Raw genomic sequence first — 50,603 nt, 5'->3', positions numbered from 1 at the left:
TGATTGCTGGGAGTCCACATCAAAGCCCTACCCTCAACGAGCGAACCCCGTATGGGGTGAGCGAAGTAGGGTAGGGTAGTTTACCCGCAGTCGAAGTATGAGCCTTATAAATAGCGGCGTTCGGTGGCCCTCAGTCCGCCGCGACCGCCCCGGCGTCGTCGCTCGCGCCGAGCGTCTCCTCGACCTGCGTCACGACGCCGACGAGCGCGACGACCGCCAGCGCCGCGCCGACGACGAACGGGACGAGGAAGCCGAAGCCGACGAGCCAGCCGGACGCGAGGGGGCCGAGCGCGACGCCGAAGCCGAACCCCATCGTGAGGACGGAGAGGGTCGTCCCGGACTCGCCCTCCCGCGCGAGGTCGCCGGCGAGCGCGAGCGACGGCGCGAAGACGAACGCGACGGCGACGCCCTGCGCCAGCCGGACGAGCGTCATGGCGACCGAGCCGGTGACGATCCCCTGTAGCAGCGTGGTCGGGACGAGGAGGACGAACCCGGCGAGCAGGAACGGGCGGCGCCCGATCCGGTCGCTGGCCTGGCCGACGGGCACCTGCAGGAGCACGTTCGCGATCGTGACCGCGGCGAACTGGAGCCCGAACCACACCGGGGGCTGGTCGAGCCGGACGTTCACCTGGTTCTGGAGCGTCGCGAACAGCGCGATACAGAGGCCCATCGCGACCGTCGCCAGCCCGAGCGCGAAGATGGGGTCGAGCAGGTGGTCGCCCTGGCCCCGGACCCGGATCGAGAGGTCCTCGCTCGCCTCGCTGGACTCGGCGGCGTCGCGGACGAGGAGGAAGACGAGGGCGAAGCTGAGGTACGCCCCGGCGCAGGCGGCGACGAACGCGGCGTCGAACCCGTCGACGACGGGGAGCCCGACCGGCGAGAGGTCGTAGGGGCCCGCCTCGACGACGGCGCCGGCCAGCACCGGCCCGAAGCCGAAGCCGATCAGCCGGAACGTGTTGTACACGCCGAAGTTGCCCCCGCGGTCGGCGTCGGCCGACGCGTACTCGTTGACCAGCGCGACCGTCGCGGGGATGATCAGCGACGCGCCGACCCCCTGTATCGCCCGCAGGACGACGAGCTGCCAGTAGACGCTCGCGACCGTGTAGAGCGCGCTGGCGGTGCCCAAAAGGAGGATCCCGGTCAGCACGAAGGGGCGCCGGACGCCCATCCGGTCCGAGAGCCGCCCGGTCACCGGCTGCGAGAGGCTGTTGAGGAAGCCGAAAAGCGAGAGCACGAGCCCGATGAGCAGCGGCTCGGTCACCGTGACCGACGCGGCGCCCACCCCGACCTCGGTCCCGAGGAGCGAGCTGAGGTCGATCGCGTCGCTCGCGACGTACAGCGGCAGCACGACGATGAGGAAGGAGTTGCCGGCCGCCCCGACCATCCGGGCGAGCGCGAGCACGATGACCCGCCGGTCGGTGTCGGCGATGCCGGAGAGCGCCCCCATTTCCCCACGCTTCGGCCGGGATTACAAAGGCGTTTGCGGACGGCGGGAGTCGATCCGGTTCCGGGCGCGGAGCGCGGACCCGACGCGGAGCGCCGGCGCCCTTACGGCTTGGTCATCGACGGGTCCGGGCGCTCGACCCCGCGGATCTCGAAGCGGGCGCCGCCCTCGTCCGACGCGGTCGCCGAGACCGTCCAGCCGTGCGCGTTGGCGATCTCCTGAACGATCGCCAGTCCGAAGCCGGTGTTGCCCTCGGTGCCGGTCTGTCCGGGCTCGAAGAGCTCGTCCGCGACCTCCTCCGGGATCCCCGGGCCGTCGTCGGCGACGTAGAAGCCGTCGGGGAGGTCGCCGACGCGGATCGTCACGTCCGAGCCGCCGTGTTCGACCGCGTTGCGGACGAGGTTCTCGAAGAGGTTCCGGAGCCGGTCGGGGTCGGCCGACACGTCCCGGTCCGTCTCGACCGCGAGCTCGCCGGCCCCGGTGTCGACCGTCGCCCAGCTGTCCGCGGCGACGGCCGCGATGGACACCGGTTCGGGGTCGCCGACGGTCTCCCCCTCGCGGGCGAGCGTGAGCGTGTGCTCGACGATGGACTCGATGCGGTCGAGCGCGTCGGCGGCGGCGTCGAGGTGCTCGTCGTCGTCCGCCGCCTGCCGCGCCAGATCGACGCGGCCCTGCGCGACGTTGAGCGGGTTCCGGAGGTCGTGCGAGACGATGCTCGCGAAGGCGTCGAGGCGCTCGTTCTGGCGTTCGAGCGCCGCCTCGCGCTCCTTGAACGCCGTGATGTCCTCCTGGAAGCCGACCCACTCGGAGACCCGCCCGTCCGCGTCGCGGATCGGCGCGACGCTGACGCGGTTCCAGAACTCGGTCCCGTCCTTCCGGTAGTTCAGCAGCTCGACGCTCGTCGCCTCCTCCGCGTCGATGGCCTCTCGCATCCGCGAAACGGGCTCCTCGTCGGTGTCGGGGCCCTGCAGGAACCGGCAGTTGACGCCGATCGACTCCTCGCGGTCGTAGCCGGTCATCTCGACGAACCGGTCGTTGACGAACACCATCGGGTTGTCCGGTCGGTCGGGATCGGTGATGGTGATGCCGACGGGCGCCTCGTCGAGCGCGCGCGTCTTCGTCTCCAGCTCCTCGCGCCGCTCCACCTCGTCCGAGACGTCGCGCAGGATGCCGACGCTCCCCTCGAAGCGCTCCCCCTCGTACGGGAGCACCGCCATGTGGTCACGGCAGGGGATCGGATCGCCCTCCTTGGGGACGATGTCGACGCGGAACCGCTGGACGTCCGGCCCGGAGCCGGAGAGGACCGTTCCGAGCCGGTCCTCCGCCTCCGCGACCGCCGCGTCGTCCTTGATGAGGCCCGGCTCGCTCCCGACGATCTCCTCGCGGTCGTAGCCGGTCAGCTCCGCGAACGGCTCGTTGACGAACTCGAACGTTCCGGTCTCGTCGACGACGTAGACGGGGTAGCCGAGCGCGTCGATGACCGTCGAGTAGCGGTTCGCGATCTCCCGGGTCCGGTGCTCCTCGACCGCCTGACGGACGCGGTTCGCGAGCCGCCGGAGCTGCTCGGGACCGCCCTTCTGGAAGTAGCCGGTGACGCCCGCGTTGAGCGCCCGGCTCGCGATCTCCTCGCTCCCCTTCCCGGTGTACAGCACGAAGGGGATCGAGCGGTCGGTCTCCCGGAGCCGCTCGAAGAACGCCAGCCCGTCCATCTCGGGCATGTCGTAGTCGCTGACGATGCAGTCGAACCGCCCGCCGTCGACCTCGTCGAGCGCGTCCGACGCCGCCGTGACGCTCGTCACCGCGACGTCCGCCAGTTCGCGTTCGAGGTACGCCTCCGTCAGGTCCAGCACGGAGGGGTCGTCGTCGACGTGCAACACGTCGATCCGTTCGGGCATGGGGCGCGCTACGCGCCCGCCTCATAAACGAATACCGCCTCTGGTATCAGGTGTGAGAAACGTATCGTTGGCACGCGGGCACCGGCGCGATCGCGCTCCCCGATCGGCTTCACTCTCCGCGGTCGGCTCCGCTCTCCGCGGTCGGCTTCACTACCGCCACGCGTGGCGGATTCTTAAGGCGACGCGGCGCGGAGCCCCGGGCGATGGCCGGCGGCACGCTCCCCGGGACGGCGACCGACGAGGCGGACGGGAGCGACCGCGTCGTCTTCCACGTCGACATGGACTGCTTTTACGCCTCCTGCGAGCGGCTCCGCCGCCCCGAGCTCGCGGGCGAGCCCGTGGTCGTCGGCATGGGGTACGAGGAGGGAAAGGCGATCGGCGCCGTCGCGACCGCGAGCTACGAGGCCCGCGCGTTCGGCGTCGAGAGCGCGATGCCCATCTCCGAGGCGCTCGACCTGCTCCCCCGCCGGGCCGACGCCGACCCCGACGACCCGGACGCACCGGACCCCGAGGAGAGCGGCCGGTACCTCCCCGTCGACCTCGACTTTTATAAGGAAGTCGCGGGCGACGTGAAGACCGTCCTCCGGGACTGCGCCGACACGCTCCGCGAGGTGAGCGTCGACGAGGCGTACCTCGACGTCACCGACCGGACCGCGTGGGACGCCGCCGGGGCGGGCGCGTCGGGAGCGGGGGACGCCGACGGCGGCGACGACCCGCCGCCGAGCGCCGCGGCCGGCCCCTCCGAGGCGCGGACCCTCGCGGAGGGGTACGCGCGGCACGTCAAGGAGCGCATCGAGCGCGAGGCCGGGGTGCCTGCGAGCGTCGGCGTGGCGCCGAACATGTCGACCGCGAAGGTCGCCAGCGACGCCGACAAGCCGGACGGGCTCGTGGTCGTCCCGCCCGGCTCGGTCGAGTCGTTCCTCGCCCCGCTGCCGACCGCCGAGATCCACGGCGTCGGTCCCGTGACGGAGCGGGCGCTCGCCGAGATGGGGATCGAGACCGCCGCCGACCTCGCCGCGGCCGACCCCGACCGGCTCGCCGACGAGCTGGGCGAGCGCGGCCCCGAGCTCCACCGGCGCGCCCGCGGCGACGACGACCGGGAGGTCACCCCGACCGGGCTCCCGAAGAGCCTCTCGCGGGAGTCGTCGCTGTCGCCGACGGCCGACGAGGAGACGAAGCGCGAGACGGTGGCGGCGCTGGCGGCCGACGTGGCGCGGCGGGCCCGCGAGCGGGGGTGCCTCTACCGGACCATCGGGATCAAGGCGGTCGAGCCCCCCTACGACGTCAACACCCGAGCGCGGAGCCTCCCCGGACCGGTCGACGACCCCGACCTCGTGGAGTCGGTCGCGTTCGACCTCCTCGCGGAGTTCGCCGGGGACCGGGTCCGCAAGCTCGGCGTGCGCGTCTCCAACCTCGACTTCGCCGAGAGCGACCAGGCGACCCTCGGGGGGTTCGAGCCGGGGGACGGAGGGGGGACCGGTGGCGGGAGGAGCGACGGCGTAAGCCAGCGCGACCGCGCGTCCGACGCCCGGTCGGCCGCCACCGACGGCGACGGCGGGAAGCTCACCGACTGGGTGGGCGGGGAGCCGGCCGCGGCGGAGTCGGCCGAGGCCGACGCGGAGGAGGGCGAGGCCCGGCGAGCGACGGAACGCGACGACGGGCAGGCGTCGCTCGGCGACTGGGAGTGAGCGTCAGGGCGGCGCGTGGATTTATCACGCGATCGCGGCGATCCGGACACATGTCCCTCGCTCGCCGCGTCCTCCTCGGCTCGAACCCGAACGGCTCGCCCCGACGACACCGGCTCCTCGTCCCGCCGCTGCTCTTTCTGGGCGTCTTCGCCGCCTACGCGCTGGGGATCTTCAAGATCGCCGGCGGCGTCGTGTTCCTCGCGGGCGAGGCCGCGATCGTCGGCGTCCTCGCGGCCGCGGTCCTCGCCTACCGACGGGCCGGACTGGCCCTCGCGTGGGCGACCGTCTACGGCGCGCTGCTCGGGTACAACGCCGACCACTACCTGCTGGGCCTGTCCGGTCGGCCCCTCGGCGAGCGCGTCGTCGCGTTCCTCGGACCCGACGGACTCGCTTTCGTCGGCGTCGAGGCCCTCTCGCTGGGGACGCTCGCCTGGGTCGCCGGCGCGATCGCGGTCCGAGCGGTCGAGGTGATTCGGGCCCGGCGTCGGGACCCTCCCGCCGAGTGACGCCCCCGTGGAGTGGGGGGATTTAGGTGCCCGAGCGCCGACGCCGAGGCATGGACGATCTGTCGTGGGAGACGCTCGACACCGACATCGACTACCGCTGCCCCGGCTTCGACGTGCGCCGGGACGAGGTGCGCTTCCCGGACGGCGACACCGACGGGTTCCACTACGTCGACGAGCCGCCGGCGGTCGTGGTGCTCCCGCTGACGCCCGACGGCGACGTCGTCGTCATCGACGAGTGGCGGCAGGCGGTCGGGCGGGTCAACCGCGGGCTCCCCGCCGGAACGGTCGAGCCGGGGGACGCCGACGACCTCGAGCGGGCCGCCGCCCGCGAGCTCGCCGAGGAGACGGGGTACGAGGCCGACTCCTTCGAGCGCCTGACGACGGTGGAGCCGACGAACGGGGTGGCGGACTCGGTCCACCACCACTTCCTCGCGACGGGCTGTGCGCCCACGGCCGAGCGCGACCTCGACCACAACGAGTCGATCGCGGTCGAGACGGTCCCGTACGACGACCTGCTCGAAGCGGTCGTCGACGAGGGGCTCCGCGACGGCCGGGCCGTGACCGCCGTGCTGTGGTACGAGCTGCTGCACCGCTGAGGGCGCGAGCGGCGAGACTGGGCCCCCGGACGCCCGGACGCCGGAACCGAGAGACACGAACAGCCCTATTATGCGTCGGTCCGTACACCGCATAATGGCTGACCCCTCCAGCGACGACGGGAATCGACGGGAGCCGGGCGCCCCGGACGGCGGCCCGCCCGCAGACGGCGCGACCGCGACCGGCGGCGGGCCGGAGATCGGAGACGGACCGGCGACCGCCGACGGACCGGAGACCGGCGACGACACCGCCTCCTCGGCGGCCGACCGCGCCGGGGGTCGGAGGGTCGCCGTCGCCGTCGCCACGGCCCTGATCCTCGGGGTGCTCGGTCCGGCGATCGCCCTGCTCAGCGGAGGGGTGGTGCTCGGCCTCAACGCCGTGACGGGCGGGCTCCCGCTCGCCGCGAACCTCGTGATCACGCTGATTCTGGGCCAGTACGTCGCGTTCGGCGGGCTGGCGATCGTCTACCTCACGTGGCGCGGGCTCGACCGCGCCGGAATCATCGCGTACCTCGGCGTGCGGCGCCCGAGCCTGAAGGAAGTCGGCCTGATCGTCGGGAGCTGGGCGCTCATCCTGGTCACGATCATGGCCGTCTCCCTCGTCATCCAGCAGCTCGGGACCGAGACCGCCTCGAACCAGAGCGCCGAGCTGGCGATGCAGAACCCCGCGATCATCCCCCTGCTCATCGCGGCGTCGTTCCTCGTGATCGGTCCCTCCGAGGAGATCCTCTACCGCGGCGTCGTGCAGGGGCGGCTCCGGGAGACGCTGTCGCCGGCGCCCGCGATCCTGATCGCCTCGGCCATCTTCGCGGCCGTCCACGTGATGGCACTGACGGGCGGCATCTCCGGGCGACTCACCACCATCGCCATCCTCTTCCTCCCGAGCATCGTCTTCGGCGCGGTGTACGAGTACACCGAGAACCTCGTCGTTCCGGCGCTGCTCCACGGCCTCCACAACGCCGTCATCTTCACCATCCTGTATATCACGATCGCCTACAGCGACCAGATCCAAGAGGCGGCCGGCGGCAGCGCGGCGCTGCTCCCCTTTTAAATAGTAGAGCGTCGCGAATCGGTCGTACTGCCGGCGGCCACGCGGTTATTTATAAACAAACGATGCGGTGGCGCGTGCCGGTGAGCGGCCCTTCGGGCCGCGAATCGCACGCGCGAGGGAGCCCGCGACGGCGCTTATATGCGCCGTCGCGGCGAGGCTGGGGAGGCGTGAGGCTGCGGTCCCGCGAACGAAGTGAGCGGGAGTATGGAAGTCGCAGCCCGCGCAGCGAAACGAGCAGGAACGTCTTCCAGCGGTTGCTGTTGCGGGGTTGGACTCAAAGGGGCAGCCGCGAGGGCGGCGTAGGCGACGAAAGCACCGCAAAGAGGGAGCGAACGAAGTGAGCGACCGAGTGAGGAGCGCAGCGAGCGTACGCCGCCCTCGCGGCTGGGGCTTTGGAGGTGTTCACCGTTGATCCGGCGTCGAGTACGTATAAACGAGCGGCTGGGGCTTTGGAGGTGGTCGTCGCGTTACCAGTAGGAGCGACTGCGATAACCGAGCGACTGGAGCTTTGGAGGCCGTCACCGCGCTGCGGCTGCCGATACAACTTATAAAAGCGCAAACGCAGACACCCACGACTACCGAGTAGAAGCGGACTGAGGGGAGTAAGCCCCCTTCGGTTCGTCCCGACATTCGGCTGAGCGTCCGCGCCGTGGCCGGACTACCTTGTGGCGCGGACTTGCACCGGCGAGGATTCGCCGTTCCATCCGTTCCCGCCCGTCGAACCTCGTCGGGTTAACTCCCTTCCCTCGCGGGTCGGTTCGCTCGACTCACGGGTCGGGGCGGGGGGTGTCGTTGCTGTTCCAGAGCCAGCCGTCTCCGACTCCGGGCGTGTGCCCGGTCGCCTGTCCGGCCGGTGGGGGGACTTTCCTCATGCCAGAGGCACGGGAGTCGGGCTCCCTCTGTCCGGGCCGACGTTCGCCGCGACCGCGAATAAGCGATTCGGTCGGGATCGTCACGGATCCGGTCGGGGTTCTCAGGAGTCCGCCCGGGACGATCGGAGACGGGAGCGAGACCTCTCGAGGGGGCGGCGTGCGACCGACTCGTAAGGGAAGCGTTCAAGTCGTCAGCAACGTAAGGGTCTATCATGTCCGAGGCTCAGACCGTTCAGCTGTCGTACGACGACGGTGCACGAGCGGTCGAACTCGCGCGGGAGGCGGTCGAGTCGTTCGTCCGACACGGACAACGTGAACAACCCGGCAGCATGCGCGAGGCGTTCTACGCCCGCACCGGGGCGTTCGTTCGACTGGAATCCACCAGGGGCCGCGGCCGGCTGCGTGGCTGCGCCGGCGCGTGGGAGACCTCCGACCAGCTCGGCCACGCGATCGTCGAGGCCGCGATCAAGGCCGCCTCCGGCGACTCCTGCGGCTCGGAGGTCGAGCCGAAGGAGCTCGACAACATCACGGTCTCCGTGTTCGTCGTCTCGAACACGGTGCTCACCAACGACCCCCTCGCCGACCTGGAGGTCGGCACCCACGGCGTCGCCGTCGACGGCGGCAACTCCCACGGCTGGCTCTACCCGACGGTCCCCGTCGAGAACGGCTGGTCCGGCGCCGAGTTCCTCTCGCGCGCCTGCCGGAAGGCGAAGCTCGCCCCGAACGCCTGGGAGGACGACGAGACGATGGTGACGCTCATCGAGGGCCAGGTGTTCCGAGAGCGCGCCGACGGCGGCGCCGTCGAGGAACTGTAACGGCCGACCGCGACCCGCTTTTGACGTCTCCTCCTCCTCTGCCGCGTAGCCGACCGCGACTCGGTCCCGCAGCCGACCGCTATTCGACCCGGCAACTGACCGCTACTCGGTCCCGTAGCCGACCGCCTCCGCGTCCGCGAGCGCCCGCTCGGTCGCGGTCGCGAGGTCGACCGCGTCGTCGGCGACGACCTCGCCGTCGCGGATCACCGGCTCCATGAGCGACTCGGCGTCCTCGGGGCCCGAGCGGTCCGCGAGCCCGACCGCGTGCGCGCCGTCGGCGGTGCGGTAGACGGCCTTCGCCCCCGAAAGCTTGCCGCGCTTCGCGGCCGGCTCGCCCTCGACGGTGACGATGTCGAGCGCGAAGTCCACGGGGTCGGCGTTGGAGACGTACCCGCCCACGCCGAAGCCGTCGACGACGTCGCGCAGCTCGCGGAGGTCGGCGGGACCGAGCCCGCCGGAGACGTACACGTCGACGTCCCCGTGGCCCCGGGCGTCGAGCTCCCACCCGACCTCGCGGGCGATGTGCCGGAAGTCGCCGCGCCGCGATCCGGTGGTGTCGAGCCGGACGCCGTCGATCCGGTCGCCGAGCGCCGCGACCGCCCGGAGCGTCTCGTCCACCTCGTCGGAGTAGGTGTCACAGAGGGCGATCCGCGGCACCGACTCGTCGGCGGCCTCGTCGAAGGCGCGCCACGCGGCCTCCTGCTCGCCGCGGCCGAAGCAGATGGAGAGGGCGTGCGGCATCGTCCCCGACGCCTCCCGGCCGAGCAGGTCGCCGGCGGCGACGTGCGAGAAGCCGTCGAAGCCGCCCACCAGCGCGGAGCGCTCGACCGCCGCCGTCATGGCGGGGTGGACGTGGCGCGCGCCGAAGGAGAGCACCGACGACTCCGGGGCGGCGACGCGGCAGTCGAGCGCGGCGGTCGCCATCCCGGAGGCGTGCGAGAGGAAGCCCAAAAGCGACGTCTCCAGCCGCGCGAAGGCCAGGTACGGCCCCTCGATCCGCATCACCGGCCCGCCGTCGAACAGGCGCCCCTCGGGGATCGCGTCGACGTCGACGTCGCGGCCCTCCAAGAGCGCGACCGCGTCCTTGACTCCGGCGAGCAGCTCGAAGTCGCCGTCCGGGAACTGGTCGGCGGTCACCTCGGCGACGACCCGCGGGTTCCGGTCGGCGCCCTCCAGCGCGGCCACGGTCTGATCGAAGTACGCGTCCGTCGCCCGCCCGTCGCGGATCGCGGCCGCGTCGACGATGTCGAACGCTGTCATACGCGGAACACGCTCGCGCGGGAGCAAAAGCGGTCCGGGTCTCCGAGCGGGATCGGTTACGCCGGCCGACGCGCGGAGTCAGCCTCGGCCGACCGACACCAGGAGTCCCCCTCGTCCCATCGACGCGCCCGGCCTCAGTCCCGTCCGCGCCGCGCGAGCAGCGACACCGCCGCCAACAGCCCGAGGAGAGCGGCCGCCACGCCGAACCCGGGCGCTCGGTCGTCCGTCGAGGCGTTCGGACCGGACGAGCCGTCGCCGGCGTCGTCCGCCGAGCCGGTGTCGGTCGCGTCGCCGTCGTCGCCGTCTGGTCCGGTGTCGCTCCCGTCGTCGCCGTCAGCGTCGTCGGTCGCGGGGAGTTCGAGGTCGGCGTTCGGGCGGAGTTCGAGCACGCCGGCGGGCTCCGGGGCGTGGACGATCGTCACGGTGGTGTCGTCACGCACGACGCCGTAGGCGCCGGGGAAGTCGCCGCCGTCGATTTCGTACACCCGCCCCGTCTCGTACTCGTCGTCGCCGTGGGCGGTCAGCATCGTGAGGTACGTTTCGCGGAAGTCCGCGGCGTCGCCGACGGTCTGCCACTCCGTCACCCAGACGTAGCCCTCGCGGGCGTCGTCGCCGTCGCCGGCGCGGTACGGGTAGAGCTCGTCGCCGGCCCAGCCGTCGGTCGACTCGTGGGCGTAGTTGTAGTTCGCGCGGGTCCGGAGCTCCTCGTCCGGCCGCGTGTGGATCCGGACGTTCGCCCCCGCGCTCGTCTCGGGCTCGAGCACCGGGTAGCGGTACTCGAAGCTCTGGTACCAGAACATCACGAACATCGACGCCTCGCCCGTCGTCTCGGCGCCGTCGACGCCCTGATCCGGGTACGTCTCCCAGCCGCCGGTCGCCGCGTCCTCGAACGCCACCTCGCGGGTCTCGTAGTCGGGGTTCCGGTGGATCACCTCGGCGGTGCTTCCGGGCGGGTTTTCCATCGTCTCGTTGACGGCCTCCCACCCGCCCTCCTCGATCAGCTCCTCGACGTAGAGCGCCCCGTCGGAGTACGGCTGGAGCACGGTCTGGAGGATGCCGAAGTTGTAGTCGGCCGCCGGTCCGCCGCCCCCGCCGGCGGAGTCGGGCGCGTCGAGGCAGGTCCAGTTGGCCGCACAGCGGGCGGCGTAGCGCTCCTCGATGTGGACCGCCTCCCCCTCGATGATGCCGTCGACCGCGAGGTCGCCGTCCTGCGTGGCGCTGGCGTAGCGCGGCCGCGTGAGGCCGTGGTACTGGTCTTGCATCCCGTGGACGAGCTCGTGCGCCAGCGTCGAGGGGTCGACCTGCGGCTCCTCGCCCTCGGCGGTGACGAGGACGATCCGGTTCTGGCTCGGCGAGTAGAAGCCGGAAACGGCGCCGCCGAACACCGTGTCGATCTCCTCGTTCGCGTCCGCGTCCTCGCCGACGACGAACAGCGCCTCCCACACCTGGTCGTTCCACCGGCGGAACGCCTCGCTGCTGTTGTTCCCGCCGGTCGAGCCGTTCGCGAACTCCTCCCGGGAGACCGTCTCGACCGGCACGTCCTCTCGGAACGGCCGCTCGCGGATGTGCTCGACGCGCGCCATCGTCAGGTGCGTCAGAGCCTCCAGCTCGGACTCGTTGAGCCCGTCGCTCTGGTTGAAGGAGAGCTCGTCCTCGTAGTGCGTCCCGTTCCAGCAGCCGACGAGGTCGGTGCCGTCGCCCGCGTCGCACTCGGCGGTGGTCGTGCTTCCCGGGGAATCGCCGGCGGCGACGTTCTCGGCCACCGGACCGGCGGCGACCCCGCCGACGCCGAGCGAGAGGAGGGCTATCGCGGCGAGGACGACCGGGAGGGTGGGAACCCGTCGCATAGGGGCGATTACGACCGACCGGATAAGTAGTTTGTCGGTGCAGAAGGCCCGATCGGGTACCGGCGTACCCCGCGACGGAGCGGACAGATCCTCCCTCTGGAGCTACACGGCGTCGACGGTGAACAGCGAGTCGCCGCTGAGGACGACCTGCACGCGGCGGTGCCAGGCGTCGGCGAAGGCCGCCCGCTGCTCGTCGCTCGCCGACCCGTCGAGTATCTCCTGAAGGTTCCCGATCGCGGGTCCGCCGTCGGGGACCTCGGCGACGTGGTACGTCACGTCGACGGTCTCGTCAGTGTCGGTTCGCCGGAAGCGGAACGTCGGGTCCGGGGTGTCCGGATCGAACGCACCGAAGCGCAGGAGATCGCGGCGGCCGCCGTAGCCGCCGGCGAGCCCGCCGAAGCCGTCGTCCTCGGTCGCGCCGGTCACGTACGAGATGATGCGGCTCATCACGCCGTACGCGGCGTCGTCCCGCGGGCCGGCCGCTCGAACCTCGATCTCGCTCCGGACCGGATAGCCGTCGGGATACAGGGCGTCGAGCCCGAGCTGGGCGATCCGGTAGGCGCCCGAGGCGGTCGGACAGGAGTGTCCCGCCGCTTTCACCGCGTCTCGATAGGTGATGACGAACGGGTCGCCCGGTCCGAGGACGCCGAGGGCCTCCGCGACGGGGTCGCGGATTTCGATCGGGTCGGCGTCGTAGTCGACCTGCCAGTCGGTTCCGCTCTGGATCGCGTCGGTCGCAGTCGAATTCGTTGTCATGGTGGTAGTGGTGGTCGTCGTGTCCGCTGGTCAGTGCCGGAGCAGCCGCATCCCGTTGAGGATGACGAGGAGGACGCTGGCCTCGTGGACCAGCATCCCGGCGGCGAGCGTGACGTAGCTCGTGAGCACGCCCGCGAGGAGGACGGTCACGGTCAGCACCGCGAGCCCGACGTTCTCGAGGACGTTCCGACGCGTCGCCTTGCTCAGTGTGACCGCGTACGGGATGCGTTCGAGGTCGTCGGCCATCAACGCCATGTCCGCCGTCTCGATGGCGGTGTCCGTCCCGGCGGCGCCCATCGCGATGCCGACATCGGCGGTCGCCAGCGACGGTGCGTCGTTGATGCCGTCGCCGACCATCGCGACGACGTGGCCCTCGCCCTGAAGCGTCTCGATGACGGACTGCTTGTCCTCGGGGAGCAGTTCGGCGCGGTAGTCGTCGATGCCGACTTCCTCGGCGACCGCGGCGGCCGTCCGCTCGTTGTCGCCGGTGAGCATCACCGTCTCGATGCCGGCGTCCCGGAGCGTCGCGACGACGCCGGGGGCGGACTCCCGGAGCTTGTCGCGCATGGCGATCGCGCCGACGACGTCCCCGTCCCGCACGACGTGGACGACCGTCTCGCCGCGCCCCTCGCGCTCGCGGACGTACTCGGCGACCTGATCGGGGACGTCGACGTCGCGGTCGTCCAGGAGCGCGCGGTTGCCGACGACAACTTCCCGGCCCCCGGCACGGGCGACGACCCCCTTGCCGGCGACCACGTCGAAGTCGTCCGGATCGGGGACCGACCGGAGGCTGGCGTCCGTATCGTCCGCCTGGACGACCGTCGCTCCGCCGTCCGTCGCAGCCGTCGGTCGCTCGCGGGCCGCGTCGACGATGGCGTCGGCGAGGTGGTGCTCGCTCTTCTTCTCGGCGGTCGCCGCGAGCGCGAGCACCTCGTCGTCGGCGACGCCGAACCCCTCGACATCGGTGACAGCGAGGGCGGCTTTGCCGCCCTCGTCATGCCGTGGCGGCGAAGTCGCCACGCGGGTCTCGCCCTCCGTGAGGGTGCCGGTCTTGTCGAAGGCGACGAGGTCGATCTTGCCGGCGCGTTCGAGGTGTTCGCCGCCCTTCATCAGCACGCCCGACCGGGCGGCGTTCCCGATGGCCGAGACGATGCTGACCGGCGGCCCGATGACGAGCGCGCCCGGACAGCCGATGACCAGCAGCGTCAGCGACAGGATCGCGTTCTGCGTGACCGCGTACGCGCCGATTGCTAACACGATGACAGCCGGGGTGTAGTACTTCGCGAACCGGTCGATGAGGCTCTCCGTCGGCGACTGGGCCTCCTGCGCCTCCTCGACGCGGCGGATGATGCGTTCGAGCGTCGTGTCCGAGCCCGCGCCCGTCGTCCGGATTTCTAGCGCACCCTCTTGGTTGACCGTCCCGGCGTACACCTCGTCGCCGTCGGCCTTGTGGACGGGCGCGCTCTCCCCGGTGACCGGCGCCTGATTGACGGCGCTCTCGCCGTCGACGACGGTTCCGTCGACCGGGACCTTCCCGCCCGGCTTCACGACGACGACCTCGCCCTCCTCGACCTCGCGGGCGGGGACCTCTCGGAGCTCTCCATCCCGGCGTACGGTCGCCGTGTCGGGCGTCATCTCCAGCAGCTCCTGGAGTGCCGTCCGGGTCTTCCGCATCGTCCGGCCCTCGAGGTAGCTGCCGAGGCTGAACAGGAAGACCACGGCCGCGGCCTCCCAGTACTCCCCGATAACGACGGCGCCGACGGCGGCCAGCGTCACCAGCGTCTTGATGCCGAGCGTCCGGTTGGTGACCTCGTGGTAGGCGGTCTTGGCGATGTCGTAGCCACCCACGACCGTCGCGAGGACGAGGACGGCGGCGCTCGCGGCGTCGAAGCTCGTGAGGTAGCCCAGACTCCAGCCGCCGCCGTAGAGCAGGCCGCTCGTCGCCGTCACGGTGGCCTTCCGGTGGTTCCGGTAGTACCGCGTGATCGTTTGTCCGTTCATGCGTTCAGGCGGGCTGGGGCGTGTAACCCTGGTTTTCGATGGTCTGTGCGAAGGCGTCGGGGTCAGCAACGCCGTCGTCGTACTCGACCTCGACGCGACCGGTCGAGTAATGCACCTCGACGTCTTCGACGCCGTCGACGTTCGAGAGGGCGCGTTCGACGGTGCTCGCACAGCTCGGACAGTCGAAGTCCAGGACGCGGAACTGCGTTGTGTCGCTCATCACGGTTTGAGGTAGTGCCCATACTCCAATAAGTATTTTTTAGATGATGTGTTTGAATTCATATATAGGCCGTTGGAACGGTCAAACGGGTCGTCTAGGGCTTTCGCCCTCGCGGGTCATTCGGGTCCCGATTCGTCGAGAGGCGTCGGCGTCGCTCGCATCCCGCCGTTTTTTCCCGCGTGCTCGCGCTCGGTTCCAGTATGAGCAACTCCGGTACCGATCACCGCCTCGACGACATCGCGGTGCGGGACACGCGGGTCTCGGACGCGATCGACGAACCGATGCGGGCGATGGTCCTCGACATTCTGTCCGAGGAGGCCCTGACCGCGAGCGAGGTGCACGGGAGCCTCGCCGATCGCGGCATCGACCGGACCGAGAACACGGTCCGACACCACATCAACGAGTTACGGGACGCCGGCCTCGTCGACGTCGTCCGCTTCGAGGAGGGCCGCGGGGGGACGACGAAGTACTACCACGCGAACACGATCGTCCTCTCGTACTCGCTCCCGGAGTCGGCCGACGACGCGGTCGAGGAGATGGTGGACGCCGTTCAGCCCCAGATCACGGACGGGCTCGCAACGCTCACCGACGGGTACGACGACGCCATCGACGAGATCGTCGCCGACATGCAGCCCTGTGAGCACTGTCAGACGCAGAAGTACGAGACGTACGTGCTCCTGACCGTGCTGCGACGTGCGTTCGTTCGTGCGCACCGGAAGTGAGTCGGGGGTCTCAGTCGGTCGACGCGGTCGCGTCCGGCGGTCGAGGGTGACGCTGCGGTCGCGTCCGGCGGTCGAGGCGGCGCCGTCCCGCTCGTTCCGGCTTCGCCTTTTTGGATCCGCGTCACCAACCTCCGCCCATGCCGTACGATCCGACCGAGACCGCGGTGATCGTCGTCGACATGCAGAACGGGTTCTGTCACCCGGACGGGAGCCTCTACGCCGAGCCGAGCGAGGCGGCGATCGGGCCGGTGACGTCGCTGGTCGAGCGGGCCCGCGAGGCCGGCGCGAGCGTCGTCTACACCCGCGATGTCCACCCGCCGGAGCAGTTCGACGGGACGCACTACTACGACGAGTTCGACCGGTGGGGCGAGCACGTCGTCGAGGGGTCGTGGGACGCCGAGCTCGTCGGGGGGCTCGACGTGCGCGAGGCGGACCACATCGTCGAGAAGCACACATACGACGCGTTCTATCAGACGGAGCTGGAGGGGCACCTCGACGCCCACGGAATCTCCGACCTGCTGATCTGCGGGACGCTCGCGAACGTCTGTGTCCTCCACACGGCCGGCAGCGCGGGGCTCCGCGACTACCGGCCCGTCGTCGTCGAGGACGCGCTGGGCTACATCACCGAGGACCACCGCGAGTACGCCGTCGACCACGCGGACTGGCTGTTCGGCGAGACAACGACCCGCGAGGACGTCGAGTTCGCGGAGCCGTGAGCCGGCGGACAGAACGCCAATCACCGTTATCAGCGGTGTGAATCGGCGTGTAACCCTTTTGAACCCCGACGGGAACGGTCGCGTATGGAACTCTCTCGACGCGGGATGCTCACCGGTGTGGGAGCCGCGTGCGCGGTCGGCGCCGTCGGATTCGCCGGTGCGACCGCGGTGACGGACGAAGACGCGGCGAACGGCGACGGACCAAACGGAGACGGCGGTTCGACCGACGGAGGAGCGAGCGGCGACGAGAGCGACGGCCCGGCCGGCGCGGTCGACGCCGACCCGGACGCCCCGTTCGAGGCGCGGCTCCGCCGCGACGGCGACGACGACCGGCGGCTGTTCGGCGCGAGCGACCTCGACGAGGTGGAGGGCGTCTTCGACGACGACGGCGAGTACCTCGTGTACGTCGCGCTCGGCGACGACGGGGTCGACGCCTTCCAGGAGCGGCTGGCCGCGGCGGGCGCGGTCGACGAGCCGGAGCGGTTCGTCGTGTCGATGACGCTCGACGGGACCGAGGTCAGGCGGGTCGAACTGGACGAGCCGACGGTGGACGCGCTCACCGACGAGGAGTGGGGCGGCGTGTTGACCCTCCCGTTCGGCGAGGAGCGCGTCGCGCAGTCGGTGTACGAGTCGCTGGCGTCGGCCTGACTGGTAAGGGACGGCGGTGATACGGCGAGCCGTCTCCGCGGCGCGGAGGGAATCGGTTATGTACGCTGCGACCGTGTCCGAACGCATGAGCGAGGGCGACGGGGATCGGGAACCGGCGGGCGAGACGGCCGCCGATTCGGGCGGTCGGCCGTGTCCCCTCTGCGAGACGCCGATGTACCACAGACACTGCAAGTACGTCTGTCCGGCCCACGGCGTCGTCTACGACTGCAGCGACACGTTCTACTAGTTCGAGGCGCCGCAGTCACCGGATTTTCGACCGGCGACGCCCGCTTCACGCGCGTCGAGTCGCGACGGAATCAACGGGGATAGAAACGAATATAACAATGGATGTGCGAACTGTTATGTTCTTGGAGGCCGACTTTTCTCCCATGACCGGCGACCCGCTCTCGACCCTCCTCGCCGACCGTCAGGGGTCAGCATGGTAGAGCACACCCAGGTTGCCCGGAGCAAGCGGATTCAGCGCCGAACGGGCAAGACCTTCCACGTCGCCACCCGGCTACTGCCGAAGCGGATCCGCCACGCCACGTACGTGCTGTACGGTTTCTTCCGGATCGCCGACGAGGTCGTCGACGCCGAGGACACGGCCCCGCCGGCCGAACAGCGCGCGGAGCTCGACCGACTCCGGCGGGCCGCCCTCGGTGAGGAGTCGACCGACGACCCCGTGTTGGAGGCGTTCGCCGAGATCAAGGAGGACCACGAGATCGCCGACGAGGACGTCCACTCGTTCGTCGACGCGATGGAGAGCGACATCGACACCGACCGCTACGAGACCTACGAGGAGCTGGAGACGTACATGGACGGCTCCGCGGCCGCGGTCGGCCGGATGATGACGGCGATCATGGAGCTCGACGAGGAGACCGAGGCGACGGCGCTCCCGCACGCGACCAAGCTCGGCGAGGCGTTCCAGATGACGAACTTCATCCGCGACGTCCGGGAGGACGTCGTCGAGCGCGACCGCATCTACCTCCCCTTGGAGACCCTCCGGCGGCACGGCGTGAGCGAGGAGCAGATCCTCGATCTGGAGTTCGACGCCGACGTCGCGGCCGCGATCCGCGAGGAGCTCGCCCGGACGGAGCGGCTCTACGAGGAGGGCGTGGCGGGGATCAAGTACCTCCCCGAGGACTGCCAGCTGGCGGTGTTGCTCGCGGCGGTGCTGTACGCGGACCACCACCGACTCATCCGGAACCTGGGGTACGACACGGTGTCGACGACGCCGGAGCTCTCCTTCGCCCGCAAGATCTCGCTGCTCGTCCGGACGCGCTGGAAGTGGCAGTGGAACAAGGACCCCGAGGCGGTGTTTTACGAGATGTGTCGCGGCTTCGACGGCACCCGCGACCACCGCGAACACGGCCCGCACGGCTCGGGCGTCGCGCAGTCCGACTGAACGTGCGGGGTCCGGGGCGACGGGGTCAGAGGCGTCAGAGACGGTGGTGCCGGGGTCAGAGGCGTCAGGACCTGGGGCGTCGGAGCCCGGAATGAACCGCTCTCGCTTCGTCGGCCTCGCGCTGCTCGCGTTCGGGCTCGTCTTCCTCTCGTTCGTCGTCAGGGGAACGACCCGCCTCCTCGCGCCCTACGAGCTGGCCGTGGCGCTGTCGGCGCCGATCCTCTTCGTCGCCGCGGGGCTGCTGGCGGTCCTCGTCGTCCTCGCGACGCTCGACGTGACGGGGATCCGAGAGCTGGATTGATTGACGCTGGTGGGAAGTGGGGAGTTAGGCGATGGTGAGCTGATCACAGTTACCGGGAACAGCAGCGAGTGGTTACCCGAGTACACGGCTCGGTATGTAGGGGCGATTGTTTATAAGTGATCGACGGTTCTGCGGTGTACACTCCCGAAGCCCCAGCCGCTCGGTTATAAATAGTTGATCTTGGATCGGCGGTGAAGACCTCCAAAGCCCCAGTCGCTTGCTTATAAATGATTGATCTTGGATCGGCGGTGAAAACCTCCAAAGCCCCAGCCGCGACGACTCGCGTGGCTCGGTGCGCTCCTCGCTCGGTCGCTTCGCTCCCTCGCTGCGGTGCTACCGTCGCCGTGCGTCGTCCTCGCGACTGCCCCTTTGAGTCCCACCCCGCACAGCACCACCGGAAGACGTTCCTGCTCGCTTCGCTGCGCGGGCTGCGACTTCCGTGCTCCCGCTCGCTCCGCTCGCGGGACCGCAACCGCAGCCTCACACCTCCCCAGCCTCGTCGGACCGGCGCGACCGCGCCGGTCCGACTCCCTCGCGCACTCTGCTCGCGCCCGACGGGCGCTCGCAGGTGCGCGCCATCGCACCGATTTATAAATGGTTGTCGTCGTCGCTCGCGGTTATTTAAATACCGCACAGCCGGAGTCCGGTCGGCGGAGCGCGGAGCCGCCGTCGAGGTGGGCGAAGTCGGAACGCCCTTTTGACCGCGGCGCGGAGGGGTCGTATGAACGTACGAACCGTCGCCGACCTCTCGCCGGCCGAGCGGCGCGCCTTCTTCGAGCGCGACGCCGGCGTCGACGCGGTCCGCGACGACGTGAGCGAGATCGTGGGGAGGGTGCGCGAGGAGGGCGACGTCGCGCTGCGGGAGTTCGCCGAGGAGTTCGACGGCGTGAGCGTCGGCAACATCGACGTCACCGACGACGCCGAGCGCGCGCACGCCGAGCTCGACGACGCGGACGACCCGGTCCTCGACGCGGTCCGCGAGGCCGCGGCGAACATCCGCGAGTTCCACGAGCGACAGCGCCCCGAGGACTGGCGGGACGAGTTCGGCGGCCGAGAGCTGGGCCGCCGGTTCCGGCCGATCGACCGCGCGGGGGTGTACGTGCCCGGGGGCGCGGCCGCCTACCCCTCCAGCGCGCTGATGGGAGTGATCCCGGCGACCGTCGCGGGCGTCGACCACGTCTCGGTCGCGACGCCGCCGGCCGACGACCTGAATCCGGTGACGCTCGCGGCGATCCACGAGGCGGGCGCCGACGCGGTGTACCAGGTCGGCGGCGCGCAGGCGATCGCCGCGCTCGCGTACGGGACGGAGACGGTGACGAACGCGCAGAAGGTGGTCGGCCCCGGCAACAAGTGGGTGACCGCCGCGAAGGCGGTCGTCCAGGGCGACGTGGAGATCGACTTCCTCGCGGGACCGAGCGAGGTGCTCGTGCTCGCGGACGAGACGGCCGACCCGGCGCTCGTCGCGGCCGATCTCGTCGCGCAGGCCGAACACGACCCGAACGCCTCCGTGGTCGCGGTCACCGCCGACGCCGACCTCGCCGACGCGGTCGCCGACGCGGTCGACGAGCAGGCGGCGGGGCGCGAGCGCGAGGAGACGATCCGCGCCGCCCTCGACAACGACGCCTCGGGCGTCCTCCGCGCCCGGTCGATGCCCGAGGCGGTGCTGTTCGCCGAGGAGTACGCGGCCGAGCACCTCTCGATCGTCGCCGCCGACGACGAGGCCCTCTTAGACCGGATCACGAACGCCGGCTCCGTCTTCCTCGGGCCGTACTCGCCGGTCGCCGCCGGCGACTACGCGGCCGGGACGAACCACGTGCTGCCGACGAACGGGGGCGCGAAGCGCTACGGCGGGCTCTCCGTCGACACCTTCCTCCGGTCGTCGACGGTCCAGCGGCTCGACCGCGACGCGCTCTCCGACCTCTCGGAGACGATCACGACGCTCGCGGAGGCCGAGGGGCTGGAGGCGCACGCCGAAAGCGTCCGGAAGCGGTTCGAGTAGGAGACCGACCCCGCAGAAACGGTTATCTCGCGCACTCGCCTCCGGACGGTATGATTCCGTCGTCGCTGACGTTTTTCGAGGGGCTCACGGCGGTCGAGGCGACGGTCGCGGTCCTCGTGGTCTCGGTCGTCGCCGCCGTGGGAATGGAGTTCGCCGTCCTGCGGGTCGCCCGCCGGTACGTCGCGGCCACCGACTCCGGGTACGACGACATCGTCATCTCCTCGCTGCGCGCGCCGCTCGTCGTCACCGCCGCGCTCGCCGGGGTGTACCTCCTCACGCAGGTGCCGTCGGTCCGGACCTCGGTGCTCGTGAGCCCCCGGCTGCTCGATAGCGTCTTCGGTCGGCCGTCGCTGTCGGTGATCGTCCTCGTGTGGGCGCACGCGGCGAACGCCGTCGTGAACCGGCTCGTCGCCGCGGTCAACGAGGAGGGCGGTCGGTTCGACTTCGCGCCCGTGTTCTCGAACGTCTGGACGCTCGCGGTGCTCGTCGGGAGCGCCGGTACGCTGCTGTGGCTGTGGGGCATCGAGATCACGCCCCTGCTCGGCGCCGCGGGGGTCGCCGGCATCGCGGTCGGCTTCGCCGCGAAGGACACGGTCGCGAACTTCTTCGGTGGGATCGCGCTCTACTTCGACGACACCTACAAGATCGGCGACTACATCGTCCTCGACGACGGCACCGCCGGAACCGTGATCAAAGTCGGCGTGCGCTCGACGACGCTGCTCACCCGCGACGAGGTTCTCGTGACGGTGCCGAACGCGGCGCTCAACGCCGCGAAGGTGACGAACGAGTCCGCGCCGCAGCGCCGGCGCCGCGTCCGGGTCCCGATCGGCGTCGCCTACGGGACCGACGTCGACGCGTTCGAGTCGCTCGCGCTCGAGGTCGTGGGGGCGGAGCCGCTGGTCCTCGACTCGCCGAAGCCGCGGGCGCGGCTGCGCTCGTTCGGCGACTCGGCGCTGCAGTACGAGATCCTCTGTTGGGTCAACGGGCCGACGCGGCGCCGACGCGCACAGCACGAGCTCAACCGCGCGCTGTACAAGGCGCTGGGCGACGCCGACATCGAGATCCCGTACCCCAAGCGCGACGTGACGGTCACGCCGACCAACGGTCCGGGCCCCGAGAGCGCGGGCGCCGAGCGGTCGGGTCCCCCGTCCGCCGCCGCGACGGAATCCGCCGAGCACCGAGCGGGCGACGGCGACTGAAGCCGGCGGCGGTTGAGGGCGACGGCGACTACGTGCAGCGAGGGAACCCGACGGCGGGACGGGCGGCCGTCAGGTCGACGCCCCGGCGTCGCCGTCCGGGGAGGCCTCGAGATACCACGCCGGCGGGACCGCGGCGGTGTCGCCGAGGCGGTCGTACCGGAACGCGACCCGGACGCGCTCGCCGGTCGGCTCGTGGACGTACGCGGCCCGCAGCTCGAGGACGAGCCCGTCGGCCGTGACGAACGCGACCGTCCGGAACGCCCGGACGTCGTCGCCGAGCGCGCCCGGTTCGCCGCTCACCTCGATCCGGTACAGCGGGAGCTCCGTGGCGGCCGGGCCGACCGTCGACTCGCTCCCGTTCAGGAACCGCCGGATCGGCTCCGCGGCGACCGCACCCACGAGCGCCGTCGCGTTCGGCGCCGCGGCGGGCCGGATCCGACGGGTCTCGACGCCGGCCGGTCCTGCGGTCCGCTCATAGACGGGCCCGCCGTCGGCGAACACCTCGGCGGTCCCGTCGTGGGTCGCGTTCACGATCGACGCGTTCGCGGAGCCGGCGAGCCGGTACCGACGCTCCGACGCGACCGCCAGTTCGACGCCCCCGTCGCCGGCGATCCCCACGCGCCCGCCGGTCGAGGCGTCGAGGTCGGTCGCGTTCGACGGTCCCGACGCGACCAGGAGCACGGACGCGGACGAGAGGTTCGTCGCGGTGGCGACGTGGGCGTCGGCGAGCGCGTCCGCGTCGTACACCCCGGTCAGGAAGACGCCGGGCGGCGTCCGCGCCGTGGACCCCACGGTCCCCGTGAGGGCGTCCTCGTAGAGCCCCAGGTACGCCGCGTCGTCGAGCGTGGCCGCGCCGCGCTCCGCCGACTCCGCGGTGCCGATGGCGTCCGCGGCGGCCGCGTACTCCCCGTCGGCCGGCGGCGACGGGGGAACCGGGTCAGCGGCCTCGGCGTCGGAGCCGAGTCCGGCGACATCGGCGAGCGCCGAGGGACCGCCTGCGGCGAAGACCGCCGCGGCCGCCACCAGCAGGGCCGCGACGGCGACGACGCCGAGCGCGGACCGCCCGTCGGCGACCGCCGACCGTCGGACTCGGCGGAACCGACGCCGGAGGGGCCGCGCGTCCGCGGCGTCGGCCGCCCCGGCGGCCGCGAGGTCGACGCCGAAGTGGTCGTGGTACAGCCGGTCCGCCGCGTCTCGGTCGAGCCCGTACAGCAGTCGCTCGCGGAGGTCGGCCGGCGAGACGTGCGGGGCCCCGACCGCCTCGGCCCGCGAGCGGGGGGACGCCGAGAGGATGCGAGGCGTCCCGTCGCCGACCACCGCGTCGGCGTCGTCCGGGACGGGCGTCCCGACCGCGACGCGCCGCGTTCGCCCGTCGCGGCGGGCGACCACGACGTTCGGCGCGTCCGCCTCGCGGGCGGTCTCCCAGCCGCGAGCGGCCCACAGCGCGGCGACGAACCCGCGGCGCTCGGCTGGCGAGAGCGCCCGGTACCGCCGGGCGAACGCCGCCTCGGACGGGAGGCTCATGGGGGGCACGGGAGTCGCAGCGTCTAAAGCGTACCGCGGACCGGAGCGAGATTCACACGGCCGCGTCGGCGACGGGTGAGGGACCGCACCGACGACGGAGTGAACGGCCGCGCCGGCGACGGGGCGGACGGCGCCCCCGGACGACCGGTTACGCTTCGTCCGCACCGACCTCGGCCTGACAGTTCCCGCAGCGCGTCGCGCCGGCGATGACCGTGGTCCCGCACGCCGGACAGCGCCGCCCGTCGACCCCCGCCGTCGCGGACGCGAGCACGTCGGCCGCCGCCGGACGGGGCTTCTCGACCGCCCCGCGGGCCGCGAGGCGGTCGATGAGCGCGTCGTCGCGGAGCCACTCGAGAAAGCGCCAGAGCCCGAGGTAGAGGACCGTCGGGCCGGCGAGCGCGAGCGCGGCGACCGCGAGCCGGAAGAGTAGCTCCCCCGTGCCAACGGCACTCATACCCGGTGATCGGACCGGAACGGATTGTGTCTGTCGACGGTGAGCGGGCCCTCGGGGACCTCAGGAGCGGTCGGCGAAAACGATCGCGTCGCAGTCGGCGCAGGCGCGGACCGGTCGCTCCGGGTTCCCGCTGATCCCGCCGGGGCCGCCGCAGCAGTTCCGCAGCGTCGTCTCGCGGACGGGGCCGTCGCAGACCGGACACGCGTCGAGGAACGCGCGGAGCGGGCGCGCCGCCGCGCGGGAGACCGCGTCGTCGACGCCGCGCTCGCGGAGCGCCTCGCCGGCGGCCGTCTCCGCGATCGCGACCGGGCGGCTCAGCCACGCGTCTCGGCTCCCCGCGAGCAGGATCCGGCCGTCGTGGACCTGCCCGTCGACGTCGGGGCCCGCGATCGCCGCCGCGCGCTCGGCGAGCGCCTCGTCCGAGCCCTCGCGGAGCGCCCCCATCCGGTCGTACAGCGCGTCGCGGAACGCCTCGTCGAGAACGAGGGTCTCCCCGTCGTCGACGAGGGCGTCGGCGTCGACGAGGGCGGTCATCACGGTCTCGGGGTCGACCGCGTCGCCGTCGCCGACGCCGTCTGAGTCGACGTCGGCGGGGTCGTCGGGAGGCGCCGTGTCGGCGTCTCCGCGAGCGTCGGCGTCTTCGGCGTTGGCAGCGTCTTCGGCGTTGACAGCGTCTTCCGTGTCGGCGTCTCCGTGAGCGTCGGCGACATCTCCGTGAGCGTCGGTCACGTCCGCTCGCTCGTCGGCGAGCGAGTTAGGTCCGTCGGCGGCGAGCGAGCCCGACCCGAGGTCGTCCGGATGGTCGGGGCCGATGTCGATCGGGAGCGGCTCGACGAGCCGCGGGGCGAAGCGGGGCGTCCCGGGAACGACGTAGCCGCGGAGCCAGACCGCCGTCGCGCCGACGGCGGCGACGAGGAGCCCGAGCGACCGGCGGCGACGCGAGAGGAGCGCGGCGGCGACCGCGACGCCGACCGCGTTGACGAGGGTGCACGGGAGACAGCGGTTCTCGCCCGTGTGCTCCGGGTCGGCGACCGAGCCGAGCGCGGCCCGGACGGCGGCGCGGAGCGACCCGTCGCCCGGTTCGGCGTCGCCGCTCATAGCTCGGCGGCCGCGTGCTGGAGCGGTTCGCCGTGGACGGCGCGGTAGACGCTCGGGAACGCCGCGAGGCCGAGGGGCTGGACGACGCCCCCGAGCAGCGCGAGCCACAGCGAGCCGGCCGCCACCGCGCCCGCCCCGACGCCAGCGCTCGCGAGCGCGAAGAGGGCGCTGAAGTAGCCGACGCGGAGCGGGACGGTGGCGAGCTCGCCGCGACGCGGCCACGCCCCGACGTCGATCGTCTCGGCCCGGAACAGCGCGATCGCGACGCTGCCGGTCGCGATCGCGAGCAGCCCGGCGATCGGGATCGCGTCCGGGTAGCGCGTCTGGAGGACGAGCACCACGACGAACGCGGGCGTCGACAGCACCGAGAGCTCGGCCCCGCCGAAGAACACGCGTTCGAGCCACTGGACCGCCCCGTCACGTACCCGCCTCGCGACCGCGCCGGTGGTACCCATGCGTGGACGCCTCTCGTCGCTCGGGGCCCATAGCCGTTCCGCCGGAGCCGACGGCTCGCGGCGGCCGAACGTGAGTTCAGTTAGCAGCAACGGGCGGAATGGTACCTGACCGGCGACCGTCGCGGCGGCCCGCGGGCGGTGAACACGACTATTGGCATCAATAATTATATACGGGCGTATTTTGTAACAACAGCTGTAATGGTCGACAGAGAGTCCGATCACGACGGCGGTCGCGTGGGGGTATCACGACGGCGGTTCCTGGAAACAACCGGTGCCGCGGGGGCGGCAATCGGTCTCGCCGGCTGTTCCGGCGGCGGTGGCGGCGACGGACCGATCCAGATCACGATGGACAGCGAGTGGCAGGGCATCTCCGACACCGTCAGTCAGAGCCTGTACGACGCCGGGCTCGACGAGTCGATCGAGGTCGAGATCCTGCCGGGCGACTTCGAGTCGGGCGCGCGCCGGTCCGAGTTCACGTCGGCGCTGGACGCCGGGCGAGCGAGCCCGGACATCTTCATGATGGACTCCGGCTGGACGATCCCGTTCATCGCCCGGGGACAGCTCGTGAACCTGAGCGAGGAGCTCTCCTCGGAGACGGTCGATTACGTCCAGAGCGACTACCTAGAGAGCGCCGTGAGCACGGCGAGCGACCCGGGTAGCGGCGACCTGTACGGGCTGCCGCTGTTCCCGGACTACCCGGTGATGCACTACCGAAAGGACCTCGTCGAGGAGGCCGGCTACGACCCGGAGGGCGAGAACTGGGCGACCGAGCCGATGAGCTGGCAGGAGTTCGCCGAGATCGCCGCCGACGTCTGGGAGCAGAACGGCGGTCAGGGCGGCGACTTCGACTACGCGTTCACCACGCAGGCCGACAACTACGTCGGGCTGTCCTGCTGTACGTTCAACGAGACGATGACCGCCTTCGGCGGCGCGTACTTCGGCGACCACGAGAACCTCTTCGGGCCGATCGGCGACCGGCCGATCACCGTCAACGAGGAGCCCGTCCACGACACGATCCGCATGATGCGGTCGTTCATGGAGGGGCCGGACGCGGAGTACGCCCACCCCGACTTCCCGCAGATCTCGACGACGGACCTGCTGTCGTTCACCGAGGAGCCGGCCCGGGAGCCGTTCACGTCCGGCAACGCGATCTTCCACCGGAACTGGCCGTACGCGATCCCGATCAACCTCGACTCGGACTCGTTCGAGCAGGCCGACTACGACGTGATGCCGCTCCCGTACGGCGTCGAGGCCGGCGAGGGCGACTACGAGGGGACCGGCGGTCCCGCCGGGGCGCTCGGCGGGTGGCACCTCACGATCAACCCGAACACCCAGCGGCTCGACGAGTGCGTCCAGGTGCTGGAGGCGTTCGCCAACGAGGATGTCATGCAGAGCAACTTCGCCGAGGGCGGGTACCTCCCGCCGGACCCGTCGGTCACCGAGTCGGTCGACCCCGAGGAGGTCGGCGCGCTCGGTAACTTCCTCGACACGCTCGCGGTGGCCGGACAGAACACGGTGCCGCGCCCCGTCACGGTGGCCTGGCCCGACCAGAGCCCGCAGGTCGCCTCCGAGGTCTCGGCGGCCTATCAGGGCGAGAAGTCGCCCGAGGAGGCCATGTCCGACCTGGAGAGCTCGCTCGGTGATATCGAGTCCGACCTCGCCCAATAAGAGGAACCGAGAATGTCAACCGACACGCGAGCGGACGAGGGGGGATCGCTGCTCGCCCGCCCGCTCAACTGGCTGGAGACGCAGAGCGAGGAGGTGTACGCCTACGTCCTGCTGATCCCTGCGTTCGCGCTGCTCGCGCTCGTCGCCTTCTACCCGCTGATCGAGACGTTCCGCTTCTCGCTGCTCGCCGACGCCGTCGCGTCCGCCGACCCGTTCGGCGAGTTCATCGGCCTCGACAACTACGTCGACCTGCTGACCGGCGACACGAACTTCACCCAGCAGTTCATCTCGATATCCACCACGGACTCGTTCCCGTTCGTCACGTTCGGGGCGCCGTTCCTGCAGCAGGCGCTGTTCGTCACGCTGGCGTTCGCGATCGTCAGCGTCCTGTTCGAGACGACGATCGGGTTCGGGCAGGCCCTGGTGCTCGACCAGGACTTCTACGGTCGCCGCTGGGTCCGCGTGTCGATCATCATCCCGTGGGCCATCCCCATCGTCATCCAGGGGATGATCTTCTTCCTGCTTTTCAACCCGACCATCGGGTTCGGGACCGAGTTCATGCAGTGGCTCGGGGTGTTCGGCGACAATCCGCTGTCGAGCAGCACGGACTCCTTTTTAATCGTGCTCGTCGCCGACATCTGGAAGACGACGGCGTTCATGGCGCTGCTCATCTTGGCGGGGCTTCAGAGCATCGACCGCGGGCTCTACGACGTCGCGGAGGTGTCGGGCGCCTCGCCCTGGCAGCGGTTCCGGTACATCACCCTGCCGCTCGTGGCGCCGGCGCTGCTCGTCGCGATGCTGTTCCGGACGATGGACGCGATGCGGATCTACGGGCTCATCGACGCCACGGCGGGCTGTGAGACCGTGCCGTCGCTGACCTGTCTCGTGATCATCGCGCTCCAGAACAGCCGGCGCTGGGCGACGGCCTCCGCCGTCGCGTTCCTGACCGCCGTCGTCATCAGCGGATTCGTCGTGTTGTACCTGCTCGCGCTGCGCGACAGCGAGGGGGGTGTCGCATGACCGACCGCCCGAGCGAGACGGGGGACGAGTCGGAGCCCGTCGCGGACGAGACTGCCGTCGACGCCGTCCCCGACGGCGGGGTCGCCGACGCCGAGACGGTCGATCAGCCGGTCGCCGACCCGACCGCCGACGAACCGGAGCTCGACCGGGGCTTGATCGAGGCGTGGGCCGCGAAGATGATCACCAATCCGGACCGCGCGTACCGGGCGTCGTTCTACGTCGCGACGATCTTCTTCCTCGTCACGACGCTGTTCCCGTTCTACTGGCTGTTCGTCGTCGCGGTGACGCCGCGGAACAACCTCTCCGAGGTGGGCGTGTTCCTCCCGGCCGGCTTCAACCCGGCGGCGTTCATCGAGGTGTTCACCACGCTGCCGTTCCACCGGTACGTGTTCAACAGCTTCCTGATCGCGACGATCGCGACCGTGGCGGTGCTGCTCGTGGGGAGCCTCGCCGGCTACGTGTTCGGCCGCCTCCGGTTCCGCGGGCGCAACGTGATGCTACTCCTGGTGCTCGTCACGTCCTTCTTCCCGCCGGCGGCGTTCTTCATCCCGCTGAACCGGCTGTTCAACACCAACGTCGACGTGTTGCGGCCGCTGATATCCGCCGGGTCGCTGTACAACACCCCGTACGCGATCTTCATCCCGCTGTCGGCGATCTTCCTGCCGCTGTCGATATTCATCCTGATGACGTTCTACTCGCAGATCCCCGACGGGCTGGAGGACGCGGCCCGGGTCGAGGGGACGACGCGGATCGGCGCGCTGTTCCGCGTTATCGTCCCGCTGTCGGCGCCGGGCGTCGCGACCGCGGGGGTGTTGACGTTCATCTCGGTGTACAACGAGTACTTCTTCAGCTCGCTGATGACCGACGGGCGGCCGGGCAACTGGGCGCCGATGCTCGAAGGGATACTGCGGTTCCAGGGCGAGTTCGAGGTGCTGTACAACCTCATGGCGGCCGCCAGCATCATCGCGGTGCTGCCGGTCGCCATCCTCGTCGTCGTCGCACAGGAGAAGATCGTGAGCGGACTCACCACGGGGGCGGTCAAGGAGTAACCATGGCATCAGTCAAACTAGAGGGAATCACGAAACGGTACGAGGACGTAACGGCGGTCGACAACATGAGCCTGGAGATCGAGGACGGCGAGTTCGTCACCTTCGTCGGCCCCTCCGGCTGCGGGAAGTCGACCACGATGGAGACGATCGCCGGGCTCACGCTCCCCACCGAGGGAACGATAGAGATCGGCGGGCGCGACGTGACGGATCTCCCGCCGAAGGACCGGGGGATCTCCATGGTGTTCCAGAACATCGCGCTGTTCCCGCACATGGACGTGTACGACAACATCTCCTTCGGGCTCCGGCTCCGGAAGTACGACCAAGAGGAGATCGACCGGCGCGTTCAGGAGGCGGCCGACATCGTCCAACTGGAGGGGATGATGGACCGGATGCCCAAGGAGATGTCGGGGGGACAGCGACAGCGCGTCGCCATCGCCCGCGCCATCGTCCGGAACCCCGGCGCGTTCCTGATGGACGAGCCGCTGGCGAACCTCGACGCGGAGCTCCGGGTCCACATGCGCACCCAGCTCCAGCGGCTCCACCGCGAGCTGGACACGACGATCATCTACGTCACGCACGACCAGGCGCAGGCGATGACGATGTCCGACCGCATCGCCGTCATCGACGGCGGCGTGCTCCAGCAGGTGGCGCCGCCGCTGGAGTGTTACAACGAGCCGGCGAACCTGTTCGTCGCCGGCTTCATCGGGTCGCCAGCGATGAACTTCCTCGAAGGGGAGGTCATCGACGGCGGCTTCGAGTCCGAGTACACGCAGATCGACTTCGACCCCGAGACCCACGGGGTCACGCCGGGACAGGATCTCACGGTCGGGATTCGCCCCGAGGACGTGTTCTTAGCGGAGGACTCCCGGAAGGCGGCCTCGCCGACGAAGGCGTTCGACGCCGTGGTCGACGTCATCGAGCCGATGGGGAAGGAGGTGAACGCCTACCTGCTGTTCGACCGCGACGTCGAGGCGAGCGCCGAGGGTCGCGGCGAGGGGCAGCTCCTCATCAACCTCGCGCCCGACACGACCATCGAGGAGGGCGACGACATCCGGATCGTGATGGACCGCGAGAACGTCCACCTGTTCGACCGGGCGAGCGGCGACGCGATCACCCACTCGCTGGAGTAGGCGACCCCGGTCGCCCGCGCGCTCGCGAGAGCGGGCGTCGCGGCCGAACCTCGTTGCGGATCCCTTCTTCGACCCGACGAAAACGAGCGCCGTCTACCCGGTCAGTCGACGCTGACGACCGTGATCCGGTGGGCCTCGACGGCCTCGACCATCGCGCCCCAGCCGCCGACCTCGACGGGGCCGTCGTCGGTCTCGACGATGAGCCCGACCCGGCCGCCGTAGCTGGCGACGGTGTCGGCGCCGACCGCGTCGTCGTCGCCGGTGACCACGACGTCCGAGAGGACGCCCTCGACGACGCGGTCGGCGCCGCTCTCGGTGTCGGTCCCCTCGATTCGGATCCGGACGGTCGCCCCGTCGCGGAGGAGCGGCGCGACGTCCCGGACGCAGTACCGGATGTCGATGTAGTCGATCGGCGGCTCGTCGTCGCGAACCGTGTAGATCGGCTTCCACGAGTCCCACTGGGTCGTCAGGAAGTACCAGTGGAACACGTACGTGTGCGTGCGGTCGTCGACGAGCACGCCGTACTCGTTGGTCGAGCCCGCGTGGGGCGCGAAGCAGGTCTTCGTCCGGTCGACGATCACCACGAACGGGGAGGGGAGCCGGCGGTGACGGGCCTCGGAGCAGACCTCGGCGAGGTCGTCGGCGTCCGGGAGCGCCTCGGTGTCGCCGTCCGGGGTGTGGATCGAGAGGTTGACGCGGACGCCGCGCTCGGTGGCCGCCTGAAGCGCCGGGCGCAGCCGCTCGAAGTGCTCGACGCCGAGCGAGACGTTCACCTGCGTCTCGGCCTCGCGGATGAACTCGTCGGCGTTCTTGATCACCGTCTCGAACCGGGTGACGATGCTGACGGTCGACTGCTCGACGGAGGGCTCGTTCCAGCGGCGCTCGATCTCCTCGGTCGCCGCGGTGAACCGACTCGCGCGCGTCCGGAGGTCCTCGGTGATCTCGTCGAGGCTGTTCGCGCGGGCGTACAGCGACTCCTGCTCGTACGTCTCGATGTAGCCGGCGCTCTCCAAGTCGCGCAACACGTCGTAGATCCGCGGGTCGGGCACCCCGCTGGCGTCGGCGACCCGCGTGACCGGGGCGGCGCCGAGCTCCAGCACGGTGACGTAGGCGTCGGCCTGATACGGCGAGAGGCCGGCGTCCTCCAGCGTCTCTGTGAGTTCTGCGCGGTCCACTCTCATCCCTCACCGTCGGTCGGTCGTCGCCCCGTGACGGTCCCCTCCGCGCGGTCGACCGCGACGTGAATCGGAGGCGATCGCCAGACCGGGGCACGGTTCGGTTGGTTTCGATCGGTCCGTCCTCTTGCCATGACTAGGACTACCACGGCTGTAATAAAACGTTTTATTTCCGCGATAGAGCGGGAGCGCGACGCGGGCGATACCGGAAGCGACACCACGCCGATACCGGAAGCGACACCACGGCGCCGTCCCGACTGAAAAGGTTTTATTCGGTTCGTCGCGGAGAGAGCGTATGCACGAGACGTCGGGGAGCGACGGTCGCTCCCCTCGCCCGCGATGGACGAGAGCGCAGGCCGCGTCCATCGAGCGCCGGCACGAGAACGTCGCGCCGGCGGCCGGCCCGCCGGAAGTCGATCCGTTTCCGGAGCTCCACGTCTGGGACACGTGGCTGCTCCGGGACCGACATGGCGAGATCGCCGACGTCGACGGGTACCGACTCGCCTTCTCGCTGACGGCGCCGGCCGACCTCCTGCCCGGGAAGCGACACGACGTGGCCGAGATCCGGTGTTTCTACTCCGCCGACGGCGAGACCTGGCGCGACGCGGGCCCCGTCTTCGACGGGGGCGCGCTCGGCCAGCGCCAGTGGGCCGGCTCCGCGCTGTACGACGACGGCGACGTCTACCTCTACTACACCGCCGCCGGCGACGAGACCGCCGACGAGATGACGTACACTCAGCGGATCGCGGTCGCGCACGGCGGAACCGTGACCGCGTCGGCCGAGGGAATCGAGCTCTCGGGGCCGTGGACCCACGAGACCCTGTTGACGCCCGACGGCGACTGGTACGAGACCGAGGCCGACTCGCGGGGGATGATCTACACCTTCCGCGACCCGTGGTTCTTCGAGGACCCGGCGACGGGCGAGACGCACCTGCTGTTCGAGGCGAACGCGCCGGCGCCCGAGCGACCGGGCGACGACCCGGAGACGAGCGAGCGACGGGAGTTCAACGGCTGCGTCGGCGTCGCGGTCTCGCCCGACGGCGACCCCCTCTCGTGGGAGCTCCGGCCGCCGCTGTTGGACGCGGTCGAGGTGAACCAGGAACTCGAGCGCCCCCACGTCGTCGTCGCCGACGGGCGCTACTACCTGTTCGTCTGCAGCCACGTCCACACGTTCGCGCCGGGCGTGACCGGGCCCGACGGCCTGTACGGCTTCGTCGCCGACGAGTTCGGGGGCGAGTACCGCCCGCTGAACGACTCGGGGCTCGTCGCCACGAACCCGCCGGAGGCGCCGTTCCAGGCGTACTCGTGGATGGCGTTCGCGCACGAGGAGGAGGTGCTCGTCCAGAGCTTCCTCAACTACCACGACTTCGCCGGCGACTCGCTGGACGCGATCGCGGACCTCCCGGAGGACGACCAGCGCGACCGGTTCGGCGGGACGCTCGCGCCGACGCTCCGGCTGGCGGTCGACGGCGACCGGACCCGACTGCTCGGCGCCCTCGCCGCGTGGCGGATCCCGACCCCGGACGAGCCGCTCCCGCCCGCCGACGGGTCCGACCTCCCGGCCGGCGACGCGCTCCCCGGCGAGATCCGCGAGGGCGGCGCGGCCGGCGGGTACGCGGCGTTCGTCGACGGCGCGAGCGGGAGCGCTCTCGACGGCGGCGGGGACGGGAGGAGCGCTGGCGACGGCGACGACGCGAACTGACCCGTCAGTCGGAACCGCCGGTCGGCATCGCCTCGCCCATCGCCCACGCCGACAGCGACGAAATCGACGCCCGGCCGCCCTCCGCGACGGCCGAGACTCCGACCGCGTCGTCGCGGGTCGGGTACACCCGGCTCGTCAGGCAGTGCCGGCCGTTCGCGTATATCTCGACCACGGACCGGTCGAGGAAGACCCGGAGCGAGAGCGGCTCGTCGTGCGGCGGGACCGGCATCGACTGGGGGTCGGCGAACGCGCGGCGGTCGTCGCTCGACGGCGCCCGGTCGACGGAGAGCGTGCCGTCGCGCTCGTAGCGGATCGGCGTGCGCTCGGCCCGGTCGGGCGTCTCGAACACCGACAGCTCGACGGCGTCGGCGTCGTCGAGCGCGATCTCCGCCTCGATCTCGATCGCCGCGCTGGAGACGTCGAGCCGTCGGCGGTCGCCGGGCGAGAGGTCCAGGGTCGCCCCGGCGGCGAGGCGCTCGGTCCGGAGCTCGGTCACCTCGTCGGCCGGACGCTGTCGGATCGTACCGTCGGGACCGGCCTCGATGACGCGCGGGAGCGAGAGCGCCCCGGACCAGCCGGCCTCCCACTGCGCCTCGACGTCGCGGGCCTCGGGGAGCCACCCCCACGTGAGCGTCCGGTCGGTCGCCTCGTCGCCCTCCGCGTCGCCGCCCGCGGGGTCGTCACCGCCCGCGGCGCCGTCGCCCTTCGCGTCCCTCAGCGACTGCGGCGCGTAGAAGTCGCCGTGGTCGAGTAACCCCTCGGACTCGACCTCGAACCCGCCGTCGACGACGTCGCCGAGGAAGTAGACGACGTTCTCGTAGTCGGAGACGTGGAGGATCCGGCGGTCGCCCAGGTCCAGCAGCTCGGGGCACTCCCACACCGCGCCGGCGTCGGGACCGCCGGTGAGCAGGGGACCTTCGTACCGCCACTCGGTGAGCGTCTCGCCGGTGTACAGCAGGGCCGCGCCGCCGCCGTCGGCGAGCCCGGTGCCGATGAGGTGATGCCAGCGCCCGTCCTCGCGCCAGACGTTGTGGTCGCGGAACTCGGCGCGCCAGTGCTCGGTCTCGAGCACGTCGAGGTCGGTCGGCGGCGACTCGATGACCGGGTTCCCGTCGTACTTGTTCCACGTCCGGAGCCCGGGGTCGTCGGTCGTCGCGAGACAGGGGAGCTGGTCGCGGCCGTTCCCCCCCGTGTACAGCAGCGTCGGGATGCCGTCGTCGTCGACTGCGCAGCCCGACCAGCAGCCGTCGCGGTCGGGGCCGTCGGGCGACGGCGAGAGCGCGACCGGCTCGTCGGACCACGTCACGAGGTCGTCGCTGACGGCGTGGCCCCAGTGGATGGTGTTGTGGTACGGACCGCCGGGGTTGTACTGGTAGAAGACGTGGTACCGACCGTCCCATCGGATCAGCCCGTTCGGGTCGTTCAGCCAGTTCGCCGGCGGGGTGAGGTGGTACTTCGGTCGCCCGCCGGGACCGTCCTCGCCGGCGTCGGCGACGCGCTCGCGGAGGCGGCGCATGTCGGCCGCGTCGGTCGGGCGGGCGGGCGTCCCGTCGTCGACGGCGAGGCTCCGGAGGCAGCCGGCGACGAGCCGGTCGCGCGTCTCGGCGAGCCGGTCGGCCGCCGGGTCGTCCGCCGCCGCGGGCGGGTCGGCGAACAGGACGGGCGCGCCGAGGCCGAGGACCGCGCCGCCGTCGCCGGCGGCCCACGAGACCGCGGTCACCTCGTCGGGGACGGCCCCGCCGCCGCGGACGGTCGAGGCGAGCGCCTCGCCGCGCTCGGGGAGCACCCGCTCGTACCGCACCGCCGGGACAGTGCCGCGGTCGCGGAGCGGGTGTCGGAGCCCCTCTAGCGACGCCAGCGCCGGGTGGTCGGCGTAGAGCGACCGCCACAGGACGCCGGTCGGTTCGGCGAGGGACTCGGTACCGACCCGGTCCGGGGGGACCGACTCCACGGAGAGCCGGTCGACCGAGGCCATCGCTCGGAGCGTCAGGAGGAGCCCGCCGCCGTCGGCGAGGAAGTCGTCGATCGCGGCCGCCGCGTCCCCGAGGGGATCCGCGTCGTGGAGCGGCGCCGCGCGGTGCCACCAGAGGACGTCGAACCGGCGGAACGGGCCGTCGCGGTCGCCGCCGGACGGACCGGCGACGAGCGGGACGACCTCGGCGGCAACCCCTTCGCGAGCGTCGAGCCACTCGAACGCGGCGCGCTGTTCGTCGGAGAGGTCCCCCGCGGCGAGCACGCCGACGCGGGACGGCGACTCCGTCATACGCGTACTCACTCGGTACCGAATCAAAACCGTGTCGTCACGCCGACGCGCTCGGTGCACTGGCGCGACGGAACCGTCGGTGGGGGCGATCGGGCGGATCGCGCGGCGGACGTAACCGTTTGCGCCAACGACCGATGGGGATCCGCCGGCAGGGTTTTTACCGTGCGAACGGAAGACGTTCGCATGAGCACCGAAACGGTCGACACTGGGAGCGACCCGGCGATCGAGGTGACCCCTGACGCCGCGGAGGAGGCGCTCTCCCTGCTGGAGGGAGAGGACCTCGACACGGAAGAGGCCGGCCTGCGGTTGTTCGTCCAACAGGGCGGCTGCGCGGGCCTGTCGTACGGGATGCGGTTCGACACGGAGCCGGAGGAGGACGACCTCGTGGTCGAGCACCACGGGCTCCGCGTGTTCGTCGACCCCGCGAGCCGGAACTACATCGGCGGGAGCAAACTCGACTACGAGCACGGCCTGCAGGCGGCCGGCTTCGAGGTCGAGAACCCGAACGTCGTCTCCGAGTGCGGCTGCGGCGAGTCGTTCCGGACGTAACGCGACGCTCCGGGGCGATCGGACTGTCGCTGTCGCTCCGAGCGCGGTCCCGCCGACCGCCGACTCACGCTTTTAAACGGCTCCGACGGCTACGGACGGGTATGAGTCTCGACGCGTCGACGACTGCCGACGGCGAACGGGTGTACACCGACCGGACGATGGTCGAGCGAGGCGCCGAGGGACCCTTCTACGTCGTGTTCGCCGACGCCGACGGGTCGGCCCGGTGGGGGTTCCGCTGCGGGAACTGCGGGTCGTTCGACACCGCGATGGACACGATGGGTCGGATCCAGTGCACGGAGTGCGGCAACATCCGGAAGCCCGACGAGTGGGACGCCGCCCACGAGTGACCGGGCGCGCGGTCCCCGAGCGAGTGATCGTTCGCAACGGAACGGCGCGTGAACGGCCGCGTTGCTGGGCGAGTGACCGGGTCCGCGGAATCGTGAGAAAGTTTATCACGGATGGCGGCGAACGACGAGGTAGATGGCCACTGCGAGCATCCCACCGACGACGGAGGCCAGAGACGTCTTTCGTGAACTCGGGTACACCGTCTCCGAGGGCGGACAAGAGTTCGTCGCGGAGCGGAAGTGGCGACGTGTGCTCGTGACGGTGCTGTGTATGGACGACGACGATCTGGACCCGTATCTGACAGACGGCGGCGAGACGCCGCGGCTCCGGTGTTTCGTGACGTGGCGCAGCCGGGCGGGCGACCTCCGGGACCGACTCGTCTCGAAGAAGCCCCCGTACGACTGGGCGGTCATCGGCATCGACGACGACGGCGAGGACTTCGCGGTGATGGAAGGCGCGCCCGGCAGCCCCTGACGGCGTCCCCGGATTCCACCTGTTTTTATATGACCGTGCGCGTAACTAGCGTACGACATGGTGTTTAAAAAGATCACACTGATCGGGACGAGCGAGGAGAGCTTCGACGACGCCGCCGACGAGGCGATCGACCGCGCCGAGGACACCCTCGAGAACGTCTACTGGGCCGAGGTACAGGAGTTCGGCGTGGAGATCAAGAACGCGCCGACGCGGGAGTACCAGGCCGAGGTCGAGGTCGCGTTCGAGCTCGAGGGCTGAGATCGGCGCGCATCGGTCGGTTTCGAGGATTCTTTCGATGTCTCGGTCGACCGCGGATCGACGGTAGAGACTGTTAAGTCCCCAGCCGCTCGTTTATAAATGGTTGCTGAGAGACCGGCGGTGAACACTTCCAAAGCCCCAGCCGGGAGGCGGGCGCACGCTCGCTGCGCTCCTCGGTCGCTCGTTTCACTCGCTCCCTGCGGTGTCGCCGGCGGCTTCGCCGCCGGCTGCCCGTGGCGCTACGCGCCACGCTGCTTGCGTCGCCTGCGCCCGCCTCCCGGCTGCCCCTTTGAGTCCCACCTGCCCGCAACGGCACCGCGGCCTCACACCTCCCCAGCCTCGGCGGACGGTCCGGCGCGGGCGACGCCGCGCCGGCCCGCCGCCTCCCTCGCACGCGCACCTCGCGGCCGCCGGGGCGGCCGCTCGGAGGCGCGCGCCACCGCAGTCGTTTATAAACGAACGCCGAGGCGAACACCTATTTATCCGACGGCGACCACGGGCCGTCCATGACCGCGTCACGCGCGCCGGCGGAGCCCGAGGTCAGGGAGTTCGAGGCGACGGTGGAGTCGGTCGACGGCCGCGAGGTCGTCCTGAGCGAGACGTACTTCTACGCCGAGTCCGGCGGCCAGCCGGCCGACAGAGGGACGATCGACGGCGTCCTCCTCGACGACGTGGTCGAGCGCGACGGCCGAGTCGTCCACGTGCTCGACGAGGAGCCGCCGGGGTCGCTCGCGGTCGGCGAGACGGTCTCGGCGATCGTGGACGACGCGTTCCGGACGTACTGCGCCCGCGCGCACACCGCCTCGCACGTGCTCTACGGCGCCGCGCGCCGGACCTGCGAGGACCTCGGCTACGCCGGGTTCGACATCTCCGCGGAGAAGGTCCGGGTGGACCTGACGACGGCGGAGCCCCTCGACGACGAGGACCTCGTCGAACTGGAGCGGCTCGCCAACCGCGCCGTCTGGGACTCGCTGCCCGTCTCGTGGGAGACGCTCCCGGCGGACGAGGCCCGCGCGGTCGACGGGATCGCGTTCAACGCGAAGACCGAGGAGGGCGCGATGAGCGGCGGCGATGCGGTCCGCGTCGTCACCGTCGGCGGGAGCGGTGCGGGCGACGGGAGCGAGGCGGGGGGAGGTGACGACGACGCCGCGCCGGCGTGGGACGTCGCGGCCTGTGGCGGCACCCACGTCCGGAACACGAGCGAGATCGGGCCGGTCTCGGTGCTGGACCGGTCGAACCCCGGCGAGGGCGTGACGCGCGTCGAGTTCGCGGTGGGGCCGACCGCGATCGACCACGACGCCGCGGTCCACGCGGCCGCGCTCGACGCCGCGACGAGCCTCGACGCGCGGGTCGGCGACCTCCCCGACGCGGTCGAGCGCCTCCGCGGCGAGGTCGACCGGTTGGAGGGCGAGCTCCGGGAGGCCCGCGCCGACCTGCTGACCGCCCGGCTCGCCGAGTTCCCGACCGCGGAGGTCGACGGGGCGACGTGGGCGGTGGGAACCGTCGACGGCGCCGACCCGAACGACCTGCGAGAGCCGGCGGAGGCCCTCCTCGCGGGCGACGGTGAGGAGAGCGACGCGACCGACGGCGCCCCCGACGCGGTCGCGGCGGTCGGCGCGGGCGACGCGCCGTTCGTGGTCGTGGCGGTCGCGGACGGGGCGACCGGCGGCGACGACGCGAGCGGCGAGGGGGTCGACGCCGGCGCGGTCGTGCGCGCGGTCACCGACGAGTTCGGCGGCGGCGGGGGCGGCGGTCCGACGTTCGCGCAGGGCGGCGGGCTCGACGCCGACCCCGACGACGTCGTCGCGTGGCTGCGCGACAGATGACGGGCAAGCTCGGGCCCGAGGCGCTCGCGGCGGTCCTCGAAGCGACCGGCGCGGACGACGCGGCGGTCGATGTGGGCCCCGCCTACGGCGAGGACGCGGCCGCGATCGACCTGACCGGCGCGGAGTCGACCCTCGTCGTCGCCGCCGACCCGCTCTCGCTGGCGGCGGACTCAGTGGGCGAGCTCGCGGTCCACGTCGCCTGCAACGACGTGGCCGCGAGCGGCGCGGACCCGCGGTGGCTCACCCACACGCTCTTCCTCCCCGACGACGACCCGGACCGCCGCCAGACGGTCGCGGAGCAGGTGGACGCGACCGCGCGCGACCTCGGGGTCGCGATCGTCGGCGGCCACACCGAGGTGTTGCCGTCGCTGGAGCGCCCGCTCTGCTCGATGACCGCGCTCGGGACGACGGACCGCTTCGTGTCGAGCGGCGGGGCCGACCCCGGGGACCGGCTCCTCCTCACGAAGGGCGCCGGGATCGAGGCGACCGCGATCCTCGCGACGGACTTCCGGGATGAGTGCGCCGAGGCGGGCGTGTCGGCCGCGACGCTCGACGCGGCCGCCGGGTTCCTCGACGAGGTGAGCGTCGTCCCCGACGCGGCCGCCGCCCGCGACGCGGCGACCGCCATGCACGACCCGACCGAGGGCGGCCTGCTGACCGCGCTCGTCGAGACCGCGAGCGCGAGCGAGGCGGTCCTCGCGGTCGAGCGCGACCGGGTGCCGGTTCGACCCGAAACGGAGGCCTGCTGTGCGGCGTTGGGCGTCGATCCGCTGGCGACGTTCGGCTCCGGCGCGCTGCTGGCGGCGGTCCCGCCCGAGCGCGTCGCCGAGGCGACCGACGCGCTGGCGGCCGCCGGGATCGCGGTCGGCGAGATCGGCGAGGTGCGGGCGGCGGGGGACGGCGACGGCTCCGACGCCGCCGAGGGAGCCGACACTCCGGACGCCGCCGACGCGAAGGCCGGCACCGTCCTCCTCGACGGTGACCGGATCGAGGAGCCGCCGCGCGACGAACTCTACCCGTTCTGGGAGTGACGCGAGCGGCGGGCCGCGAGGGCGCGAGCGGCCGCGCCGGCCACCTCACCCGATCGCTCACCTTTTTCCGTGTGAGATCGAACTCGAAGCCATGACTGGCGCACGCGTCGGCTCGTCGCTCACCGACGAACAGGAGGCGATCCGGGAGCTCGTCCGGGAGTTCGCGGTCGAGGAGCTCCGACCCGGGGCCGGCGAGGCGGACGAGACGGAGTCGTTCCCGGAGGACGCTTGGGACGGGCTCGCGGAGCTGGGGCTGACCGGGCTGACGGCGCCCGAGGCGTACGGCGGCTTCGGCGCCGACGAGACGACCTACGCGGTCGTCAACGAGGAGCTGGCGTACGGCCACCTCGCGGTCGCGACCGCGCTGTCCGTCCACTGCCTCGCCACCTCCTGTATCGCGGAGTTCGGCAGCGAGACCCAACGGGAGCGCTGGCTCCCGGAGATGGCGGCCGAGGGGCGCCCGGTCGGGATGTTCTGTCTCTCCGAACCGCACGCGGGGTCGAATCCGGCGGAGATGTCGACGACCGCCGAGTACGACCCCGAGACCGACGAGTACGTCCTGAACGGCGAGAAGCAGTGGATCACGAACGGGACGCGGGGCGGCGTCGCCATCGTCTTCGCGAAGGCGGTCGACCCCGAGAGCGAGGGGGACGACCCCGAGAGCGACGACACCGAACGAGACGACGACGGCCGCGGGTCGATCACCCAGTTCCTCGTCCCCGCCGACGTCGAGGGGTTCGAAGTCGGGAAGAAGGAGGAGAAGCTCGGGCTCCGCGCCTCCGACACGACCGGAATCAGCTTCGACGACTGTCGGGTCCCGGCCGAGAACCGGCTCACCGAGGAGGGGAAGGGGCTCTCGGCCGCGTTCCGGACGCTGACCGGCGGCCGGATCGGGATCGCGGCACAGGCGGTCGGCGTCGCGCAGGCCGCGCTCGACGAGGCGACGGCGTACGCCGCCGAGCGCGAGCAGTTCGGCGAGCCGATCGCCGAGATCCAGACGATCCGCCACAAGTTCGCGGAGATGGCGACGGACGTCTCCGCGGCCCGCCTGCTCGTCCGCGAGGCGTGCCGGCAGGCCGAGGCGGGCGAGGACAACCGCGTCGCGGCCTCCAAGGCGAAGTACCGCGCCAGCGAGGCGGCGATGTCGGTGACCAACGAGGCCGTCCAGATCCACGGCGGCTACGGCTACACGACCGACTTCGACGTCGAGCGGCTCTACCGCGACGCGAAGATCACGGAGATCTACGAGGGGACCACGGAGATCCAGAAGACGATCATCGCGCGGGGGGTGTTGGGGAAATGACGGGCGATCCCGGATCCGACGGCGCCGCCTCGAGCGCCGACGGCGCCGTTCCCGGCCTCGCGGGCTACGACGCCGTCGTCTACGACCTCGACGGGACTCTCGTCGAGCTCGCGGTCGACTGGGGGACGGTGGCGTCGTCCGTGCTCGACGTGTACGCCAAGCACGCGATCAAGCCGCCGACCGAGGAGCTCTGGGGCCTGCTGGAGGCGGCCGACGAGTACGGGATCGGCGATCCGGTCGAAGAGGCGATCGCGCTCCACGAGCGGGCCGGCGCGCGCGACTCGACGCTGCTCCCGCTCGGAGCGCGGCTGGTCGAGGGGGCCGACGATCGGGGGCGCACGCCGCCGGCCGGCGTCTGCTCGCTCAACTGCGAGGAGGCGTGCCGGATCGCCGTCGAGGCTCACGGCCTCGGCGACGCGCTCGACACGGACGCGATCGTCGGGCGCGACACCGTCGGGTCACACAAGCCGGAGCCGGAGTCGCTGCTCGCGGCGGTCGATCGGCTCGGCGCGGCGCCCGAGGACGCGCTCTTCGTCGGCGACTCGCCGCGCGACGAGGCGGCGGCGGAGCGCGCTGGCGTCGCGTTCGCGTGGGTGGCGGACCTGATCTGACCGGCGGACCGAGCCGCACGGTCGTTTAAAAGGAAGATCGCGGGAGAGCGATTCAGAGCCGCGGCGACGGACCCGAAGCCACGGCGACGGACCCGGCCCGCGGCAGGGGGTCAGTCCTTTGACGGCCCGGTCGACCGTGACGCGCGATCGCCCTCCCGTCCGGTCGTCGCCTCGGGAGCCTCGCTCCCGGTGTCGTCGTTCTCCTCGCCCTCGATGTCGTCGTTCTCCTCGCCCTCGATGTCGTCGTTCTCCTCGCCCTCGATGTCGTCGTGGTCGTCCTCTCTCGTCCCCTCGTTCTCGGTGTCGTCGGGGCCGTCTCCTCCGGCCTCCTCGGCCCCGGCGCTCTCGACGCCCCCGTCCCCGGCGTCGGTCCGGCGCGCGTAGAGCGCGACGGCGACGGCGGTGGTAAACCAGATCGGCGCGCCGACGCGGACCGCGAAGGCGGCGCGGGCGCCCCACGAGTCGAGGGTGACGAACGCGGAGAGGACCGCGACGACCGGGGCGCCGACGAGGATCGTGAGCACGAACGTCGTCTGCATCACCCAGCCGTAGTCGACCCCCTCGAACTCGGCCCGCTCGACAGGTTGCACGATCTCGTCTCGGGCGCCGAGGGGCAAATCGGTGGCGGTCGCGGGGCGGCGCGGCGCGCTCTCGGGCAGCGGCGCCGCCGGAGGCCTGACCGCGCGCTTCCGGATCCCGGCGATTTTAACCGGTCGCGCGGGTGAGGTCGGGTATGACCACGACGCGGGGACTCCGGGACCGCGAGGCGCCGATCACGATGCTGACCGCGTACGACGCCCCCACCGCGGCGGTCGTGGACGAGGCCGGGATCGACGTGATCCTCGTCGGCGACAGCATGGGGAACACCGCCTTGGGGTACGACTCCACGCTCCCCGTGACGCTCGACGAGGTCGCGAGCCGGACCGCAGCGGTCGCCCGCGCGACCGAGGACGCGCTCGTCGTCGCCGATATGCCGTTCCTCACCTTCGGCGTCGAGGAGAGCGAATCCGTGCGCAACGCCGGCCGGCTGGTGAAGGAGGCGAACGCCGACGCGGTGAAGATCGAGAGCGGCCCGCACACCGTCTCGATGACCCGGCGCATGACCGAGGTCGGAATCCCGGTGATGGCGCACCTCGGCCTGACTCCCCAGCACGTCAATCGACTGGGCGGGTACACGCGACAGGGGACCGATCAGGACGCCGCCGAGGAGATCGTCGAACTCGCGGGAGCGCACGCCGAGGCCGGCGCGTTCGCGCTCGTCTTGGAGCACGTCCCGGCGAACCTCGCGGGGGCGGTGACCGAGGCGCTCGACATTCCCACCATCGGCATCGGCGCGGGCCCCGACTGCGACGGGCAAGTGCTCGTGATCAACGACGCGATCGGGCTCGGCGAGTGGTCGCCCCCGTTCTCCCGGCAGTTCGGCGACGTGCGCGGCGAGATGGCCGACGCCGTCGCGGCGTACCGCGAGGCCGTCGAGAGCGGCGCGTTCCCGGCCGACGAGCACACCCACGTCGAGGAGGACCTCGAGGACTTGTACTGAGTCGGATAGTTATCAGCGAACGGCGGCGCTGCGGAGAAGACATCCGAAGCCTCGGCCGTTCGGGTTTACGTGACTGGTTGCTTTGCGGTGAACACCTCCAAAGCCCCAGCCGCGAGGACTCGCGCGACTCGCTGCGCGCTTCGGTCGCTCGCGGTGCTCGCTCCCTGCAGTGCTTGCGTCGTCGTGCTTCGCCCTCGCGGCTGCCCCTTTGAGTCCCACCCCGACCGCACCGCAACCACACCTTACGCCTCCCCAGCCTCGTCGGTGGTCCGTCGCTTCGCTCCGGACCACCGACTCCCTCGCGCGGTGCCGTCGCCGACGGCAAAGCCGCCGGCTGCCAGAGGGACCGAAGGTCCCTCGCTGTTCGCGGCCTGCCGGCCGCTCACGGGCACGCGCCACCGCATCCGATTTTATAAGCTATCTTCGCCGCAGCTCGTCGCCCTTTAAATACCGCATCGACCTCCGTTTTGAGCGACCTCACACGTTCGAAGAGTCGGGTCCCCACGGAGCTACTGAACCGGATCCCACGACGAAACCGCCACACCCGGCGTGGGGTATATACGCGCGAACGGCCTACGTGAATCCGTGACAACCCGGACCATCCGCGCCCGCGACCGGCCGGTGTTCGGCGTCGACGTGCACAGCGGCGACGTTCGCGGCGACGACCCCTCCTACGCCCTCGTCATCTTAGACCCCGTCGACGATGACGACCCGGACGCGCCCGACGCCGACGGCCCGATGGCGCGGGTGACCCGCGACGTGGTGTCGTTCCGGAAGCTCTGCCGGCTGATCGACGACCGCGAGCCCCTCTACGTCGCCACCGACAACGCCTACGAGCTGGCGGCGGACAAGGGCGAGCTCGTGGGGTTCCTCCGGTCGCTGCCCGACGGCACCCGGCTCGTGCAGGTGACCGGCGCGGAGCGGCCGGAGCCGCTCTCGCGGGTCGCCTCCCGCCACGGAATCCCATACGGGAAGGAACCGATGAAGGAGGCCGAGGCGTCGGCCCGGCTGGCCGCGGCGAACGTCGGCCACGAGGTGACCGCGTTCACCGACGAGACGACGGTGAAGGTGTCTCGGGGACGCTCGACCGGGAAGGGCGGGTGGAGTCAGGACCGCTACACCCGCCGGATCCACGGCAACGTCCGGAAGCGGACCCGACAGGTGCAGTCGAAGCTCGAGGAGGCGAACCTCGACTTCGAGCGCGACGTGACCGAGAAGTACGGCGGCTACGCGAACGCGACGTTCGCGGTCGAGGCGCGCCCCGAGGACATCCCCGTGTCGAACTCGCGGGCCGGCGACGTGCGCGTCGAGGTCGAGCGAGAGCGCCGCGACGGGATCGAGTACGAGCCGCTGGTGCAGCGGCGCGATAGGGTGATCGTCGGCATCGACCCGGGGACGACGACCGCTGCGGCCGTCGTGGGACTCGACGGCACCGTGCACGCGCTGTACTCCTCGCGGACCGCCGACACGGCCGACGTGACCGAGTGGATCATCGAGCAGGGCCGCCCGATCATCGTCGCCGCCGACGTGGAGCCGATGCCGGAGACCGTCGAGAAGTTCCGGCGCTCGTTCGACGCCGCCGGGTGGCGGCCGACCACGGACCTCCCCGTCGACGAGAAGCTCCACCGGACCCGCGAGGCGAGCTACGACAACGACCACGAGCGCGACGCGCTGGCGGCGGCCCTGTACGCCTACGACGACCACGAGGATCAGTTCGACCGGATCGCGGCGAAGACGCCGCCGCGGCTCGACCGCGAGGCGGTGATCGCGGGGGTCGTCGCCGGCGACGCTTCCGTGGAGTCCGTCATCGCCGACCTCAGCGAGGACGACGGCGGCGACGGTGGCGGGAGCGGCGACACCGACGCCGACGAGACGGATCCCACCGAGCCCGAGCGCACCGAGGAGGAGGAGACGATCCGCCGGCTCCGCGAGCGCGTCGAGCGGCTGGAGTCGCACGCCGAGTCGCTGGAGGCCGACCTCGCCGAGCGCGACGAGCGGATCGCGGAGCTGGAGGGGGAGCTGGAAGAGGCGAAACGCGAGGAGCGCATCGAGGCGCGCACCCGGCGGGCCGTCTCGCGGCTCGAACGCGAGACCGACCGGCTAGAGCGCGAGCGCGACGAGGCGAGAGAGACCGTCGAGGAGTTAGAGGGGAAAGTGGAGACGCTGAAGGAGCTGTGGCGGCTCGACCACTCCAACTTCGACGACGTGGCCGCGGACCAGGGGCTCGTCAGCGTGAAGGTCGTCGAGCAGTTCACGCTCGACGCGCTGGAGGCCGCCGACGAAGCGTACGGGCTCGTCGCCGGCGACGTCGTCTACCTCCGGGACGCCTCGGGAGCGGGCCGTCGGACCGCCGAGCGGCTCGCCGAGACGGATCCGCGGGCGGTGATCCGTGACGGGAACCTCGCGGACGTCGCCGACCAGGTCCTGTTCGACCACGACGTGCCAGTCGTCCCGGTCGACGCGGTGCCCGTGCGCGAGGTCGACGAGCTGGCGGTCGCAAGCGAGGAGCAGTTGGAGGCCGCCCTCGACGACTGGGAGCGGCGGGCCGAGCGCCGGCAGAAGGCGGAGAAACAGGAGCACCTCGACCGGATCATCTCCGAGCACCGGGCGGGGCGGACGCTCCCCGAGACCGAGGAGTAGGGCCGGCAGGGAAACGAGGCCGACGGTGCCGACGGCGCTCCGCGGAGACGCCCCTCGCCAGGCGTCCGCACGCTTCCAGAAGTCATATGTCCGACAACCGCAACTCCTGCGTATGGACGCCTACGAGCGGATCACCCGGAACGCGGCCGAGGTGGTCACCGAGGAGGAGATCGAGGCGCTGGCCGACGACCCCGACGGGAAGCGGGCGTACGTCGGCTACGAGCCCTCGGGAGTCCTCCACATCGGGCACATGCTCACCGCGAACAAGCTCATCGACCTCCAGGAGGCCGGGTTCGAGGTGACGGTGCTGCTCGCCGACGTACACGCCTACCTCAACGACAAGGGGTCGTTCGAGGACATCCGCCACACCGCCGAGCGCATGCGCGACCAGTTCATCGCCTACGGGCTCGACGAGTCGAACACGCAGTTCGTGCTCGGCTCCGACTTCCAGCTCGACGACGACTACACCCTCGATCTGCACGCGCTGGAGCTGGAGACGACGCTCGCGCGGGCCGAGCGCGCCATGGCGGAGATCACCTCCGGGGACTCCGTGAAGGTGTCGCAGGCGGTGTACCCGCTGATGCAGGCGCTCGACATCCCGTACCTCGGCGTCGACCTGGCGGTCGGCGGGATGGAGCAGCGCAAGGTCCACATGCTCGCGCGGGACGTGCTTCCGAGCATCGACCGCGAGCCGCCGACGAGCCTCCACACGCCGCTCATCGCCGACCTGGGCACCGGCCGCGGGAAGATGTCCTCTAGCGAGGGCGTCACCATCTCGATGGAGGACTCGCGCGCGGATATCGAGTCGAAGGTGAACGACGCGTACTGCCCGCCGACCGCCGACCCCGAGCCGACCGACGACGGCGAGTCGCGGGAGAACCCCGTCCTGCAGGTGTTCGAGTACCACGTGTTTCCGCGGTTCGAGACGGTCCGCGTCGAGCGCCCCGAGGAGTACGGCGGCGACTTAGCGTACGACGACTACGACGCGTTGGAGGCCGACCTGGAGTCCAGCGAGCTCCACCCGGCCGACGCGAAGGGCGCGCTCGCCGAGTACCTCGACCGCCTCATCGCGCCGGGACGCGAGCAGCTCGCGGAGTAGGCGGCTTCGGTCGGTTCGGTTCGCTTCGGCCGGTTCGGTTCACCCGGTTCGCTATTTCTCCTCACCCGCCGCGCGCGCCCCGCGCTCGCAGCTCCCGTCGATACAGTCGCGGCCGGTCGCCGTCTCGAAGACGGGGAGCCCGCAGGCGCACTCGTCGACGACGACGCCGGCGGGGATCGAGAACGTCGTCTCGCAGTCGGGGTAGTTCTCGCAGCCGAGGTAGACGCGGCCGGGCGCGGAGTTGACCGTCAGTTCGCCGTCGCAGTCGGGACAGTCCCAGACCCGATCAAATCGGTCGCTGACGGCCGCCTCCATCGGGTCGCACGCGGGGTCGAGACAGAGGTGGAACGGCTCGCCGCGTTCGACGCGGAGCTTCGGCAGCCCGCAGTCGTCGCAGGTCGCGTCCGTGACGCTCGCGCCCGCCGGGAGCCCCCACCGCTCCTCGCAGTCGAGACAGACCACGTCGCCGCGCGAGCGCACGAGCGGCCCGCCGTCCTCAGGGCAGGTGCCGACCGGGATTCCGGCCTCCGTGATCGGCAGGGCGCGGCCCGCGGTCGCCTCCTCGGCGACGACCCGGAGACGACGGGTGCCGTCGCGGGCGGTGACGGAGAACCCGTCGCCGTCGCCCTCGACGACGACCGAGTCGGGGCGGGTGAGCCACGCGACCGGCTGGTAGCCGTCGGCGTCGTGGACGAGCGTGGTGTCGTCCGGCTTTATCAGGACGACGACGCGTCCCCGGTGGGTCCGGGAGCGGTCGCCGCGCTCGGTCACTCGGCAGTCGCCTGCGAACACGCGGAGTCGTTCGGGCATGCGGCGGGGTTGCCCCGTTTTCCGATTTAAGCAGTGGGCGGTGCGACCGGACCGGACTCCGGGGACGGGAGAATCGTGTGTTTCATTTAACAATATCGTTTCCGTAGGTCGACACATGAGCGAGGCCTCGGGTTCAGATCCGCCGAAAACAGCGGACACGGCTGCAGCCGTTCGGGTTGGGGTGTTGAGCTTCCACAACAGCAAAGAGACCAAGGCGATCCTCAACGCCGTTCGCGCGCTCGGTCACGAGCCGGTCTGGCTCCGCGAGGAGAACGTCCGGTCTTGGATCGAGGACGAGGGCCTCCGTTTCGACCCCGACGTGGAGGTCGTCGCGAACCGGCTGTTGACGACGAAGGCGGTCCAGCCGCTCGACGATCTCGGCGTCGCGACGAGCTACGCCGCGTCGCGTCCCGTGTTGAACCCGCCGGACGTCGTCGTCCGGGCCATTCACAAGTACGGTGCCGCGGCGACGCTCACCGCGGCCGGGATCCCGGTTCCGGAGGCTTACCTGGCGCTCTCACACCGGACGATCAACGAAGGCAACCGCCTCGCGGGCGAGAGGGCCGTCCACAAGTCCGCCATCGGGACGAACGGAGACCGGATGGCGGTCGTCGGCGCGGACGACGCCGTCTCCCCGTACATCGCCCGGCGGCGGGCGTTCCTGCAGGAGTTTATCGACACCGGCACGGAGCGGCCGTTCGACGTCCGCGCGTACGTCGTCGGCGGGCGCGTCGTCGCCGCGATGAAGCGGTACGCGCCGTCGGACGAGTGGCGCACGAACGTCGCCGTCGGCGGCGAAGTCGAGGACTTCACCGCCGATCTTCCCGAGGAGGCGGCGCGGCTGTCGCGGGAGGCGGCGGACGCGCTCGACCTCGATTACGCCGGCGTGGACCTGCTGTGCCGCGACGGCGCGTGGTACGTTCTGGAGGTCAACGTGACGGCGGGATTTAAAGGGCTCTTCGAGGCAACCGGGATCAGTCCCGCCCCGCACATCGCCGCCCTCGCGATCGATCGGGGCGGCGGCCGCGTGGACCCCGACCGCGTCGCTGAACTCGCGGAGACGCTGGACGATTCGGTCCCGGAGTGTAAACCCCCGACCGACCCGGAGCCGGAGAGATCGACGACGATCGGCTACACCGAGCGCGTGACGGTGAGCGCGGGTCAGCAGGCGGTCGACGTGATCGCCAAATCGGACACCGGCGCCCAGCGGACGAGCATCGACTTCGACGTCGCCGCGGAGATCGGCGCCGGTCCGATCATCGACACGGTCTACGTGAAGTCCGGATCGCGAACCGGGCGACAGAAGCGCCCGGTCGTGGAGATCGATGTCAAAATCGGGAATCGCTGGCAGACTGTGACCGCGAGCATCGAGGACCGAAATCATATGACGTACCCCGTACTCCTCGGTCGGGACCTCCTCGACGGCTACCGCGTGGATATCACGAAACGGGAACGCGAAGAGTGACCTACTCCACCCGGACCGTCCGCGTGGCCCGCACGGGCATCAGCGGCAGGTCGGGGAAGACGACCTCGACGACGAACTCCAGTTCGTCGGCGTCTGGGGGACCGAAGACGCCGACCGGGACCGTCGTCTCGCCGTCGAGGTACGTCGTCCGCGCGGTCATCTCCACGTCGTTGACGGTGACCCGGATCCCCGTGCGGGCGCTCCCGGAGAGGGTCGCGACCGCGACCTCGCACATCTCGTTCTCGCCGACGGCGATAGCGTCGGGGAAGTCGCCCCAGTCGACGTCGATCCGAGGGCAGTCGCGGGCGGCGTCGACGATCCGCTCGGCGACGGAGCCGCTCATCCCGGCGTTCTCCAGAGCGTCGGCGCCGGCGTCGACGACGGCCGCAGGGGAGGTAAGGCCGGCGTCCGCGAGCCGCTCCGCGCGGCCGGAGCCGACCCCGTCGATCGCTGTGAGCGCGACCGCTTCCCGCGAAACGCCGTGCTCGACGCGCGCCTCGACGCGGCACGCGAGGTTGGCGGCGCGCGGACCGGCGAACCGGTCGAGGAACTCCGCGAGCGCGGCCAGCAGGCGGAGCGCGTTCTGCCGGATCACCCACGCGTCCGACCGCAGGTCCGAGGGGATCGCGTCGGCCATCCCGGCGAGCAGGATGGCGAACACCTTGCGGTGCCCGTCCTCCAAGTCGGTGTCGTGGCCGTCGAGGATCCGGTCGACCGCGTCCGACTCGGCCGACCGCGCCGACACCGAGTCGAACTCGCCGGCCGACGCGACCGCCTCCAAGATCCGGTCGACCGTCAGCGTCTCTCGGTCGGCGAGCCGCCGGAAGCGACGGGCGGTGTCGAGACGGAGGTAGTACTTCGAGGCGAGCCGGCCGAGCCCCGTCGGCTCGATCGCGAGGTCGTCGTCGGCCGCGACGAACCCGTCGTCGACGAGCGAGTCGAGGGTGTCGCGCACGCGGTCGCGAAGGGTGCCGAAGTCGTACGCGTCGGGCTTCGACTCGGCGCGGACGTAGTAGAAGGTCGTCTCCAGCCACTCCATCACGTCCTCCAATCCCCGAATGGTCCCCATCGCGATCTCCGCGTTGAGGTGCGACTCGAGCTCGGCGGCGAGTCGGGACTCGATCTCCTTGCCCTCCTTCAGCAGCGTTCGGTACTTGTCGGCGTCCCCGCGGTCGC

Annotated in this window: 46 protein-coding genes and 1 other RNA gene (1 of these 47 only partly in view); 30 read left to right on the top strand and 17 right to left on the bottom strand. The window is 71.2% G+C overall.

The window, feature by feature from the left end:
* Positions 1-130: 130 nt before the first annotated feature.
* Complete coding sequence (locus B4V06_RS05235) at positions 131-1,447, bottom strand: MFS transporter (RefSeq protein WP_123113288.1); 1,317 nt, start codon at positions 1,445-1,447, stop codon at positions 131-133.
* A gap of 101 nt (positions 1,448-1,548) precedes the next feature.
* Entirely contained in the window at positions 1,549-3,339 is a 1,791-nt protein-coding gene (locus B4V06_RS05230; protein ID WP_123113289.1) for a PAS domain-containing protein, read from the bottom strand.
* A gap of 203 nt (positions 3,340-3,542) precedes the next feature.
* On the opposite strand from B4V06_RS05230, the gene B4V06_RS05225 reads away from it, so the two are divergent.
* The 4 genes from B4V06_RS05225 to B4V06_RS05210 all read left to right on the top strand — a co-directional run bounded on the left by B4V06_RS05225 (position 3,543) and on the right by B4V06_RS05210 (position 7,177).
* Positions 3,543-5,027 carry a DNA polymerase Y family protein gene (locus B4V06_RS05225; RefSeq protein ID WP_498168028.1) on the top strand — a complete coding sequence of 495 codons (1,485 nt, stop codon included), beginning with the start codon at positions 3,543-3,545 and terminating at the stop codon, positions 5,025-5,027.
* Between the two features lie 50 nt (positions 5,028-5,077).
* On the top strand, positions 5,078-5,533 hold the full coding sequence (locus tag B4V06_RS05220) for a hypothetical protein (protein ID WP_498168026.1): 456 nt from the start codon (positions 5,078-5,080) through the stop codon (positions 5,531-5,533).
* 50 nt (positions 5,534-5,583) lie between these two features.
* Positions 5,584-6,129 carry an NUDIX hydrolase gene (locus B4V06_RS05215; protein WP_498168024.1) on the top strand — a complete coding sequence of 182 codons (546 nt, stop codon included), beginning with the start codon at positions 5,584-5,586 and terminating at the stop codon, positions 6,127-6,129.
* Positions 6,130-6,223: 94 nt separating this feature from the next.
* A complete protein-coding gene (locus B4V06_RS05210; RefSeq protein WP_123113293.1) occupies positions 6,224-7,177 on the top strand; it encodes a CPBP family intramembrane glutamic endopeptidase in 954 nt (317 codons plus the stop codon).
* A gap of 591 nt (positions 7,178-7,768) precedes the next feature.
* On the opposite strand, the gene rnpB is transcribed toward B4V06_RS05210, so the two are convergent.
* An RNA gene (gene rnpB, locus B4V06_RS05205) (RNase P RNA component) lies at positions 7,769-8,081 on the bottom strand.
* A gap of 180 nt (positions 8,082-8,261) precedes the next feature.
* Here rnpB and B4V06_RS05200 point away from each other — a divergent pair.
* On the top strand, positions 8,262-8,864 hold the full coding sequence (locus B4V06_RS05200) for a TIGR00296 family protein (protein WP_099253886.1): 603 nt from the start codon (positions 8,262-8,264) through the stop codon (positions 8,862-8,864).
* A 102-nt stretch (positions 8,865-8,966) separates the two neighbouring features.
* Here B4V06_RS05200 and B4V06_RS05195 read toward each other — a convergent pair whose 3' ends face one another.
* The 5 genes from B4V06_RS05195 to B4V06_RS05175 form a co-directional block, all read right to left on the bottom strand.
* Positions 8,967-10,124 (bottom strand): nicotinate phosphoribosyltransferase, encoded by a 1,158-nt coding sequence (locus tag B4V06_RS05195; protein WP_498168020.1) that lies wholly within the window; start codon positions 10,122-10,124, stop codon positions 8,967-8,969.
* Between the two features lie 134 nt (positions 10,125-10,258).
* Complete coding sequence (locus tag B4V06_RS05190) at positions 10,259-11,971, bottom strand: Hvo_1808 family surface protein (RefSeq protein WP_123113295.1); 1,713 nt, start codon at positions 11,969-11,971, stop codon at positions 10,259-10,261.
* A gap of 102 nt (positions 11,972-12,073) precedes the next feature.
* A complete protein-coding gene (locus B4V06_RS05185) occupies positions 12,074-12,727 on the bottom strand; it encodes a hypothetical protein (protein WP_123113296.1) in 654 nt (217 codons plus the stop codon).
* A gap of 30 nt (positions 12,728-12,757) precedes the next feature.
* On the bottom strand, positions 12,758-14,728 hold the full coding sequence (locus B4V06_RS05180; RefSeq protein ID WP_123113297.1) for a heavy metal translocating P-type ATPase: 1,971 nt from the start codon (positions 14,726-14,728) through the stop codon (positions 12,758-12,760).
* Between the two features lie 4 nt (positions 14,729-14,732).
* Positions 14,733-14,948: a heavy-metal-associated domain-containing protein gene (locus B4V06_RS05175; RefSeq protein WP_498168016.1), complete on the bottom strand. Its 216-nt coding sequence runs from the start codon at positions 14,946-14,948 to the stop codon at positions 14,733-14,735.
* 200 nt (positions 14,949-15,148) lie between these two features.
* On the opposite strand from B4V06_RS05175, the gene B4V06_RS05170 reads away from it, so the two are divergent.
* The 8 genes from B4V06_RS05170 (at position 15,149) to B4V06_RS05135 (ending at position 21,938) form a co-directional block, all read left to right on the top strand.
* On the top strand, positions 15,149-15,670 hold the full coding sequence (locus B4V06_RS05170; protein ID WP_498168014.1) for an ArsR/SmtB family transcription factor: 522 nt from the start codon (positions 15,149-15,151) through the stop codon (positions 15,668-15,670).
* A 137-nt stretch (positions 15,671-15,807) separates the two neighbouring features.
* The gene (locus B4V06_RS05165) at positions 15,808-16,386 is read left to right on the top strand and encodes a cysteine hydrolase family protein (protein ID WP_123113300.1); all 579 of its coding nucleotides are present in this window, start codon (positions 15,808-15,810) and stop codon (positions 16,384-16,386) included.
* A gap of 84 nt (positions 16,387-16,470) precedes the next feature.
* Entirely contained in the window at positions 16,471-17,034 is a 564-nt protein-coding gene (locus B4V06_RS05160; RefSeq protein WP_498168011.1) for a hypothetical protein, read from the top strand.
* A gap of 85 nt (positions 17,035-17,119) precedes the next feature.
* Positions 17,120-17,281 (top strand): HVO_2523 family zinc finger protein, encoded by a 162-nt coding sequence (locus B4V06_RS05155; RefSeq protein WP_176329387.1) that lies wholly within the window; start codon positions 17,120-17,122, stop codon positions 17,279-17,281.
* Positions 17,282-17,473: 192 nt separating this feature from the next.
* Entirely contained in the window at positions 17,474-18,439 is a 966-nt protein-coding gene (locus B4V06_RS05150) for a phytoene/squalene synthase family protein (protein ID WP_498168007.1), read from the top strand.
* A 91-nt stretch (positions 18,440-18,530) separates the two neighbouring features.
* Positions 18,531-18,740, top strand: a complete 210-nt coding sequence (locus tag B4V06_RS05145; RefSeq protein WP_498168004.1) for a hypothetical protein — start codon at positions 18,531-18,533, stop codon at positions 18,738-18,740.
* A gap of 721 nt (positions 18,741-19,461) precedes the next feature.
* Positions 19,462-20,739 carry a histidinol dehydrogenase gene (hisD, locus tag B4V06_RS05140; RefSeq protein WP_498168001.1) on the top strand — a complete coding sequence of 426 codons (1,278 nt, stop codon included), beginning with the start codon at positions 19,462-19,464 and terminating at the stop codon, positions 20,737-20,739.
* A 50-nt stretch (positions 20,740-20,789) separates the two neighbouring features.
* Positions 20,790-21,938, top strand: a complete 1,149-nt coding sequence (locus B4V06_RS05135; RefSeq protein ID WP_498167997.1) for a mechanosensitive ion channel family protein — start codon at positions 20,790-20,792, stop codon at positions 21,936-21,938.
* A 69-nt stretch (positions 21,939-22,007) separates the two neighbouring features.
* Here B4V06_RS05135 and B4V06_RS05130 read toward each other — a convergent pair whose 3' ends face one another.
* The 4 genes from B4V06_RS05130 to B4V06_RS05115 form a co-directional block, all read right to left on the bottom strand.
* Positions 22,008-23,462, bottom strand: coding sequence for a hypothetical protein (locus B4V06_RS05130; RefSeq protein WP_498167994.1), 1,455 nt, complete (start codon positions 23,460-23,462; stop codon positions 22,008-22,010).
* Between the two features lie 148 nt (positions 23,463-23,610).
* A complete protein-coding gene (locus B4V06_RS05125; RefSeq protein ID WP_498167991.1) occupies positions 23,611-23,916 on the bottom strand; it encodes a hypothetical protein in 306 nt (101 codons plus the stop codon).
* Between the two features lie 60 nt (positions 23,917-23,976).
* Positions 23,977-25,014, bottom strand: coding sequence for a DUF8054 domain-containing protein (locus B4V06_RS05120; RefSeq protein WP_498167988.1), 1,038 nt, complete (start codon positions 25,012-25,014; stop codon positions 23,977-23,979).
* Positions 25,011-25,469, bottom strand: a complete 459-nt coding sequence (locus B4V06_RS05115) for a DUF8215 family protein (RefSeq protein ID WP_123113310.1) — start codon at positions 25,467-25,469, stop codon at positions 25,011-25,013. Before B4V06_RS05115 ends, B4V06_RS05120 begins: the two co-directional genes overlap by 4 nt.
* A 198-nt stretch (positions 25,470-25,667) precedes the next feature.
* Between B4V06_RS05115 and B4V06_RS05110 the strand changes: the two genes are divergently transcribed.
* Genes B4V06_RS05110 through B4V06_RS05095 form a run of 4 tightly spaced genes read left to right on the top strand, consistent with a single transcriptional unit; the run spans position 25,668 to position 30,336 of the window.
* Positions 25,668-27,137 carry an extracellular solute-binding protein gene (locus B4V06_RS05110; RefSeq protein WP_123113311.1) on the top strand — a complete coding sequence of 490 codons (1,470 nt, stop codon included), beginning with the start codon at positions 25,668-25,670 and terminating at the stop codon, positions 27,135-27,137.
* Positions 27,138-27,149: 12 nt separating this feature from the next.
* Positions 27,150-28,157: a carbohydrate ABC transporter permease gene (locus tag B4V06_RS05105; RefSeq protein ID WP_123113312.1), complete on the top strand. Its 1,008-nt coding sequence runs from the start codon at positions 27,150-27,152 to the stop codon at positions 28,155-28,157.
* Positions 28,154-29,206 (top strand): carbohydrate ABC transporter permease, encoded by a 1,053-nt coding sequence (locus B4V06_RS05100; RefSeq protein ID WP_123113313.1) that lies wholly within the window; start codon positions 28,154-28,156, stop codon positions 29,204-29,206. The genes B4V06_RS05105 and B4V06_RS05100 overlap by 4 nt, the downstream gene beginning before the upstream one ends.
* Before the next feature lie 2 nt (positions 29,207-29,208).
* Positions 29,209-30,336: an ABC transporter ATP-binding protein gene (locus B4V06_RS05095; RefSeq protein WP_498167983.1), complete on the top strand. Its 1,128-nt coding sequence runs from the start codon at positions 29,209-29,211 to the stop codon at positions 30,334-30,336.
* Positions 30,337-30,437: 101 nt separating this feature from the next.
* Here B4V06_RS05095 and B4V06_RS05090 read toward each other — a convergent pair whose 3' ends face one another.
* Positions 30,438-31,517 carry a TrmB family transcriptional regulator gene (locus B4V06_RS05090; protein ID WP_123113314.1) on the bottom strand — a complete coding sequence of 360 codons (1,080 nt, stop codon included), beginning with the start codon at positions 31,515-31,517 and terminating at the stop codon, positions 30,438-30,440.
* 289 nt (positions 31,518-31,806) lie between these two features.
* Here B4V06_RS05090 and B4V06_RS05085 point away from each other — a divergent pair, with 289 nt between their 5' ends.
* A complete protein-coding gene (locus tag B4V06_RS05085; protein ID WP_498167980.1) occupies positions 31,807-33,213 on the top strand; it encodes a glycoside hydrolase family 68 protein in 1,407 nt (468 codons plus the stop codon).
* 4 nt (positions 33,214-33,217) lie between these two features.
* Here the strand turns inward: B4V06_RS05085 and B4V06_RS05080 are convergent, their stop codons facing one another.
* Complete coding sequence (locus B4V06_RS05080) at positions 33,218-35,476, bottom strand: glycoside hydrolase family 32 protein (RefSeq protein ID WP_498167977.1); 2,259 nt, start codon at positions 35,474-35,476, stop codon at positions 33,218-33,220.
* Between the two features lie 183 nt (positions 35,477-35,659).
* Here B4V06_RS05080 and B4V06_RS05075 point away from each other — a divergent pair, with 183 nt between their 5' ends.
* The 8 genes from B4V06_RS05075 to B4V06_RS05040 all read left to right on the top strand — a co-directional run bounded on the left by B4V06_RS05075 (position 35,660) and on the right by B4V06_RS05040 (position 41,873).
* On the top strand, positions 35,660-36,025 hold the full coding sequence (locus B4V06_RS05075; RefSeq protein ID WP_123113317.1) for a HesB/IscA family protein: 366 nt from the start codon (positions 35,660-35,662) through the stop codon (positions 36,023-36,025).
* 101 nt (positions 36,026-36,126) lie between these two features.
* Positions 36,127-36,372, top strand: a complete 246-nt coding sequence (locus tag B4V06_RS05070; RefSeq protein WP_123113318.1) for a DUF5816 domain-containing protein — start codon at positions 36,127-36,129, stop codon at positions 36,370-36,372.
* A gap of 133 nt (positions 36,373-36,505) precedes the next feature.
* Entirely contained in the window at positions 36,506-36,844 is a 339-nt protein-coding gene (locus tag B4V06_RS05065) for a DUF7116 family protein (RefSeq protein WP_123113319.1), read from the top strand.
* 57 nt (positions 36,845-36,901) lie between these two features.
* Positions 36,902-37,102 (top strand): dodecin, encoded by a 201-nt coding sequence (locus B4V06_RS05060; RefSeq protein ID WP_094525211.1) that lies wholly within the window; start codon positions 36,902-36,904, stop codon positions 37,100-37,102.
* A gap of 506 nt (positions 37,103-37,608) precedes the next feature.
* Entirely contained in the window at positions 37,609-38,928 is a 1,320-nt protein-coding gene (locus B4V06_RS05055; RefSeq protein WP_498167971.1) for an alanyl-tRNA editing protein, read from the top strand.
* Positions 38,925-39,959: an AIR synthase family protein gene (locus B4V06_RS05050; RefSeq protein ID WP_123113321.1), complete on the top strand. Its 1,035-nt coding sequence runs from the start codon at positions 38,925-38,927 to the stop codon at positions 39,957-39,959. Before B4V06_RS05055 ends, B4V06_RS05050 begins: the two co-directional genes overlap by 4 nt.
* A gap of 91 nt (positions 39,960-40,050) precedes the next feature.
* Complete coding sequence (locus B4V06_RS05045; protein ID WP_123113322.1) at positions 40,051-41,262, top strand: acyl-CoA dehydrogenase family protein; 1,212 nt, start codon at positions 40,051-40,053, stop codon at positions 41,260-41,262.
* Complete coding sequence (locus B4V06_RS05040; protein ID WP_123113323.1) at positions 41,259-41,873, top strand: HAD family hydrolase; 615 nt, start codon at positions 41,259-41,261, stop codon at positions 41,871-41,873. Before B4V06_RS05045 ends, B4V06_RS05040 begins: the two co-directional genes overlap by 4 nt.
* Before the next feature lie 110 nt (positions 41,874-41,983).
* On the opposite strand, the gene B4V06_RS05035 is transcribed toward B4V06_RS05040, so the two are convergent.
* Complete coding sequence (locus tag B4V06_RS05035; RefSeq protein ID WP_255212473.1) at positions 41,984-42,463, bottom strand: DUF5822 domain-containing protein; 480 nt, start codon at positions 42,461-42,463, stop codon at positions 41,984-41,986.
* A gap of 143 nt (positions 42,464-42,606) precedes the next feature.
* Between B4V06_RS05035 and panB the strand changes: the two genes are divergently transcribed.
* From panB to B4V06_RS05020, 3 genes are all read left to right on the top strand, one after another.
* Positions 42,607-43,413 (top strand): 3-methyl-2-oxobutanoate hydroxymethyltransferase, encoded by an 807-nt coding sequence (gene panB / locus B4V06_RS05030; RefSeq protein ID WP_498167967.1) that lies wholly within the window; start codon positions 42,607-42,609, stop codon positions 43,411-43,413.
* 585 nt (positions 43,414-43,998) lie between these two features.
* On the top strand, positions 43,999-46,053 hold the full coding sequence (locus B4V06_RS05025; protein WP_123113325.1) for a DUF460 domain-containing protein: 2,055 nt from the start codon (positions 43,999-44,001) through the stop codon (positions 46,051-46,053).
* 112 nt (positions 46,054-46,165) lie between these two features.
* Entirely contained in the window at positions 46,166-47,152 is a 987-nt protein-coding gene (locus B4V06_RS05020) for a tyrosine--tRNA ligase (RefSeq protein WP_498167965.1), read from the top strand.
* Between the two features lie 51 nt (positions 47,153-47,203).
* Here the strand turns inward: B4V06_RS05020 and B4V06_RS05015 are convergent, their stop codons facing one another.
* Positions 47,204-47,962 (bottom strand): topoisomerase DNA-binding C4 zinc finger domain-containing protein, encoded by a 759-nt coding sequence (locus B4V06_RS05015; protein WP_498167962.1) that lies wholly within the window; start codon positions 47,960-47,962, stop codon positions 47,204-47,206.
* A 115-nt stretch (positions 47,963-48,077) separates the two neighbouring features.
* On the opposite strand from B4V06_RS05015, the gene B4V06_RS05010 reads away from it, so the two are divergent.
* Positions 48,078-49,427 carry a putative ATP-dependent zinc protease gene (locus B4V06_RS05010; RefSeq protein WP_498167959.1) on the top strand — a complete coding sequence of 450 codons (1,350 nt, stop codon included), beginning with the start codon at positions 48,078-48,080 and terminating at the stop codon, positions 49,425-49,427.
* 1 nt (position 49,428) lies between these two features.
* Here the strand turns inward: B4V06_RS05010 and B4V06_RS05005 are convergent, their stop codons facing one another.
* Positions 49,429-50,603, bottom strand: the 3' portion of a protein-coding gene (locus B4V06_RS05005) for a DEAD/DEAH box helicase (protein WP_498167957.1). 1,168 nt of this gene lie beyond the right edge of the window; only the last 1,175 of its 2,343 coding nucleotides appear in the window; the start codon falls outside the window, past its right edge; the stop codon is at positions 49,429-49,431.

It is taken from the genome of Halorubrum sp. B53 (assembly GCF_059752395.1).
The sequence above is the reverse complement of the archived record's forward strand: the minus strand, read 5'-3'. Positions and strand labels throughout refer to the sequence as shown.

Excerpts from the sequence above, each read along its gene's own strand:
- B4V06_RS05235 (WP_123113288.1), bottom strand. The coding sequence starts at position 1,447 with ATGGGGGCGCTCTCCGGCATCGCCGACACCGACCGGCGGGTCATCGTG.
- B4V06_RS05230 (WP_123113289.1), bottom strand. The coding sequence starts at position 3,339 with ATGCCCGAACGGATCGACGTGTTGCACGTCGACGACGACCCCTCCGTG.
- B4V06_RS05225 (WP_498168028.1), top strand. The coding sequence starts at position 3,543 with ATGGCCGGCGGCACGCTCCCCGGGACGGCGACCGACGAGGCGGACGGG.
- B4V06_RS05220 (WP_498168026.1), top strand. The coding sequence starts at position 5,078 with ATGTCCCTCGCTCGCCGCGTCCTCCTCGGCTCGAACCCGAACGGCTCG.
- B4V06_RS05215 (WP_498168024.1), top strand. The coding sequence starts at position 5,584 with ATGGACGATCTGTCGTGGGAGACGCTCGACACCGACATCGACTACCGC.
- B4V06_RS05210 (WP_123113293.1), top strand. The coding sequence starts at position 6,224 with ATGGCTGACCCCTCCAGCGACGACGGGAATCGACGGGAGCCGGGCGCC.
- B4V06_RS05200 (WP_099253886.1), top strand. The coding sequence starts at position 8,262 with ATGTCCGAGGCTCAGACCGTTCAGCTGTCGTACGACGACGGTGCACGA.
- B4V06_RS05195 (WP_498168020.1), bottom strand. The coding sequence starts at position 10,124 with ATGACAGCGTTCGACATCGTCGACGCGGCCGCGATCCGCGACGGGCGG.
- B4V06_RS05190 (WP_123113295.1), bottom strand. The coding sequence starts at position 11,971 with ATGCGACGGGTTCCCACCCTCCCGGTCGTCCTCGCCGCGATAGCCCTC.
- B4V06_RS05185 (WP_123113296.1), bottom strand. The coding sequence starts at position 12,727 with ATGACAACGAATTCGACTGCGACCGACGCGATCCAGAGCGGAACCGAC.
- B4V06_RS05180 (WP_123113297.1), bottom strand. The coding sequence starts at position 14,728 with ATGAACGGACAAACGATCACGCGGTACTACCGGAACCACCGGAAGGCC.
- B4V06_RS05175 (WP_498168016.1), bottom strand. The coding sequence starts at position 14,948 with ATGAGCGACACAACGCAGTTCCGCGTCCTGGACTTCGACTGTCCGAGC.
- B4V06_RS05170 (WP_498168014.1), top strand. The coding sequence starts at position 15,149 with ATGAGCAACTCCGGTACCGATCACCGCCTCGACGACATCGCGGTGCGG.
- B4V06_RS05165 (WP_123113300.1), top strand. The coding sequence starts at position 15,808 with ATGCCGTACGATCCGACCGAGACCGCGGTGATCGTCGTCGACATGCAG.
- B4V06_RS05160 (WP_498168011.1), top strand. The coding sequence starts at position 16,471 with ATGGAACTCTCTCGACGCGGGATGCTCACCGGTGTGGGAGCCGCGTGC.
- B4V06_RS05155 (WP_176329387.1), top strand. The coding sequence starts at position 17,120 with ATGAGCGAGGGCGACGGGGATCGGGAACCGGCGGGCGAGACGGCCGCC.
- B4V06_RS05150 (WP_498168007.1), top strand. The coding sequence starts at position 17,474 with ATGGTAGAGCACACCCAGGTTGCCCGGAGCAAGCGGATTCAGCGCCGA.
- B4V06_RS05145 (WP_498168004.1), top strand. The coding sequence starts at position 18,531 with ATGAACCGCTCTCGCTTCGTCGGCCTCGCGCTGCTCGCGTTCGGGCTC.
- hisD (WP_498168001.1), top strand. The coding sequence starts at position 19,462 with ATGAACGTACGAACCGTCGCCGACCTCTCGCCGGCCGAGCGGCGCGCC.
- B4V06_RS05135 (WP_498167997.1), top strand. The coding sequence starts at position 20,790 with ATGATTCCGTCGTCGCTGACGTTTTTCGAGGGGCTCACGGCGGTCGAG.
- B4V06_RS05130 (WP_498167994.1), bottom strand. The coding sequence starts at position 23,462 with ATGAGCCTCCCGTCCGAGGCGGCGTTCGCCCGGCGGTACCGGGCGCTC.
- B4V06_RS05125 (WP_498167991.1), bottom strand. The coding sequence starts at position 23,916 with ATGAGTGCCGTTGGCACGGGGGAGCTACTCTTCCGGCTCGCGGTCGCC.
- B4V06_RS05120 (WP_498167988.1), bottom strand. The coding sequence starts at position 25,014 with ATGAGCGGCGACGCCGAACCGGGCGACGGGTCGCTCCGCGCCGCCGTC.
- B4V06_RS05115 (WP_123113310.1), bottom strand. The coding sequence starts at position 25,469 with ATGGGTACCACCGGCGCGGTCGCGAGGCGGGTACGTGACGGGGCGGTC.
- B4V06_RS05110 (WP_123113311.1), top strand. The coding sequence starts at position 25,668 with ATGGTCGACAGAGAGTCCGATCACGACGGCGGTCGCGTGGGGGTATCA.
- B4V06_RS05105 (WP_123113312.1), top strand. The coding sequence starts at position 27,150 with ATGTCAACCGACACGCGAGCGGACGAGGGGGGATCGCTGCTCGCCCGC.
- B4V06_RS05100 (WP_123113313.1), top strand. The coding sequence starts at position 28,154 with ATGACCGACCGCCCGAGCGAGACGGGGGACGAGTCGGAGCCCGTCGCG.
- B4V06_RS05095 (WP_498167983.1), top strand. The coding sequence starts at position 29,209 with ATGGCATCAGTCAAACTAGAGGGAATCACGAAACGGTACGAGGACGTA.
- B4V06_RS05090 (WP_123113314.1), bottom strand. The coding sequence starts at position 31,517 with ATGAGAGTGGACCGCGCAGAACTCACAGAGACGCTGGAGGACGCCGGC.
- B4V06_RS05085 (WP_498167980.1), top strand. The coding sequence starts at position 31,807 with ATGCACGAGACGTCGGGGAGCGACGGTCGCTCCCCTCGCCCGCGATGG.
- B4V06_RS05080 (WP_498167977.1), bottom strand. The coding sequence starts at position 35,476 with ATGACGGAGTCGCCGTCCCGCGTCGGCGTGCTCGCCGCGGGGGACCTC.
- B4V06_RS05075 (WP_123113317.1), top strand. The coding sequence starts at position 35,660 with ATGAGCACCGAAACGGTCGACACTGGGAGCGACCCGGCGATCGAGGTG.
- B4V06_RS05070 (WP_123113318.1), top strand. The coding sequence starts at position 36,127 with ATGAGTCTCGACGCGTCGACGACTGCCGACGGCGAACGGGTGTACACC.
- B4V06_RS05065 (WP_123113319.1), top strand. The coding sequence starts at position 36,506 with ATGGCCACTGCGAGCATCCCACCGACGACGGAGGCCAGAGACGTCTTT.
- B4V06_RS05060 (WP_094525211.1), top strand. The coding sequence starts at position 36,902 with ATGGTGTTTAAAAAGATCACACTGATCGGGACGAGCGAGGAGAGCTTC.
- B4V06_RS05055 (WP_498167971.1), top strand. The coding sequence starts at position 37,609 with ATGACCGCGTCACGCGCGCCGGCGGAGCCCGAGGTCAGGGAGTTCGAG.
- B4V06_RS05050 (WP_123113321.1), top strand. The coding sequence starts at position 38,925 with ATGACGGGCAAGCTCGGGCCCGAGGCGCTCGCGGCGGTCCTCGAAGCG.
- B4V06_RS05045 (WP_123113322.1), top strand. The coding sequence starts at position 40,051 with ATGACTGGCGCACGCGTCGGCTCGTCGCTCACCGACGAACAGGAGGCG.
- B4V06_RS05040 (WP_123113323.1), top strand. The coding sequence starts at position 41,259 with ATGACGGGCGATCCCGGATCCGACGGCGCCGCCTCGAGCGCCGACGGC.
- panB (WP_498167967.1), top strand. The coding sequence starts at position 42,607 with ATGACCACGACGCGGGGACTCCGGGACCGCGAGGCGCCGATCACGATG.
- B4V06_RS05020 (WP_498167965.1), top strand. The coding sequence starts at position 46,166 with ATGGACGCCTACGAGCGGATCACCCGGAACGCGGCCGAGGTGGTCACC.
- B4V06_RS05015 (WP_498167962.1), bottom strand. The coding sequence starts at position 47,962 with ATGCCCGAACGACTCCGCGTGTTCGCAGGCGACTGCCGAGTGACCGAG.
- B4V06_RS05010 (WP_498167959.1), top strand. The coding sequence starts at position 48,078 with ATGAGCGAGGCCTCGGGTTCAGATCCGCCGAAAACAGCGGACACGGCT.